The sequence below is a fragment of the Staphylococcus lugdunensis genome (assembly GCF_002901705.1).
Classification (GTDB): Bacteria; Bacillota; Bacilli; order Staphylococcales; family Staphylococcaceae; genus Staphylococcus; species Staphylococcus lugdunensis.
The window spans coordinates 1243795-1289453 of sequence record NZ_PPPV01000012.1; the positions used below are offsets into that span (position 1 = coordinate 1243795).

Consider the following 45659-nt stretch of genomic DNA (forward strand, 5'->3'; position numbering starts at 1 on the left):
GTGTTCTCTCGTTTTATAACTTTAAAATATTACTACACAGTCTACGTATTTTATTATTTAAATAAAATAATTAACCATTGTTTAACTTCATAGTTTATAAAAAATCAAAGAGCTTGTTCCCTTTTTGGGAAACAAGCTCTTTAATTAGTGTACTAAACCAAGACGCATCATTTGAGGCTCAGTATACTTAAGGAGTTTTTTCGTTGGTTATCTTCTAGGTTCACCGTTGACAAGAATACTACGTAAGAAATCAATAACTTTAGTTATGAAACCAAATAAATCATTCATTTTGCTCACCTCAATATATTATTGTCACTTTTATTTTAATCTCTTCTAAAATCTTTTTGGTTAATTTTTCCTACACAACCACTCTATATACCAAGCTGTAATTATGATTCAATAATGACACAAAAAAGTATGCGTTGTTGATAAAAAACATTCAGTACCTAAGTATGAATGACATTGTTTTTCTAATCAAAGCTATAATTTAATAAAAATGTTAAATTTTCTCTTTTTATTTCAAGAAATTTAAAGCAGGTTGAACATAAATCCTAAAATACTTGATACTTAAAAGCATTGAGCTTTGTCTTAATGACACTTCATATGAATAATGAAGGGAGCGAGAATACGAATTCATAATGAATTCTATCCCGCTCCCTCTTCAACTTGTCAGAGACATTGATGTCCCATCCTGTTTAATTCTAATAACCTATTAATATTTAGGAACAACCACACGCCAACCGTGTTTATCTTCCAATTTACCACTTTGAATGCCTGTGTAAGTATCGTATAATTTTTTAGTAATTTCTCCTGGTTCATTATTGTTAATTACAATTTCACGGTCTTCATAACGTAATGTTCCTACTGGTGAAATGACTGCTGCTGTACCTGAACCAAACACTTCAGTTAAAGCACCTTTATCGTATGCTTCAAATAATTCATCAACGGATACTTTACGTTCTTCAACTTCATAGCCTAATTCTTTAGCTAATTCGATGATTGATTTGCGTGTAATACCAGGTAAGATACTACCATTTAATGCTGGCGTAACTACTTTTCCGTTTTCAACGAAGAAGATGTTCATACTACCTACTTCTTCAACATATTTTTGTTCAACACCATCTAACCACAATACTTGATCATAACCTAGCTTATTCGCATTACTTTGTGCGAGTAAACTTGCAGCATAGTTTCCTGCTACTTTAGCAAATCCAACACCACCGCGTACGGCACGTACATATTCATCTTCGACATAAATCTTTGTTGATTTCAATGTGTCTCCACCATAATATGCACCTGATGGTGATAAAATAATTAATAATTTATATTGGTGTGATGGACGCACGCCAAGGATACCTTCCGTTGCAAAAACAAATGGCCGAATATATAATGATTGGCCTTCTCCTTCTGGTACCCAGTCGCGTTCTACATCAACTAATTGTTTTAATCCCTCTAATAATACATCTTCATCAATTTTCGGCATCTCTAAACGTGCTAAAGAATCGTTAATACGTTTAAAGTTTTGGTCTGGACGGAATAAGACAACCTCATCATTCGTTTTATATGCTTTTAACCCTTCAAAAACGGCTTGTCCATAATGTAAACCTTGTGCGGCTGGTGATACTTCTAATGGTGCATACGGTACGATTTTTAAATCATGCCAACCTTTATCGATATCATAGTCATAACTGAGCATGTAATCTGTGAAATATTGTCCAAATCCTAAACCAGCAGTATCTGGTTTTTCTTTAAGTGCTTGACGTTCTACAAATTTTACTTTTTCTGACATGAATATTGCCTCCTAAAAATTTCCGTTATCAATAATTATATGTAATTATAGCAATCTCAACGGCGTCTTTCAATAAATTTTCTAAAAATTCAAAATATATCAGAATATTAACCGTTATTTAACAAGCATAACAAAACTCTTACCCCTTAAGCATTTTTCAAGCTTATGAGGTAAGAGTTATCCTATTTTTTATTGATATGCATCGTGTTTGAAGATATATTTATATTTTGTCTTTCGCTTCAATTGCTCGAAGCATAATCTTAGTCATCTTAGGTAAATCGTATTGAGGATTAAAGCCCCATTCATTGCGTGAACAACTTGTATCAATACTGTCAGGCCAAGTATCCGCAATGCCTTGACGATCTGGATCCACTTCATAATCTAAAACAAAATTTGGATAGTATTGTTGAATCGCTTCTTTGAGCATTTCTGGTTCAAAGCTCATTGCACTAAGATTATAACCATTGCGTGTTACTAAATTTTCACTATCTGCTTCCATTAGTTTGATGATGGCATCAATCGCGTCATCCATAAACATCATATCCATATATGTGTCTTTAGCTATATAGCTAGTGTAACGCCCTTCACGAACAGCTTTAAAGTATATTTCAACAGCATAATCAGTCGTGCCGCCCCCTGGTTCTTTAACATAAGATATAAGCCCTGGAAATCTGACACTACGTGTATCTACACCAAACTTTTCATAGTAATATTGGCATAATAATTCTCCAGCTACTTTATTCACACCATACATCGTTGTTGGTCGTTGGATGGTCACTTGTGGCGTATTTACTTTTGGTGTTGAGCTACCAAAAGCACCTATTGAACTTGGCGTAAAGAAGTGCAAGTCATATTCTCTTGCTGCTTCTAGCGCGTTCATAAGTCCACCCATATTTAATTCCCATGCTAATAACGGTTTTTTCTCAGCAGTCGCTGATAATAAAGCAGCCATATGCATCAATGAATCTGCTTCAAAATCCTTAACAATCTCAAACATACGATCCTTATCAGTCACATCTAAAATTTCAAAAGGACCATCTTTCACAGGTGAATCTGCTTCAGGCTCTCTAATATCAGTAGCTAAAACATTGTCTGTGCCATAAATTTCTCTACATTTACCTACTAATTCCGTACCAATTTGTCCTAAAGCACCCGTAATCATTATTCTTTTCATAAAAATATACGCTCCCTTTGTTTTTGCTAAAAGTATTTTTGTCCTTACTATATGTACATTACCTGTATTTACACAAATATTATAATATAAAAACGCTTACATGTATATACACAAAGTACATTTTTACTAACTAATTTTAAAATATTAGCTTTTTAATTCATCAAATATTCAATTTATTATAAATATGATTGTTATTAAGTGATATTTCGATACTCATTAAACATTCGAAACTAGGTTCTTTTCATTCAATAATAGATCCTGATATAAAAATTCACAGTAATTACATATTGTTTTTTGATTTACGTTGTGCTAAATTAAAATTTATAAATAAAAGGCAGTCCTAGTTTTACTTCATTGCCTTGTGATTTTACAGTTCATTGTAAAACTATTTATAAACTTTTGACGCCGGGTAGAAAACAGGGACAATAATATGTATGTTTTCTACCCAACAATAGCAATTGGGAATATGCTGCACTTTTAAGTGTACGCTATTCCTTGATGTCTATTGCATTATCTTTATTAATTAGCAATTACTTAATCCACTAATTTTTAGCCATCATAATCTTCTAAATCTAAACTCATTTATTGCGACTGACTCATTTTTAAGCGCATAAGATGTCAGGCGTTTCCGACAATGTCTTTACCACTTATTGAACTTATAATATGCTGAGTAAATTCTTGAAAGGACGTGTTACTCACATGTTTCAAGCAATCTCCCATGGCTTTTTATTAGCATTAGGCTTAATTTTACCTTTAGGCGCACAGAATGTCTTTGTGTTTAATCAAGGCGCTAATCATAAGCATTTCATAAGCACACTGCCTGTCATTATCACAGCAGGATTGTGTGATAGCGTGTTAATATTGCTAGCCGTTCTAGGCGTATCACTTATCTTAATCTCACTGCCTATGTTACAACTCGTCATTTTTCTTGTTGGCTTCATTTTTTTATTATATATCGCTAGGTCATTGTGGCGTGAACAACCGGCTGATTTAAAATCACAACCTCCTATGTCTGCTAAGAAGCAAATTAGTTTTACTTTATCAGTATCATTACTTAATCCACATGCTATTATGGATACTATTGGAGTCATTGGTACAAGTTCAACATTATATCAAGGTCTAGACAAATGGTGGTTTACATTTGCAACAATAAGTGTTTCTTGGTTTTGGTTTATTTTATTAGCAATTATTGGTAAAGTCATCGGTCATCTCGATAAAACAGGTAAATATATCATCCTGTTAAATAAGATTTCAAGTCTTATTATTTTAATTGTCGCCTGTATTATTGTTAAAAATATGATTCAGTTAATCATAAAGATATAAAAAAGATGATAAATGGCCTATTGAGACAAACCTTCTATCATCCTTTATTTTTACGATACATAACCTTCATAATCGTAAGTTGCTCTATTTTTCAACAGTTCTGCTAAACTTTGTTGATAATAAATTAATTTCTCATCCGCTTCTCTTATCGTCATCCAACGTACTGTGGATATTTCATTTGGCACCTGGATTTGAGTCGCAAATGACGTAACCGTTACACGAAACATAAAGAATAGTGTGTGGACATCCATGGATCGTGACTTGCCCTCATTAATACTTAATATATCACCAATTTGTCCTTCCAAACCTGTTTCTTCCATAATTTCTCTCTTTACAGCCTCTACTAACGTTTCTTCCGGCTCAACTTTACCTCCAGGCAATGACCAACCTCCACCGTCTGTGTTATGTACAAGTAAGACTTGTCCATCTTCATTTTGAATTAATGCATATACAACTTTTAATTCTTTCATATTTTAACCTTCAATCATTCGGAATTTCAAAACGGCTGACTAACTGCCCATTTTTCTTAATATAAGGTGCTATTTCATAGCCAGCACAATGCTTTATAACTGCTTGAGACGCATAATTTTTAGGATTGCACGTCATTAAAACTTTATCAACATTCAATTCTTTCAATATTTTCTTCGCTTCTTTGAGCATATATAAAGCGATGCCTTGACCTCTCTGAGATTTCACTACACCATAACCTACATGACCGCCTATATTGGTCAAACGTTGATTTAACTGATGTCGAATATCTACCGCACCAACAATTTCATCATTTTTAAAACAAAATAGTGTTGTTGTAGGAACCCAATCCTTATGTACACCTTTGTTATTCAATTCCTCAACCATATGTTTAAAGGAAGTGTAGTTGGCTAAATCAGTATTGTTAGGCACAATCGGTTCATTGTTATGATACCACGCTTCTACATAATGTCTTAAAGCAACTTCATCTTTGTTGCGTAATGGTCTCAGTTCTAACATACAAAATATCTCTCTTTCATTAATTTAATTGCCGTTATTAGCTTTAGTTTAGACTAACAATCTTTACGTTTGGTGTTGTGTTAATTTATTTTTATTGAAGCACTTGTTTCAACATATTTTATGATTTTTATTGCTGTTTTTTAGTGCTTTCTTATAAAAATAATGTGCAACGACAATATCGACAATTGCTAATCCAACTGATTTAAATAGCGTTACTTCTTTATTGTCTTCACGTCCTAGAATGTTTCCCGCTACAATATCACCTAACTCTCCATACAGTGAGTTTACTGTAATTAAACCTTCATCTTGTGGTACTTTTAAATCCCCTGTCTCTTCCATGGCTGCTTCAACCGATTCTACAACAATTTTATTAGCAACTAACATTGATTCTGATGGTAATTCTTGCATATCTGGCTTAAATGAACCTACCGCATTTAAATGCACTCCAGGCTTTAGCGAACGAGAATAAACTGGGTAACTAGAATTCGTAGCAGTTACAATAATGTCGGCTTTTTCCATAGCATCATCGGCCACATTAAAAACTTTTGTTGTAACGTGATATTTTTTAGCAACTGTATCTGCGAATTGATTGGCTTTTTCTTTAGTACGACTTGAAAAATGAACAGTATCTATATTTCTCACTGCCATAACTGCAGCCACTAATCCTTGTGCTTGGTCCCCTGCACCTATCACGCATAATGTTTTAGCTTCTTCACGTGCTAAGTATTTAGTTGCAACACCGGAAATAGCACCTGTGCGAATTTTGGTTAAATAATTCCCATCTAACACAGCTAGTGTTTCTCCAGTCTCATAGTCACTTAATAATACAGAACCAGTAATTGTTTTTTTACCTTTTTCAGGATTTTCTGGTGCAAATGTTACAGTTTTGATACCAACAATTTTTAACTCATCTGAAAGCGCAGGCATAACCAAATATTTATTTTCATTATTAAATGGTAATACATAGCGTAATGGTGTTTCTGTCTTTCCCTCTGAAAAAGCTTTCAGTGCATGAGCAACTTCATCGATCACTTCTTTCATATTCAATAATTGCTGTTGATCTTGTTCATTTATAACTAACATTCCCAGACCTCCATACAAGTGTGTTTACGCATTTCAGTTTAGCATTTCACTCCATAAAAAACATCCACTAGCTTTGTAGCCAGTGGATAATGATAGTTTACACTATTCGATTGTGCCTAATGCTTTACCTACTTTTTCATAAGCCGCAATTGCTTTATCTAACATTTCTTTCGTATGCGCTGCAGTAGGCATATTTCTTACTCGACCAGTGCCACGTGGTACTGTTGGAAAGACGATTGATTTTACATATATACCTTCGTCTTTTAAGCGTTTACTAAATTCTTGAGTTTCTTTTTCATCTCCAATAATAACCGGAGTAATTGGTGTCTCTGATTCACCTGTATTAAAGCCGAGTTTTGCTAATCCGTCTTTTAGATATCGTGCATTATCCCAGAGTTTGTCATGCAACTCAGTAGAAGCCATTAATTTTTTTACAGCTTCTGTAATAGCTTTAGTATCACCAGGGGCTAATGATGTAGAGAATAAAAATGGTCTAGATTGTGCCTTTAACCAATCTATTAACGCTTTCGTACCTGCTACGTAACCACCAACAACACCAATGGCCTTAGAAAGTGTACCGATTTGGAAATCAATCTTATCTTGTAAACCAAAATGTTTAACGGTTCCAGCACCATTACCCATAACTCCTGAACCATGTGCATCATCCACATAAGTGATTAAACCAAACTCTTCAGCAATTTCTACAATTTCAGGTAACTTGGCAACATCACCATCCATGCTAAATACGCCATCAGTAATATACATTACTTTATTATATTTACCAGATTCAACAGCCTCTTTAGCTTTAGCTCTTAAGTCATCCATATCTGAGTGATTTACACGAATGATTTTAGCTTTAGATAATCGGCAACCATCAATAATTGAAGCATGGTTTAATTCATCTGATAAAATCGCGTCATTTTTGTTCATGACTGCCGAAATTGCAGCCATATTGCAATTAAACCCAGATTGATATGCGATGGCTGCTTCAGTTCCTTTAAATTGCGCTAATGTTTCTTCTAACTCATCATGTAAGTCTAATGTGCCATTAATTGAGCGTACAGCACCTGCGCCTACACCATGTGAATCGATTGCAGATTTAGCTGCCGTTTTTAAATCTTCGTTAGTAGCCAGTCCTAAGTAATTATTTGAAGATAGGTTAATATACGTTTTACCATTAATAGTAATTTCAGGACCATTGGCACCTTCGATTGAATCGATTTCATTATATAAACCGTTGTCTTTTAAATATTGAATATTTTCTTCTAAAAAGTTGTGTAATGATTGAACCACAAATATGTCCCCCTTGTATTCGAATTTCACATTTATCATACCTTATTTTAATCGCTCATGAAAGCCTTATCATTATTGCAGTATGATTATTTTTTCATTTATTAAATCAATCCCTCAGTTTGGGATATAACTGTAACGAATTAAAATAGCACTGTCAAAGTATTTCTTTCGAGTGTTATTTCTAACTAAAGGGATTAAAACTGAAGTTTCTATTAATAGTTTATGATGCCTCATGTTATCGTTTTTATACATAAAGTAGCTCGTTCATTTTGTTTAGTAACATTGATTAAATGCTATAAAAGTTCCTTGTTTTTTTAAAGTATTTTAAATATGAAAACTCATATAAATACCCTGTATTTTAGTGAGACACTTAAGCGAATAGGACAAGCTGAAACTTCCCCTAAGCAAGCGAGTCAATCATACGGAATATTATTGTGAAATTTATGTCCAGCCTAATATAAAAATGGCATAATCAATTTTATAAATAAAAGATTTTTATTCACATCTATATCGCTCGTGCAGAGTCTGATATACTAAGAAATACGAACATAATGGAGGAAGTGAAACACGTGTTAGATTGGTTTCAATTAGCGAGTCATAAAGAAAATCGAATGATTCAAATGCGTCGCTATATGCATCAGTATCCCGAACCATCATTCGAAGAAACTTGGACTCATAATTATATTTTAAATCAACTTAGCCATCTTGACTGTGATATCGAAGCCCCAGTTGGCCGCAATGGTATTAAGGCGACTTTCAAAGGGAATGAAGAAGGCCCTACTATAGCCTTTCGCGCTGATTTCGATGCATTACCTGTAACAGAATTGAATGATGTGCCTTACAAATCGCGACATGAAGGCTTTATGCATGCTTGTGGTCATGATGGTCATACCGCTATTTTACTTGGTGTAGCAGAAATTATTCATGAGCATCGTCATTTGTTAAAAGGGAATGTCGTCTGCATATTCCAATATGGTGAAGAGATCATGCCTGGCGGTTCTCAAGAAATGATAGAAGATGGCTGTTTACAAGATGTTGATAAAATTTATGGCACACACTTATGGAGTGGTTATGAAACAGGCACGATTTATTCTAGACCCGGTGCAATCATGGCAAGCCCTGACGAATTCTCAGTTACCATAAAAGGCAGAGGTGGACACGGTGCAAAGCCACATGAAACGATAGATCCTATCGTTATTATGGCTGAATTTATATTAAGTGCACAAAAAATTATTTCTCGTACGATAGACCCTGTTAAAGAAGCTGTATTAACATTTGGTATGATTCAAGCTGGTTCATCTGATAGTGTTATTCCTGATAGTGCTTTCTGTAAAGGTACCGTGCGAACATTTGATACTGACATACAAGAGCACGTCGAAATGCGTATGGACAAACTACTACAGGGACTAGCTTTAGCCAATGATATTACTTATGATTTAGAATACATTAAAGGCTATTTACCAGTGCATAATCATCCACAAGCATACGCTCAAGTGAAACAAGCATCGAATGACTTGCACTTAAGATTTAACGAGTCTGATTTAATGATGATTGGAGAAGACTTTTCTCACTATTTAAAAGTGCGTCCAGGTGCCTTTTTCTTAACGGGATGTGGCAATGTAGATAAAGGAATAACAGCACCTCATCATAATCCACATTTTGATATTGATGAGTCCGCATTTAAGTATGCGGCTAGTGTCTTCTTAAAAATACTAGAATTAGAACATGTTTTTTAACTGAAAAAGCTACGCCATCAAAGATACAATCAAGTATCGTCATGGCGTAGCTTTTACTTATATAACAATTCTAAATCTAAAAAAGCCCCCTAAAGGGAGCTTTGAATAATTAAATTATTCCATGATTTCAGTTACAACGCCTGATCCTACAGTACGTCCACCTTCACGAATTGAGAAACGAGTTCCGTCTTCGATAGCGATTGGAGCGATTAATTCAACTGTCATTTCAACGTTGTCGCCAGGCATAACCATTTCTGTACCTTCTGGTAAGTTAACAACACCAGTTACGTCTGTAGTACGGAAATAGAATTGTGGGCGGTAGTTTGAGAAGAATGGTGTATGACGTCCACCTTCATCTTTAGATAAAACATATACGTCAGCTTTAAATTTAGTGTGAGGTGTAATTGAACCTGGAGCAGCTAATACTTGTCCACGTTGTACATCTTCACGAGCAACACCACGTAATAACGCACCGATGTTGTCACCAGCTTCAGCGTAGTCTAATAATTTACGGAACATTTCTACACCAGTAACAGTTGTTTTAGTAGTATCGTGGATACCAATAATTTCAACTTCTTCACCGACTTTGATTTGACCACGTTCAACACGGCCTGTAGCAACAGTACCACGACCAGTGATTGAGAATACGTCCTCAACTGGCATCATGAATGGTTTGTCAGAGTCACGTTCTGGAGTTGGAATGTAGTTATCAACTGCATCCATTAATTCTAAGATTTTAGCTTCGTATTTTTCGTCGCCTTCTAAAGCTTTTAATGCTGAACCAGCGATTACAGGCACATCGTCACCTGGGAAGTCATATTCAGTTAATAAATCACGAACTTCCATTTCTACTAATTCTAATAATTCTTCATCGTCAACCATGTCAACTTTGTTTAAGAATACTACTAATGCTGGCACACCAACGTTACGTGATAAAAGAATGTGTTCACGAGTTTGTGGCATTGGACCATCTGCAGCAGAAACTACTAAGATACCGCCGTCCATTTGAGCAGCACCAGTAATCATGTTTTTAACATAGTCAGCGTGTCCTGGGCAGTCAACGTGCGCATAGTGACGTTTATCAGTTTGATATTCGATGTGTGCAGTATTGATTGTAATACCACGTTCTTTTTCTTCTGGAGCGTTGTCAATCATGTCGTATGATTGTGCTACAGTGTCACCATTTTTTGCTAATACAGTTGCAATTGCAGCTGTTAAAGTAGTTTTACCATGGTCAACGTGACCGATAGTACCAATATTGGCATGTTCTTTTGAGCGATCGAATTTTTCTTTTGCCATTATTAAATCTCTCCTCTTCTAGTTAAAAGTTATTTCAATATTATCTCTCATGACAGTTTCTCACCATCATGAGAATATAATAGATTGAGTTGCCTCAAAGAAATTCATAATTCCTTTATAATGCATTTTCTACAAAAAATCAATTGTAAAAGCGTGAGCAAAGTTGTTTTAACTCAAAGTGTATTTTAACCTAGTTAGCACGGTTAAAACAAGTTAAATTATTCGCCTTTGTTTTTCTTAATGATTTCTTCAGAAATTGATTTTGGAACTTCTGCATAGTGGTCAAAGTACATTGTGTAAGTACCGCGACCTTGTGTGTTAGAACGTAATGATGTTGCATAACCGAACATTTCTGAAAGCGGTACATAAGCGTTAACAACTTGTGCATTACCACGAGGTTCCATACCATCAACACGTCCACGACGAGCTGTTACGTCACCCATGATATCACCCATGTATTCTTCAGGCATTTCGATTGTAACTTTCATCATTGGTTCTAAGATAACTGGATCACATTTTTTAGCAGCTTCTTTAAGCGCTAATGATGCAGCAATTTTGAAGGCCATTTCTGATGAATCGACATCATGGTATGAACCATCAAATAATTTAGCTTTAACATCAATTAGTGGATAACCAGCTAAGACACCATTTTCCATAGCATCTTTTAGACCTGCTTCAACTGATGGAATGTATTCACGAGGAACTACACCACCAACGATTGCGTTTTCGAATTCGAAACCAGCGCCAGTTTCATTAGGTGTAAATTCAATGTGAACATCACCGTATTGACCACGTCCACCAGATTGACGAGAGAATTTACCTTGAACTTGTGCAGCTTTTTTGAATGTTTCACGGTAAGAAACCATCGGCGCACCTACATTACATTCAACGTTGAATTCTTTTTTCATACGGTCAACCAAGATGTCTAAGTGTAATTCACCCATACCACCAATGATAACTTGTCCAGTTTCATCATCGGTATGTGCATGGAATGTTGGGTCTTCTTCTTGTAATTTAACTAAAGCTGTTGTCATTTTATCTTGGTCAGCTTTAGATTTTGGTTCAACTGATAAGTGGATAACAGGTTCTGGGAATTCCATTGATTCCAAGATAATGTCATTTTTCTCACCACATAAAGTATCACCTGTACCTGTGTCTTTAAGACCTACCGCAGCAGCGATATCGCCTGAGTACACGGTACTAATTTCTTGACGTGAGTTTGCATGCATTTGTAATAAACGACCTACACGTTCACGTTTACCTTTTGTAGAGTTTTTCACGTATGAACCAGATGATAATGTACCTGAGTACACACGGAAGAATGTTAATTTACCAACATAAGGGTCAGTCATTACTTTGAAAGCCAATGCAGCAAATTCTGCATCATCGTCTGCTTTCGCGATAACTTCTTCGTCTGGATTTTCAGAACGGTGACCAATGATTGGTTTAACATCTAATGGTGATGGTAAATAGTCAATTACTGCATCTAGCATTAATTGAACACCTTTATTTTTGAAAGCTGTACCGCAAAGTACTGGGTAAAATTCTACATTTGTAGTAGCTTCACGAATCGCTTCTTTTAATTCAGGAACAGTAATTTCTTCGTCACCAAGATATTTTTCCATTAACTCATCGCTTGTTTCAGCAACGGCTTCAATTAATGTTGCACGTGCTTCTTCAGCTTTTTCTTTATGGCTATCTGGGATTTCGATTTCTTCAATTTCAGTACCTAAATCATTGTTGTATTTGAAACATTTCATTTCGACTAAGTCGATGATTGCTTCAAAGTCATCTTCAGCACCAATTGGTAATTGGATAGGTTGTGCATTTGCTTGTAAGCGATCATGTAATGTGCTTACAGAGTAGTCAAAATTCGCACCTAATTTATCCATTTTGTTTACGAATACAATACGAGGTACGCCATAAGTTGTAGCTTGGCGCCATACTGTTTCAGTTTGTGGTTCTACACCTGATTGTGCATCAAGTACAGTAACCGCACCATCAAGTACACGTAAAGAACGTTCAACCTCAACAGTGAAGTCTACGTGTCCTGGTGTATCGATGATGTTAACACGGTGACCATTCCATTGCGCAGTTGTAGCAGCTGACGTAATAGTGATACCGCGATCTTGCTCTTGTTCCATCCAGTCCATTTGTGAAGCACCTTCATGTGTTTCACCAATTTTGTGGATACGACCTGTGTAATAAAGAATACGTTCAGTCGTAGTTGTTTTACCAGCATCAATGTGAGCCATGATACCGATGTTACGAGTATTTTTCAAAGAAAAGTCTCTTGCCATGTATTTTTTCTCCTTCCAGTATTTACTGAATAAGTACTTTAGATATGGCGATGCCCTAAGCATGTACCAGCACTGGTAAACCAATGGATTGGAGCACGCTCAGGGTAAAAGCTTTCATTTTACCAGCGGTAGTGCGCGAATGCTTTGTTCGCTTCAGCCATTTTGTGAGTATCCTCACGTTTCTTAACTGCACCACCTGTATTATTAGCTGCATCTAAAATTTCGTTAGCTAAACGATCTTCCATCGTTTTTTCACCACGAAGACGCGCATAGTTTACTAACCAACGTAAACCTAATGTTGTACGACGTTCTGGACGAACTTCAACTGGTACTTGATAGTTAGAACCACCTACACGACGAGCTTTAACTTCTAATACTGGCATAATATTATTGATTGCTTCTTCGAATACTTCTAATGCATCTCGACCGCTGCGTTGTTCAACTAAGTCGAAAGCAGAATAAAGAATTCTTTGTGCTGTTCCACGTTTACCGTCTAACATAATTTTGTTAATCAATTTCGTAACTAACTTAGAGTTATGAATTGGATCTGGTAATACGTCTCTTTTAGGTACTGATCCTTTACGAGGCATAATTAAAATCCTCCCTTCACATTATAGTATATTTTTAGTTTTCTCATTTAAAATTTACACAATCTTAAACTTAGTTTTTAGGTTTTTTAGTTCCGTATAATGAACGACCTTGTTTACGTCCATCAACACCTGAAGTATCAAGTGCACCACGTACAATATGGTAACGCACACCTGGTAAGTCTTTTACACGTCCACCACGAACAAGTACAACACTGTGTTCTTGTAAGTTGTGTCCGATACCAGGGATGTATGCGTTGATTTCAATGTTATTTGATAAACGCACACGTGCATATTTACGTAACGCTGAGTTAGGTTTCTTAGGAGTCATTGTTCCTACACGCGTACAAACACCACGTTTTTGAGGTGAATTTAAGTCAGTAAATTGTTTCTTTTTACTGTTGAAACCTCTATTTAAAGCTGGTGAATCTGATTTCTTAGATTTGCTTTGTCTTGGTTTACGTACTAATTGGTTAATAGTTGGCATTGAGTAAGTCCTCCTCTCTTCACTTTTTAATCCCACACATCCAGGTGGTTCATTTTAAGGTTAAATAAAAGTTAGTAAGCAAATACTTACTAATTCTCATTCAATAATGCAACAATTGTCGCATTAACATTAATACCTACATATTTGCCAAGAGCTTGTTTACTCTCGAAATAATAAACAGGTATATTTGTGTGATTGACATAGCTAAACACGCGAGATAATAAAAATACTTCGACGTCTTTTGCAATAATCAATGCTGTAACTTGATCTTTCTTTAACGCCTTGAGCGTTTCTTTAAGACCAACTACAACGTGTTGTTTGTTAAAGCGTGCAACTTTTTCATTAGACATGAACATCCTCCAAAGTTCTGCTTGCATCAACCTTTACAATAATAACACTTAACTTTATTACAGTCAATATATAATAGCAAAATTGATTGAAAATCATAGTGTCAGAAACAAATATTTCCAACAAGTTGGGACCACACTCAGAAGTGTCGACTAAGCAAGTGAGCTTTCAATACAAGTATTGTAAATAAAATAGCTAGTAAATGACGTTACAAAAACCGCATTTACTAGCTAATTTTTCAGGAAATGTCCCAGTCAATTTTATTATTTGTCTGTTAATTGTTCTTCTGTTTGTTCAGCTACTGGAACAGTGGTTTTATCGTATTTAACGCTACTGTATCGTCTCATACCTGTACCAGCTGGGATAAGTTTACCAATAATAACATTCTCTTTAAGTCCAAGTAAGTCATCACGTTTACCTTTGATAGCTGCATCTGTAAGGACACGTGTTGTTTCTTGGAATGAAGCCGCTGATAAGAAGCTTTCTGTTTCAAGAGATGCTTTAGTAATACCTAACAACACTGGTTTGGCTGTTGCTGGGCGTTTACGTTGTTTAAATGAATCGCGGTTTGCGTCTGTAAAGTGGTGAATATCTACAAGTGAACCTGGTAATAATTTAGTGTCGCCAGCTTCGATAATACGCACTTTACGTAGCATTTGTCTAACCATTACTTCAACGTGTTTATCATCGATTTCTACACCTTGCATACGATAAACTTTTTGTACCTCTTTAAGCAAGTAACTTTCAGTAGCATTTAAACCAGCCACAGCTAAGAAGTTTTTCGGCTCAATTGAACCTTCTGTTAATACTTCTCCTCGTTCAACTGATTGTCCTACTTCTACTTTTAATCTTGAAGTACCTGAAGCAAGGTAAGATCTTGTTTCGTTTGCGCCTTTAACAACAATTTCTTGTTGACGGTCTTTCGCTAATTTAATATCTTCAACAACACCTTCGATTTCAGTAATCACAGCTTGTCCTTTTGGATTACGCGCTTCGAAAATCTCTTGGATACGTGGAAGACCTTGAGTGATATCGCTACCTGCTACACCACCTGTGTGGAATGTACGCATTGTAAGCTGCGTACCTGGTTCACCAATTGATTGAGCAGCAATTGTTCCAACTGCTTCACCCACTTCAACTTTTTCACCTGTCGCAAGGTTTTTACCATAACATTTTTCACATACGCCGTGACGTGTGTTACAAGTAAATGCTGAACGGATGTACATTTGCTCAATACCTGCATCGGTAATTTTCTTCGCGATTTCAGCTGTAATCAATTCATCAGGATGAATGATAATTTCATCCGTTTCAGGGTGACGAATTGTTTCTTTAGAATAGCGACCTTCGATACGTTCGATAAACGGTTCAATCATTTCTGTACCTTCTCTAATATCAGATACAAGTAAACCACGGTCAGTGCCACAGTCTTCTTCACGTACAATAACATCTTGTGCAACGTCAACAAGACGACGAGTAAGGTAACCAGAGTCAGCTGTTTTAAGCGCTGTATCGGCAAGACCTTTACGTGCACCATGGGTAGAAATGAAGTATTCTAATACGGTTAAACCTTCACGGAATGAAGAAGTGATTGGCAACTCAATAATTTTACCTGATGGCGCAGCCATTAAACCACGCATACCAGCTAATTGCGTAAAGTTAGATGCGTTACCACGCGCACCTGAATCACTCATCATAAAGATTGGGTTTGTTTTCTCAAGTGATTGCATTAATTCGCCTTGAATTTGGTCTTTAGCATCTGTCCAAATTTCAACGACTGCATTATAACGTTCATCTTCTGTTATTAAACCACGATTGAATTGTTTTGTTACTCGATCAACAAGTTTTTCATGTTCATCTAAGATATCTTTTTTGTCTGGTAATACAACGATATCTGCGACACCTACAGTAATACCTGCTTTTGATGAAAATTTGAAACCTAAGTCTTTCATACGGTCAAGCATCATTGATGTATCAGTAATGCTAAATCTATTAAAGACTTCAGCAATAATATTACCTAAGAATTTTTTGTTGAATGGCTCAGTCAATTCTTGTTCTTCAAAGAATGCTTTAAGTCCACCTTCACCTAATTGTGATGGATCAACAAAATATTTATCAGGTGTTTTGTCTTCTAAATTTGCTTGTGATGGTTCATTAATATACGCAAATGATTCTGGAATAATTTCATTAAAAATGACTTTACCTACAGATGTAGCTAAGATTTTTTTATTTTGTTCTTCAGTAAATGTCGGGTTGTTAAATGACCCAGCATGTACACCGATACGTGTATGCAAGTGTACATAGCCATTGGCATATGCTTTTAACACTTCGTTTGTATCGTTAAAAATAGCACCAGTATTAATTGCATCTTTGCGCTCTAAAGTAAGGTAGTAGTTACCTAATACCATATCTTGTGATGGCGTAACAACTGGTTTACCATCTTTAGGGTTCAAAATATTTTGTGCAGCCAGCATAAGCATACGTGCTTCTGCTTGAGCTTCTTTAGATAATGGTACGTGAACAGCCATTTGGTCACCATCAAAGTCCGCATTGTAAGCTGTTGTTACAAGTGGGTGAAGTCGAATTGCGCGACCTTCTACTAATGTTGGTTCAAATGCTTGAATACCTAGTCTATGAAGCGTAGGCGCACGGTTTAACAGAACCGGATGTTCTCTAATAACATCTTCTAATACATCCCAAACTTCATCATCCATGCGTTCAATTTTACTTTTCGCATTTTTAATGTTTGTGGCAATTTCACGTTGTACTAACTCTTTCATAACAAAAGGTTTGAACAATTCGAGCGCCATTTCTTTTGGCAAACCACATTGGTACATTTTCAAGCTTGGACCTACTGCGATAACTGAACGTCCTGAATAGTCAACACGTTTACCGAGTAAGTTTTGACGGAAACGACCTTGTTTACCTTTCAACATATGAGAAAGAGATTTCAAAGGTCTGTTACCTGGTCCAGTAACTGGGCGTCCGCGTCGTCCATTATCAATTAAAGCATCTACTGCTTCTTGCAACATACGTTTTTCATTTTGCACGATAATACCAGGCGCACCTAAATCTAATAAACGTTTTAAACGATTATTACGATTAATGACACGACGATATAAGTCATTTAAGTCACTTGTAGCAAAACGGCCCCCGTCTAATTGAACCATAGGACGGATTTCTGGTGGAATAATTGGAAGTACATCTAAAATCATCCACTCAGGTTTATTGCCAGAATTTCTAAAAGATTCAACAACTTCTAAACGTTTAATTGCACGTGTCAATCTTTGACCAGTTGCTGATTCTAATTCATCACGTAATTGCTTAAGCTCTTCATCAAGGTCAATTTCATGTAATAAATCTTTAATGCCTTCTGCACCCATTTTAGCAACGAATTGTCCTGGATATTTGTCATAGTAGTCTCTAAATTCAGCTTCAGATAATAAAGTTTTCTTTTCTAAACCAGTTGGACCTGGATCGACAACAACATATGAAGCGAAATAGATAACTTCTTCTAATGCTCTAGGAGACATGTCTAATAACAGACCCATACGACTTGGGATACCTTTGAAGTACCAAATATGAGATACAGGAGCTGCTAATTCAATATGTCCCATTCTTTCACGACGAACTTTAGATTTAGTGACTTCAACACCACATCTATCACAAACCATGCCTTTATAACGCACACGTTTGTATTTACCACAACTACATTCCCAATCTTTAGTTGGGCCGAATATTCTCTCACAGAATAAGCCATCTTTTTCTGGTTTTAACGTACGATAATTAATTGTTTCTGGTTTTTTCACTTCACCATATGACCATGAACGAATTTTTTCAGGTGAGGCTAAACCGATTTTCATATAATGGAAATTATTTACATCAATCAAGGAGCCTACCTCCTTCAATTTAGATTAGCTGTGCCATTTGATTGATTTACATCTATTGAAATTAAGGAAAGGTTAGGATGGATGCAACTCAAAACACATTATGTTTAAACATCCGTAGCACTTGTTCCTAACACCATTCCTTATATCTAATATATTGACTAATCAGCAGTTTCTTCTTGTTGAGATTGTGGCGCATCTTTTTGTTGCAAATCTACTTTGCGCTCTGTTGTATCTTCATCTTCAACATCTGCCATTTCGATTTCGTTATCGTGCTCATCCATCACTTTCACATCTAAACCTAAACTTTGAAGTTCTTTCATCAATACACGGAATGATTCAGGAACACTTGGTCTAGAAATGTTTTCACCTTTAACGATAGCTTCGTATGTTTTAACACGGCCTACCGTATCATCAGATTTATAAGTAAGGATTTCTTGCAATGTATAGGCAGCACCATAAGCTTCAAGTGCCCATACTTCCATCTCACCGAAACGTTGTCCACCAAATTGTGCTTTACCACCAAGTGGTTGTTGTGTAACTAATGAGTATGGACCTGTTGAACGAGCATGTAATTTGTCATCAACCATATGTGCAAGTTTAAGCATGTACATAACTCCAACTGAGATACGGTTGTCGAATGGCTCACCTGTACGGCCATCATATAATACGGTTTTACCGTCACGTGCCATACCAGCTTCTTCAATTGTTGACCATACATCTTCATCGTTCGCACCATCAAATACTGGTGACGCAACATGAATACCTAAGTTTTTAGCAGCCATACCTAAATGCAACTCTAGAACTTGTCCAATGTTCATACGTGATGGCACACCAAGTGGGTTTAACATAATATCAATTGGACGTCCATCTGGTAAATAAGGCATGTCCTCTTCTGGAACAATCTTAGAAATGACACCTTTGTTACCATGACGACCACACATTTTGTCCCCAACGTGTATTTTACGTTTCTGCACAATATATACGCGTACTAATTGGTTAACACCTGGAGAAAGTGTGTCATCTCCTTCTTCACGGTTGAAGACTTTAACATCTAGCACAATACCGCCAGCACCATGTGGTACACGCAATGAAGTGTCACGCACTTCACGTGCTTTTTCACCAAAGATTGCATGTAATAGACGTTCTTCAGCTGTTAGCTCTGTGACACCTTTAGGCGTTACTTTACCTACTAAAATATCGCCATCTTTAACTTCTGCACCTACATAAACAATACCGCGATCGTCTAAGTTTTTAAGTGCACTTTCAGAGACGTTAGGAATATCACGTGTGATTTCCTCAGGTCCTAATTTCGTATCACGTGCTTCTGATTCATATTCTTCAATATGAATAGATGTGTAAACGTCATCTTTGACTAAACGTTCACTCATGATGACAGCATCTTCATAGTTATAGCCGTCCCAAGTCATGAAACCAACTACAACGTTGCGGCCTAATGCCATTTCACCAAGCTCCATTGATGGACCGTCAGCTAGAATTTCATTGTATTCTACAACGTCGCCAATAGAAACAATTGGACGTTGGTTATAACATGTACCAGAGTTAGAGCGTTTAAACTTCGCTAATGGATAGCGATCAAGTTCGCCTTCATATTCTTTTCCATTTTCTTCAATTAATCGACGCACTAGGATTTCATTAGATTCAACGTGTTCTACACGACCTCTGTATTTTGCAGTAATCGCAGCACCAGAGTCACGAGCAGCAACATGCTCCATACCTGTTCCTACGAACGGCGCTTCAGGGTTCATCAACGGAACTGCTTGACGTTGCATGTTTGCACCCATCAATGCACGGTTAGAGTCATCGTTCTCTAAGAATGGAATACATGCTGTCGCAGCTGAAACAACTTGTTTAGGAGATACATCCATGTAGTCCATTTTTTCTTTAGCCATAACAGTATTATTACCGCGGAAACGGCATACTACTTCATCATCTAAGAAACGACCATTTTCATCAAGGCGAGAGTTCGCTTGTGCAACGACATAACTGTCTTCTTCATCAGCAGTTAAGTAGTCAATTTGATCTGTGATTGCATTTGTATCAATATCTACTTTACGATAAGGCGTTTCAATAAAGCCAAACTCGTTGACACGCGCATAACTAGATAATGAGTTAATCAAACCAATGTTTGGACCCTCTGGTGTTTCAATCGGACACATACGGCCATAGTGAGAATAATGCACGTCACGAACTTCCATTTGTGCACGTTCACGTGTTAAACCACCAGGTCCTAACGCAGATAAACGACGTTTGTGTGTTAATTCTGCTAATGGGTTAGCTTGGTCCATGAATTGTGATAATTGAGAACTACCAAAGAATTCTTTAATTGATGCAATAACTGGTCTAATATTAATTAATTGTTGTGGTGTGATAGATTCGGTATCTTGAATTGACATTCTTTCACGCACAACACGTTCCATTCTTGATAAACCAATACGGAATTGGTTTTGCAATAACTCACCAACTGAACGTAAACGACGGTTACCTAAATGATCGATATCATCCGTGTAACCAATGCCAGCTAATAAGTTGAAGAAGTAACTCATAGAAGAAATAATATCTGCAGGTGTGATACATTTCACTTCTGAATCTGGTAAAGCATTACCAATTATCGTTGTTGTACAACCTTCTTCATCATTTGGTACATAGACTTTGATTGATTGAATTTCAACCGGTTCGTCTATTACTGTTCCTTCTAATTCGAATACTTCACTATTCGCATTTGTTTCAAGAACGTCCATAATTTCGTCTAATTTGCGACGATCTAATACAGTACCTTCTTCAGCAACAATTTCACCTGTTTCGCTGTTTACGATAGGCTCTGCTAATTTTTGATTAAATAAACGGTGTTTTAGATGCAATTTTTTGTTCGCTTTATAACGTCCAACGCTTGCTAAATCATAGCGTTTCGGATCGAAGAAGCGAGAATATAATAAACTTTTTGCATTTTCAACTGTTGGTGGTTCACCAGGACGTAAACGTTCATAAATTTCTAATAACGCTTGTTCAGTGTTTTCTGTTCCGTCTTTTTCTAATGTATTACGCAAGTATTCGTTATCGCCTAACAACTCAACAATTTCTTGATCAGTTGAAAAGCCTAATGCGCGTAATAAGACAGTTAATGGCAATTTACGAGTTCTATCAATACGAACATAGACAACATCTTTAGCATCTGTTTCGTATTCTAACCAGGCACCACGGTTAGGAATGATTGTAGCATCATAATTTTCTCGTCCGTTTTTGTCAATTTTTTCATTAAAGTAAACGGATGGTGAACGTACTAATTGCGATACAATAACACGCTCTGCACCATTAATAACAAACGTACCTGTATCTGTCATTAATGGGAAGTCTCCCATAAATACTTCTTGCTCTTTAACTTCACCTGTTTCTTTTATAACGAGACGCACTTTAACACGAAGAGGTGCAGCATAAGTAGCGTCACGATTTTTCGATTCTTCTAAATCATACTTTGGTTCACCTAATCTGTAATCTACAAACTCTAATGATAGGTTACCTGTGAAATCTTCAATTGGTGAGATATCACGGAACATTTCTAGTAAACCTTCTTTTAGGAACCAATCATAAGATTTAGTTTGAATTTCTATTAAGTTTGGTAATTCTAATACTTCTGAAATTCTCGCGTAGTTTCTACGTTTACGATGTCTTCCATATTGGACAACTTGACCTGCCAAACAGATTCACCCCTCAAATATTGTGTGCTACCGTCCATTTAAAAGTGTGCTAACAAGACAAAAAGAAAACGGCAACACTAAAGATGACACCATTTCCGTTTCATGTTATTCCTGTTCCACTTACTCTTATTAGGTAAAAGTACACACTTATTGAACATAAATTTTTACATTTTATAACTATATCAGAATACGAATATTAAATCAACCTTTTGAACTTCTTAATATATAATATCCTTTATTCTTTGTGACGACTTCTACATTATCAAATAGTTCAGCCAATTTCTTTTTAGCGGATGGCATACCTTGTTTCTTTTGTATGACAACGAACAGCTCACCCTGTGTCCTTAACCTGTCATATGCTTCAGCAAAAATTCGATGAACAACTTCTTTACCAGCTCTAATTGGCGGATTAGTTAAAATATAATCACAAGCGTTATGCTTTACTGCAGAAAGACCATCGCTTTCTTTAATAATGACATTATCAATTTGATTATGCTTACTATTTTTTTCAGCTAGTGCTAATGCGCGTTGGTTAACGTCAAGCATTGTCACTTTATGGTGCGGACAGACCTTTGCTATGGTTAGGCCAATAGGACCATATCCACATCCAACATCAACAATCGACTTACTCGGACCAGGCGGATGTTCATTCAAAAACGTTTGAATTAGCAAGTCAGAGCCGAAATCTACCTTATCTTTAGAAAAAACACCTGCATCTGTCACTAGCTGTAATTTATCGTGCTGATATGAGTAAACAATGGTTTGTTGATTACTTTTAACGTCTGGGCACTCATCATAATAATGACTCATAAGCCCACCCCTTTCCTTTATAGATTTGTATTAAAGAATTATCACCGTGTATTTTTACGTCATGAGCATAAAAAGTACATATTATTCGTGTATTTTTTCATTTTTCTTGAACTACTTGGATGCGTTAATTAAGTACCACTGTATTCTGAAAATGAACTAAACCCCGTTATCGTGATAACGGGGTTTTCATTTCTCAAAGCATTTAGGTTAAGTCTTCCTACATTCAAACGATGTATCTCATTTATCTTAACCTATATTAAGTTTAGACGAGAGAACTATTTTAATTCTACAGTCGCGCCTACTTCTTCTAATTGTTCTTTAAGTTTTTCAGCTTCGTCTTTAGCAAGGCCTTCTTTAATTACTTTAGGAGCGCCATCTACTAATTCTTTAGCATCTTTTAATCCTAAGCCAGTTGCTTCTTTAACTGCTTTAACAACTTTGATTTTAGATGAACCAGCTGAAGTTAATTCAACATCAAATTCAGTTTTTTCTGCTGCTGCGTCTCCGCCACCAGCTGCACCTGCTGCTGCTACTGGAGCTGCTGCAGTTACACCAAATTCTTCTTCAATTGCTTTTACTAAATCGTTTAATTCTAAAACTGACATTTCTTTAATTGCTTCAATGATTTGTTCTTGATTAGCCATTTTATAATTCCTCCGTTATTTTAAAATTTATGCGCAATTACTCAGCGCTTTCTTCTTTTTGTTCTCCAACAGCTTTAACTGCATAAGCGAAGTTGCGGACTGGAGCTTGTAATACTGATAAAAGCATAGATACAAGACCGTCGTGTGAAGGTAATGAACCAACAGTTTTAACTTCTTCTGCTGATATAATACTACCGTCCATGACACCTGTTTTGATTTCTAAAGCTTCGTGTTCTTTTGCAAAACCTGCGATAACTTTCGCTGGTGCTACAACATCTTCAGTTGAAGTTGCAATTGCTGTAGGACCTGTTAAGAAATCGTTTAAGCCTTCGATACCTGCTTGTTCAGCTGCACGACGAACCATTGTGTTTTTGTATACTTTATACTCAACACCAGCTTCACGTAATTGTGAACGCAATTCTGTTACTTCTGCAACTGTTAAACCACGGTAATCGACAACGACAGTTGATACTGAATTTTTAAGTTGATCAGCAATAACGTCAACAAGTTGTTTTTTTGCTTCAATGATAGCAGACATTCAGACACCTCCATTTAAATTTGTTCGGTGCTTTTTTTAATAGCAATAAAAAAAGCACTTTCTACCCACGGCAAAAAGTGCTTGAAAGATCAATTAATCATCACGTTCAAGTCAATTTTAGCCTCGGTAGGATTGATTTTTAAGTTATAATTAACTCCTACTGTCTTAGGTAAAATAATCACAATAATTAATATAACGTTGTTATTGTAATATGTCAATCGTTTTTTTAAAAAAAGACTAGCAAAAGTTGCCAGTCTTTGAAGTCATTATATAATTATAATTTAAATGATGAAGTATCAACTTTAACGCCAGGACCCATTGTTGTAGTAACAGCAACGGATTTGAAGTAAGTACCTTTAGCTGAAGCTGGTTTTGCTTTTGCTAAAACGTCTTGTAATGCGTTAAAGTTTTCAATTAATTTATCAGTATCAAATGAAACTTTACCGATAGTAGCGTGAACAATACCTGCTTTTTCAGCACGGTATTCAACTTTACCTGCTTTGATTTCTTCAACAGCTTTTTTAACGTCCATCGTAACAGTGCCAGTTTTAGGGTTAGGCATTAAACCTTTTGGTCCTAATACTCTACCTAATTTACCAACTTCACCCATCATGTCAGGTGTAGCAACAACTACATCGAAATCAAACCAACCTTGTTGGATTTTTTGAGCATATTCTGCTTCACCTACATAATCTGCGCCTGCTTCTTCTGCTTCAGTGATTTTATCACCTTTCGCAAATACTAATACACGTTGTGATTTACCAGTTCCGTTTGGTAGTACAACTGCACCACGGATTTGTTGATCATTTTTACGTGTATCAATACCTAAACGGAATGCAACTTCAACTGATGCATCAAAGTTAGCTACGCTAGTTTCTTTAGCTAAGCTAATTGCTTCCTCAACACTGTAGTGTTGCGTACGGTCAATTTTGCTAGCTGCTTCTTGATACTTTTTACCTTTTTTAGCCATTATTCTTCCTCCTTTAGTGGTTTTAGCGGAATTTCCTCCCACATTTCACTTGCGTATCACACAAGTTAAGAGCAGATAACTGATGATATCTATGTTAATTTTGGGAGACGATGTTCACCCAATTTCACTTAAATCCATCGAAGACAATAGCGTTGGTTGCCATTTCGTTATCTGCTGTTATCGTCTATCAATTCATTTCAAGTTTAAATTCTTAATTATTCTACAGTAATACCCATGCTACGAGCAGTACCTTCAATAATACGCATAGCTGCTTCTTCGTCTGCAGCGTTTAAATCTTGCATTTTAGAATTAGCAATTTCACGTACTTGTTCTTTAGTAACTGTAGCAACTTTAGTTTTGTTAGGTTCACCTGAACCTTTTTCTACGCCAGCTGCTTTTTTAAGTAGTACTGGAGCCGGTGGAGTTTTTGTAATAAATGTAAATGAACGATCTTCATATACACTGATTTCTACCGGAATGATTAAACCTGCTTGTTCTTGCGTACGTGCGTTGAATTCTTTACAGAATCCCATGATGTTCACACCTGCTTGACCTAATGCTGGTCCAACTGGTGGTGCTGGATTTGCTTTCCCTGCAGGAATTTGTAATTTAACTACTTTTTCTACTTTTTTAGCCACGATGTGCACCTCCTTGATATCGTGATGTGGTCACAGGGCTCAGTTTTGCCCTCCCACTCAAACATTTCGTGACGAAATGAGCGTCTTAAAAACGCGACCACATTATTTTAACACCTTTTCGTTACAAAAATCAATAGTAATATTTCAACATTTAAAGCGTTCAACAATTATTAACACAGTTCCAGTATTGAGGCTTTACTTTAAAGCTTTTCTACTTGATCAAATTCAACTTCTACTGGTGTTTCTCTGCCAAACATATCTACTAACACAGTTAATTTAAATTTATCTGCTTCAATCTCTTGAACTTCTCCAACTTGATTAGAAAACGGACCTGATTTGATACGCACTTGCTCGCCAATCTCTAATTCTATATCTATTGTTTTTTCTTTAAGACCCATTTGTTTTAATATAAAACGAACTTCGTCAGGTAGTAATGGATTCGGCTTAGATCCTGCGCCTGCAGAACCAACGAATCCAGTAACGCCAGGAGTATTTCGCACGACATACCATGATTCGTCTGTCATGATGAGTTCCACTAAAACGTATCCTGGAAATGTCTTTTTAACTACTTTTTTAGCTTTGCCATCTTTGACTTGAGTCTCTTCCTCTTCGGGTATGACAACTCTAAAAATCTGTTCTGTCATATTCATTGATTCGACTCTTTTTTCTAAATTCTTTTTAACTTTATTCTCATATCCAGAATATGTGTGCACTGCATACCAGTGTTTAGCACCAACTACTTCAGACATGTTGTCACTCCTTACTTTTATCTAAATAATTCAATAAGATTTCCGATACCGATATCTAAAACATAGAAAAAAGCCATAAAGAATAGCACTGTAGATACTACAATAACAGTGTATTTGAATAACTCTTCTTTCGTTGGCCAACTTGTTTTCTCCATTTCAGACTTAACGCCTTTGAAAAAGTTATCTTTTTCTTTGTTTTTGTCTTTAGCCATCAAAAACAACCTCCATACTCTCACTCATTAACTAGCCTATACGTTGTCTCATGTTGCAACATCGAATAACCACTTTTCATAGCACTAAAAGTATTATTTCGATTCTTTATGTACTGTATGTGAGTTACATCTTGGACAATATTTTTTAAGTGTTAACCTTGATGCTGAGCCATCTTTCTTTGGAACATGATAATTTCTATTGCCACAAACATCGCAATTTAAAGGGACTTTTTTCACATTTATTCACCCTTACACATTTTAATACCAATATACTATACCTATATTTAGACTTAAATGTCAAACGAAGCTATGAAACAATATGACCAATAAAACTCATTCCGTAGTCTTTAATATCACTTTATATAATTTCATTTTACAACGTTGTATACTATTGTAAACCGCTTTGCGTTGTAACTTAAGTATTCGTGCAATTTCTAATGGTTTATATCCTGCAATCAGCGCGTAAAACACCCTTTTTTCTACCTTAGTAAAATACTTCGTGTGTTCAAATATATTCATTAAATCTGCGCGTTGTAACATTTTTATTTCAACAGGATTCACATGTTGATTGTAATATACGTTTACATGACTCTCTTTAATCATGCTTTGTATTCGTTTATGATAGGCATATTGTTTACGTAAATAATCATATTTAACTGACCTAATAACACAATTCACATAATACTCAAATGGTTTATCTTGTTGTGTGTCATAGCGATCAATGACCAAGTAAAGTTTAATTAAGACCTCTTGATATAAATCGTCGATATCATTTAGGTAATAATCTACCTTTTTAAGCTTATTAATAATAATGGGTTTCCACAAATTCACAAGTTCTGCAAAAGCATCATCTTTATTGTCACACTCTCGGTACATTTTAAACGCGCTTTCAAGATGTCTACCAGTTATGTTTGTCGCCTACTTTCCAATAAGAGTTATGTGCTAAATTTTATACCCTGATATAGGATTTCGGCAATATCACAATACTAGTGTTTGTGATGATGACCTCGACGTATTTTTTCAAATTCAGTAAGTATATCATCAGATAACGGTATTCGAGTTCTAGGTTTTGATTGACTAAAGTCATCTAACGACTTTGTTACTGTTATTTCCATTTCTTTTAATTCGCGCCACATTTCTCGAGATGATACACGATAAGCACCTGTTCCAAAAATTGCATGCTGTTCGCTCATATCACTCGTCACAACCGTAATATGCGTTGTATGTTTATTATATAAGTCATAGACATAACGTTCGATATAGCTATCTGCGGTTTCTTTTTCTTTTGTATAAATAATCTTTACACCATGATACATATATTCACGTTCAATACCTGATTGTTCATATGCATCGAAGACACATACCACTTCATCAGCTATCACAGCGCTATAATTCGCTATGGCATCCAACAATTGTTCGCGTGCTTCTTCAAGGCTTTCTTTAGCAATGGTCATCAACTCTGGCGATTGGCCAATCATATTATAACCGTCTATAACTAAATATTTTTGCTTCATTATTTGTCTCCATATGAATGACGTTTACGATATACTTCATACATCATCAAACCAGCTGCCACGGATGCATTTAAACTATTCACGTGACCGACCATTGGAATTTTAATATAAAAATCACATTTATCTTTAACTAGACGGCTCATCCCTTGGCCTTCACTACCAATGACAATTGCTAATGACATATCAGCTGCCATGTCTCTATAGTCTGTGGCATTATCTGCTTCTGTTCCTACAATCCAAAAACCATGCGCTTTCAAATCATCAATTGTCTGAGATAAATTAGTTACACGCATTACAGGTATATGCTGAATCGCTCCTGTAGATGCTTTAGCTACAATTTGTGTTAACGCTACTGAACGACGTTTAGGAATAATAATACCATCCACACCTGTTGCATCTGCTGTCCGCAAAATAGAACCTAAGTTATGTGGATCTTCTAATCCATCTAAAATAATGACCGTAGATAGGCTTTCCTTTTGTTGTTGCATTTTAATAAAATAGTTAAAATCGGCGTATTCATATGGTGCAATCAAGGCTGCAACACCTTGGTGAGGCGCATCTGACATATGATCTAATTTAGATTTTGGCACTGTTTGCACGACTAATTTTTGAGTTTTTGCGTTTGTTAAAATTTCTTTGATTTGTTGTTTTTTAATACCTTCTTGAATCAGTATTTTATTTATTGTATGACCAGTGACAATGGCTTCCTTTACGGCATGACGACCTACTATTATATGATCTTCCAATGCTATCTTCCCTCTCTTTCGTCAACAATGTGAATGATTTCTGTTAATAGTGAATTAAGACGCTGCTCTCGTTGCTCTAAGTATAAGAAGCCAATCACTGCTTCTATTGCAGAGCTTTTACGATACGTTTGAATATCAGTATTTTTAGCTTTTGTATAGCTTTTAGCATTGCGACCACGCCGAACGATATCTAATTCTTCTTCTGTAAACCACTGCTGTGCTAATAATTTTTCTAGTGTTTGTGCCTGACTTTTAGCTGAGACATAGCGTTTAGCTGCTTGATGAAGACGATTAGGTTTGCTGCGTAATTTCAACACAATATATGCTCTAACATGTTGATCTAAAACCGCATCACCCATGTAAGCTAATGTTAGTGGATTTAATAATTTTATATCCATATTAGCCACGTTTGTATCTCACACCTTGAGGCGTGTCTTCCAAAATAATATGTTGTGCCTTTAATGTATCTCTAATTTCATCTGCTCTCGCAAAATCTTTATTTTTACGTGCTTCATCACGCTCAGCAATCATTTGCTCTATCTCTTCATCTAATAGTACATCTGCTTCTTGACCTTTTAAAGGAACGCCTAGTACATCACTAAATATTTGATACACTTCTTTAAAACGCTCGATTACTGCCGTTGAAGTTGATTTCTCCAACACATATTTATTGGCTAATTTCGCTAAATCATACCATGCAGTTACCGCATTAGCTGTATTAAAATCATCATTCATCACTTGCTCAAATTGTTTTAATATTGCATCAATTTGTTCAATGTAGTCTGTTTGTTCAACAATATCGGTAGCTATTGTTTCACGCTCTTCAATTAATTGATAGCTATTGCGAATGCGTTCTAGGCCGCTTTTAGCTGCACTAACAAGTTCCATATTATAGTTGATTGGACTGCGATAGTGTACGCTAATCATAAAGAAACGCAAGACATCAGGATCAATTTCCTTGATGATATCATGCACTAATATAAAATTCCCCAATGACTTACTCATTTTCTCATTGTCTATGTTGATAAAACCGTTATGCATCCAATAATTTGCAAATGGTGCATGATTATGTGCTTCTGATTGCGCAATTTCATTTTCATGATGAGGAAATTGTAAATCGGAGCCTCCAGCATGAATATCAATGGTCTTACCAAGTTCATGATATGCCATCACAGAGCACTCAATATGCCACCCTGGGCGCCCTTCTCCAAAGGGACTAGACCAGCTAATTTCACCAGGCTTAGCTTTTTTCCATAATGTAAAGTCTAAAGCATCTTCTTTTTGTTCACCCGCTTCAATGCGAGCGCCTACTTTTAAGTCGTCAATAGACTGATGGCTTAATTTACCATAGCCATCAAATTTACGTGTTCTAAAATAGACATCTCCATGACTTTCATAGGCATAACCTTCGTCGACTAAATTTTTAATGAATTCAATGATATCTTCCATATGGTCCATCACACGTGGATTTGAAGTGGCTTTCTTAACATTTAAAGCACCAACATCTTCATAAAATGCTTGAATATAACGATCAGCAATTTCAGGAACGGATTCATTCAGTTCTTGTGAACGTTTAATAAGTTTATCATCAACATCAGTAAAATTTGAGACGTAGTCTACGTCATACCCTTGGTATTCAAAGTAACGACGTACTACATCATAGTTAATCGCTGGTCGTGCATTCCCTATATGAATATAGTTATATACGGTCGGCCCACAGACATACATTTTAACTTTCCCAGGTTCTATGGGTTTGAATACTTCCTTTTGACGTGTCAATGTATTATATAATGTAATCATCTTTAATCTCTCCGTTCTTGGCTTTTTCTAGTTGTTTTTCTAGCTGCTTAATTTGCTCATATAATGGATCCGGTAAGTTACGGTGATCAAATGTTTTCCCGATTCGTTTACCCTGTTGTTTTACAATATGCCCTGGAATACCCACTACAGTTGTATAACTAGGCACAGATTGCAATACTACTGAGTTTGCGCCAATATTGACGTTCGACTCAATTTGAATATTGCCTAAAATTTTCGATCCAGCTGCAATTAAAACATTGTCTCCAATGTCTGGATGGCGTTTACCCTTTTCTTTTCCAGTTCCACCTAACGTAACGCCTTGATAAATCGTGACGTTGTCTCCAATCGTACATGTTTCACCAATGACTACACCCATGCCATGGTCAATAAATAGGCGCTTGCCAATTTGTGCACCAGGATGTATTTCTATACCAGTAAAAAAGCGTGAAATTTGTGAAATAATACGTGCTAGTACATATCTTTTCTTATTATATAATTTATGTGCAATTAAATGACTCCATACCGCATGAAGCCCAGCATACGTAGTGATTACTTCAAATGTTGTTCTTGCTGCTGGATCTTGCTCAAAGACCATTTTAACGTCGTCTCTCATTCTTCTTAGCAAGATAATCTCCTCCCCGATTTCATAATAACTTATTTCTTTCCTTGCTCATTCAATAACATCAATTTGTTCTTTAAACGTTTCTTATGAAAAAACGCCTCTAACAAGTATGATGTTAGAGGCGCTTTTGCACGGTTCCACTCTTAATTCAGTAAAGCAATATCAGTATATCACTTTACTCTCGTTTATATTATTCAATTGTCTACACAAAGGTGCATTCCATAACTATTGTGATGTACTTTCACCAACCGTACATTCTCTATAGCACAATATCATTATTTACTAATCCTTTGTGGACGATACAACTCTAATCATATGTCGTTTAGCTCAAAATTTCAAGTAGTTCCTCACTTGAACATGACTTCCTATGATACATATTGTTTCAGACGACTTAACACCTTGTCTTTACCTAACACTTCAATTGTATTTGGCAGTTCAGGACCATGCATTTGTCCAGTAACAGCAACACGTATTGGCATAAATAATTGTTTACCTTTAATACCTGTTTCTTTTTGAACTTCTTTGATTGTTTTTTTGATTTCTGCAGCTTCAAATGGTTCTAGCGCTTCGAGTTTGCCATACAAATGTTGCATTAATTCAGGAACTTGCGCACCATTGATTACTTCTTGTTCTTCTGCACCTAATTCTGGCATATCTTTAAAGAACATTTCGGACAATGGCACAATTTCTCCTGCATAGCTCATTTCTTTTTGATACAAGGCAATTAATTTTCGACCCCATTCGCGATCTTCCTCACTTGGTTGCTCAGGAATTAGATTTGCTTTGATTAAATGTGGTAACGCGAGTTCAAATACTGTTTCAGTATCTTTGGTCTTCATATATTGGTTGTTAACCCATGCTAATTTTTGTCTATCAAACATTGCTGGTGATTTAGATAAACGCTTTTCATCAAAGATTTTAATAAACGTTTCCTTAGAAAAGATTTCATCTTCACCTTCAGGAGACCAACCTAACAATGTAATAAAGTTAAACAATGCTTCTGGTAAATATCCTAAGTCACGATATTGCTCGATAAATTGTAAAATTTGACCATCGCGTTTACTTAGTTTCTTGCGCTCTTCATTGACGATTAATGACATGTGTGCGAAACGCGGCGGTTCCCAACCAAACGCATCATAAATCATTAATTGTTTTGGCGTATTTGAAACATGATCATCTCCGCGAATAACATCTGATATTTCCATATAGTGATCATCGACAGCTACTGCAAAATTGTATGTTGGCACCCCGTCTTTTTTAACGATAACCCAATCACCTATATTATTTGAGTCAAATGAAATTTCACCTTTAACCATGTCATTAAATGTATACGTATGATTTTGAGGTACACGAAAGCGAATAGCTGGTTGACGTCCTTCCGCTTCAAATTGTTGACGTTGTTCTTCTGTTAAATGCGCATGTTGTCCACCGTATCGAGGCATCTCGCCACGCGCGATTTGCGCTTCACGTTCTGCTTCTAATTCCTCTTCTGTCATATAACATTTATAAGCTTTATCTTCATCTAGTAATTGTTGAATAAGTGGGTTATAAAAATCTGCTCTTTCAGATTGACGATAAGGGCCATAACCTTTGTCTTTATCTACAGATTCATCCCAATCCAAGCCTAACCATTTTAAATTATTAAATTGTGAAGCTTCTCCGTCTTCCAAATTACGTTTACTGTCCGTATCTTCTATACGAACAACGAAATCTCCATCATAATGTTTCGCAAATAAATAATTAAATAGCGCCGTTCTGGCATTGCCAATATGCAAATATCCAGTTGGACTTGGTGCGTATCTTACTCTAACGCGATTACTCATTATATTCACTCCTACGTCATTTATTTCTTGTTTTCATCACTTACGCAACACTTCGCATATCTTTTAAGTTAATAAGAAAAAGCTATTCTTAAAAATCAACTTTCCGCTACATTAATTCTTAGTGAATAACTTTCAGGGCCATGTTCAGTTGGTAAGACAATATTTTCTCATATATTGTAGCACTTATTCAGTACTTTGATAAGTACCATGTTTTGTCATATCCTTGCCTTATAACAAAAAAGTTTCATGTAATTCGTACACACTAAATTTTGCTCGTATACGTTTCACATGAAACTGTTAATGTTTAATGATTGGTTTGTTAATCACAGGTTATCATCAATTTTTTTAGCAAAGACAATACGACCTGATGACGTCTGCAACAGACTAATTACTTCTAATTCTACTTGCTGACCAACCAACTGTTTTGCATTATCTACGACGACCATTGTCCCATCATCAAGATAGCCAACACCTTGTCCAGGCTCTTTCCCCATCTTTGTGAGTAAGATGTTTAAGTAGTCACCTTGATGTACATTGGGTTTAATTGCTTCTGATAAGTCATTCACATTGAGTGCTTGAATGCCTTGAACATGACAAACTTTATTTAAATTAAAATCCGTCGTAATGACATGCGCATGATACGACTGTGCTAATTTAACTAATAGGGTATCAATATCGCTGTGTGACTTTTGCGGATGGATTACACGCGTTGGATAGTCTAAATCATAGAGTTGATTTAATACGTCTAAGCCACGTTGTCCCTTTTCTCGCTTAACGCTGTCATTGGCATCAGCGACAATCTGCAACTCATTAATTACACCTTGTGGAATTAAAATTTCACCATCTATAAATCCACAGCGAATCACTTCTAGTATTCTCCCATCAATAATAGCACTTGTATCTAACAGTTTAGGCACCGCACTACGATGACTTTGCGACATTGAACGCGCCATATTTTCGGGTAAAAATAGCAACATTTCGTCTCGTTTCTTTAAACCAAATTGAAATCCTAAATAACATAAAATTAATGTAATAATAATTGGTATAAAATGATTAAATATCGAGTTGCCAATCATTTCTAAAATAAATGATGCCATAACTGCAATAAGTAATCCTATAATAAGACCAATTGTCGCAAATAGTATTTCAACAGCACTTCTCTTCATAATCCACTGTTCCATAGTGCGGATTAATTGTGTTACTTGGTTAATGAAAAAACCAAAAATAATAAAGAATATGAGCGCACCAAGCAACCCATCTATATAATGATTTTTTAAAATTGGATAACTTGTAACCCCTATATCATTGACGACTTCTGGAATAATAAGAATTCCTAGAGCAGCACCAACAATAAAGTAGATGATTACTACTATAAATTTAAGTATATCCATTCAACTTTCACCTCTTTGGCTGTGTATGAAAATTTTAAGCTTTGAAAGCATATTTCAATGCCTCATGTACTGTCGAAACACCTATGACTTGTATATTGTCAGGAAATGTCCATCCGCCGATATTTGTTTTAGGGAGTATCACACGTTTAAATCCTAGTTTAGCTGCTTCTTGAACGCGTTGTTCAATACGTGACACACGTCTGACTTCACCAGTCAAACCTACTTCTCCAATATAACAATCTAAACCATCAACCGCTTCATCTTTAAAGCTTGATGCAGTTGCTACAATTACACTTAAGTCTACAGCCGGTTCTGTTAATCTTACACCACCTGCCACTTTAATATATGCATCTTGTTGCTGCAATAAATAATTTTCTTTCTTTTCAAGCACTGCCATAAGCAGGCTCAGACGGTTATGGTCAATACCTGTTGCCATACGTCGTGGATTATTAAACGTTGTTGGGGTCACTAAAGCTTGTACTTCAATAAGTAATGGTCGTGTTCCTTCCATTGTCGACACAATTGTTGAACCCGGAACATTTGTTGAACGTTCTTCTAAAAACATTTCGGACGGGTTTTTGACACCTTTCAAACCACTTTGCTTCATTTCGAAAATACCCATTTCATTTGTTGAACCAAAACGGTTTTTAACAGCACGTAAAATACGATACGCATGATGTTCATCACCTTCAAAATAAAGCACTGTATCTACCATGTGTTCTAACAATCGTGGACCAGCTATCTGCCCCTCTTTAGTCACATGTCCTACAATAAATGTGGCAATATCCATCTGCTTCGCAATATTCATCAAACTTTGAGTACTCTCACGCACTTGAGAAACAGATCCGGGTGCCGATGCAATCTCAGGATGGTAAATCGTCTGAATAGAGTCCACCACTAAAATATCTGGCTTAGTTTCTGAAACGGTTTGGTGAATAACTTCTAAATCTGTCTCAGCTAACACATTTAATTGACTAGAGTCTTCCTCTAAGCGTTCTGCTCTCAATTTTGTTTGATTTAATGATTCCTCACCTGTAATATACAGCACGTTTAATTGTTGCGAAAGCGAGGCACAGATTTGTAGTAATAGTGTTGATTTCCCGATACCTGGATCTCCACCAATCAACACTAAAGAACCACTAACAATCCCCCCACCTAACACACGATTAAACTCTTGAGATTTCGTTTGCACACGTGGTGTCGATTCATGTTGAATACTGTTTAATTTTTGAACTTTTCCGGTAGCCGTTTGTGCTTTAACCCCATGTTTAGGATGTGCAGCCTTCTGTTCTATAATCTCTTCCATTTGGTTCCAAGCACCACAATTAGGACATTTACCCATCCATTTAGGAGATTGATAGCCACATGCCATACACTCAAAAATGATTTTCTTCTTGGCCACTTTCGCACCTCCACAATTTTCATTAAATCCATTTTATACATTGCACACGGTTATGACAAATGTTTAGAGATTCAAATAGATAGGAAATCATCATTTAACAAATAATATATCAAATAACTACAATAAAATTATTTTTTACCTATAGTTTATGTACATTTATTCATTTTATATTAAAAATGAAAAAAACGCTCGCTAAATCTATCTAGCGAGCGCATTAATTTCCAATCTTTCTATGCTTGAGTCATTTCTTCTTCAGAATTAGCAGTTCTATCATGAATATCATATTTAAACTCGGTACCATCATGATCGATAGTCACTGCTTTACCTTCGATTTGATTACCTTCTAAAATTAATTCACTTAAATTATCTTCAACTGTTTTTTGAATTGCACGAATGAGTGGACGAGCACCATATTCCGGATCATAACCTTCTTCAGCAATAACTTCTTTCGCTTTGTCTGTTACCTCAATTTGAATATCTTGTTCTGACAAACGTTGCGTTAATTTATTAACCATCATTGTGACAATTTCTTTTAATTCGTCTTTAGATAATTTATGGAAGACAATAATATCATCCACTCGGTTTAAGAACTCTGGACGGAAAGCATTTTTAAGCTCTTTCATCATTGTTTTACGAATTGTCTCATAATCCTGACCTTCGCTTGCACCACCAAATCCAGCAAATCGTTGATCTTGTAGCTCTTGGGCACCAACGTTTGATGTCATGATAATTACAGTATTGCGGAAATCTACACGACGTCCTTTCGTATCTGTTAAATGTCCATCATCTAATACTTGAAGTAAAATATTAAATACATCTGGATGCGCTTTTTCGATTTCGTCAAATAAAATAACTGAATATGGTTTGCGTCTTACTTTTTCAGTTAATTGACCACCGTCATCGTGGCCTACATATCCTGGAGGCGCCCCAACTAAGCGACTCACAGCATGTTTTTCCATGAATTCACTCATATCAACACGAATCATCGCATCTTCTTCACCAAACATTGTTTCAGCTAATGCACGTGCTAATTCTGTTTTACCAACCCCTGTAGGTCCTAAGAAAATGAAACTACCAATTGGACGCTTAGGATCCTTCAAGCCGGCACGTGCACGACGCACAGCTTTACTAATTGATGTCACAGCGTCATTTTGACCTATGACACGACCATGTAATGTCGCTTCGAGATTTAATAGTCGATCTGATTCTGTTTCATTAATTTTTGTTAAAGGAATTCCGGTCCAACCGGCGATAACTTCAGCAATATCTTCTTGCGACAATTCTGTGTTACTACCACCTTGCGCATTTTGCCATTCTTTTTTGGCATCTTCATATTGCTTTTCTAATTTAGATTGTTTGTCTCTAAGGTTGGCTGCATTTTCAAATTCTTGAGCGTGAACTGCAGCATCTTTTTCTTTTTTTACAGTTTCAATTTCTTGTTCAATTGATTTTAAATTTGTTGGTGTTGTGTGACTTCTTAATCTTACTTTAGAACTTGCTTCATCAATTAAATCAATGGCTTTGTCAGGCAAGAAGCGATCTGAAACATAGCGGTCACTTAATTTTGCGGCCGCATCTAAAGCTTGATCTGAAATGTTAATACGATGATGTGCTTCGTATCGATCACGCAATCCTTTTAAAATTTCGATTGTATCTTCAACTGACGGCTCATCAACTTGTACCGGTTGGAAACGACGTTCTAAAGCGGCATCTTTTTCAATGTTTTTACGATATTCATCTAAAGTAGTTGCACCAATGCATTGTAACTCGCCGCGTGCAAGTGCTGGTTTTAAAATGTTTGAAGCGTCAATAGCCCCTTCTGCACCACCTGCACCAACGAGCGTGTGTAACTCGTCAATAAATAGAATCACGTTGCCGGCTTGATGAATCTCTTCCATTACTTTTTTCAAGCGTTCTTCAAACTCACCACGATATTTCGTACCTGCTACAACCGTACCCATATCTAATGACATCACACGTTTGTCTTTTAACGTTTCTGGCACTTCATTATTTATGATTGCTTGTGCTAAACCTTCAGCAATAGCTGTTTTACCTACACCTGGTTCACCAATAAGCACAGGATTATTTTTAGTTCGACGGCTCAAGACTTCAATCACACGTGTAATCTCTTTTGTTCTACCGATAACCGGATCTAATGTGCCATCTTTAGCAATCACCGTTAAGTCACGCGCTAAGCTATCTAACGTTGGTGTATTATTAGATTTATTTGTTTGTGCATTTTTCGTACCCATCTCTGGACTACCTAATGCTTTCACAACTTGAGCCCGTGCCTTCGTAATATTTAAATCTAAATTTGCAAAAACACGTGCCGCTACACCTTCATTTTCACGAATTAAACCTAATAAAATATGTTCTGTACCAACAAAATTGTGATGAAGTTTTCTAGCTTCATCCATTGATAATTCAATGACTTTTTTAGCTCTAGGTGTATATCTTAACGTCCCAGCTTGTTCTTGTCCGTGGCCAATAAGTTTTTCGACTTCGGTAATCACTTTATCTTCAGTAATATTAAAACTTTCTAATACTTTGGCAGCAATACCTTCAGGTTCCTTCATTAAACCTAATAACAAGTGTTCAGTACCAATATTTGAGTGGTTCAAACGAATAGCTTCTTCTTGTGCATGTGCTAAAACACGCTGCGCACGTTCAGTTAATCTACCAAATAACATATCTATTTACCTCCTATATGGTCTGAGCTCTTAAAATATCTGCACGTTTCTCATTGACGGATTTCTCATCGTCCTCGTCTTCATCGTTATACAAGAAAGCAGATTGAATACTCACCATTAATTCATTAAAATTAAAATCTTGCAATTGTACATATCCTAAATCAATTCCTAATTTCACTTCACTAAGTCGATAGGATGCTTCTTCCATAGAAATCATTCTACAATTTTGTAATATACCAAGCGAACGATAAACACGATCCAATGTTTCAATTTGGTTATATGTGTGTAACCGTTCGCGAATTTGCATTTCTTCATTAATAATTTGATTAACAACTTCTGTTAAATTATCGATGATGTCTTGTTCTGTTTTCCCTAAAGTTAGTTGGTTTGAAACCTGATATATATATCCATAGACCTGCGAACCCTCTCCATATATACCACGAATTGTAAAGCCAAAACGATTAATTGTTTGAGCAATACGATTCATTCGTTTCATTATCGATAATCCAGGTAAATGTAACATAATACTTGCTCTCATGCCCGTTCCAATATTGGTTGGGCATGTAGTTAAGTACCCTAAATGTTCATCGTAACTAATATCTAACGCTTTATCGAGTAAATCATCAATATCAGATGCTTTCGTATATAATTCAGACAAAGATAACTCAGGTGACATCGCTTGTATGCGTATATGATCTTCTTCATTAATCATAATACTAAGAGATTCATCCTCGTTAGTCATCACTGCCGATGCTGGTTGCTTAATTAGTTCAGGACTGACTAAATGTTTCGCAACAAGTTGCAGCTTACTTTGCTGGTCCATGCGATCTAGACGTTGTAAATCTAGATCTGGCAATGCATCCTGAACTTCATTAATAACTCGAAAACCTTCTTGTTCAGATGGAAACATAAGTGGGTGTACATGATTTTCAAGATTACGTGCTAAGCGAATTCGTGATGACATAACAACTGGTGCTGTTTCGATATTGGTCAATATATCATCAGGATTAATATTATAATCATTCATCATGTAACACCTCACTCTGTTGCTTTAATGCTTTTATCTCATCTCTTACAAGAGCAGCTTCTTCAAATTTTTGTTCATCTATTAATACATTTAAATATTGTGATTTTTCTTCAATTTGTTTTTTTATTGCTAATTTTTGATGTGATGAATGCGGCGTTTTCCCAACATGTTCATACTGTCCACCTTGCACCCGTCTCACAATATCAATAATGTCATCTTTAAAGGTAGCATAGCATTGTGCACAGCCAAACTTACCAACATGCGCAATATCTTTTAAGGTCATATGACAAGTTGGACACTGTTTTTCTTCTTGAAAAGCAACATTTTGAAAATCAATACCATGTTTTGTAGCTAAATGTTGTAATATTTGCTTTACAACAAATGCTTCTTCAATATCATCTTGATACTGGTGATGAGATGTGTAATTCTGATTCCATGGATTTTCTCCTTGTGCACAAACAGGACAAACCCATTTCTCACTGGTTCCATTTTTACTTTTAACCGTAAGCTTTACCTCTGCTTCATTTAAGTGGCAATTTTCACAAAGCACGTCTTAACACCTCGCATTTTTCAGTATTAATAGTAATTAATCACCGGTAAGATTCGTTTTAAAATATTTGCTCGGATAATATCTCTAGACATGACATCCATTTTTAATGTTTCACGGTCAATGACAGCTTGTATCATTTTAGCTTCTCTTTCACTAATCAAACCTTTTTCAAGCAAGCCGTCAATAACATAGTAACCTTGCTGCTGTGAAATGGTTGGTCCAATTAATTGAAGCAAGTGATTAATATACCCCGTTGCATCTTTATTTTCAATTTTCGTGATTCGGATGTATCCACCGCCTCCACGTTTACTTTCTATTTCATAACCATGCTCATTGGTGAATCTAGTTTTAATAACGTAATTTAATTGAGAAGGCACACAATCAAACCGCTGTGCTATATTGGCTCGTTGTATTTCAACAGCGTCTCCATTCGTTTCTTCAAACAATTTTTTAATGTACTGCTCTATGATGTCAGACATATTGTGCATGCTTATCACCCCTTTTGACCTTCTTTGACTATATTATATGACCAACTTTGACCATTTTCAACCAATTTGTTTTTCAATTTAAAAAATAAAGGTGTTTGTTCACATCTATTTATTGTATGATAAGATTTAGAAAAAAGATTAAGGAGCAGGTCTATGCATATTCTCATTGGGATAATTGGAATCGTTTTCTTCTTAGCGCTTGCCTTTGCATTTAGCTCAGATAGAAAGCATATTCGTTGGAAGTACGTCGCTTTGTTACTTGTGATTCAATTTATATTCGCCTTTATTTTACTTAAAACGACGGCAGGTATACATGTCATCGGAGGAATTTCAAACGGCTTTAATTATTTACTACAAAAAGCTGCAGAAGGCGTTAACTTTGTCTTTGGTGGATTTAAATTTGTTAATCCTAAAAACCCTCCATTCTTCTTTAGTGTTTTATTACCGATTGTATTTATCTCTGCGTTAATCGGCATACTACAATACACTCGCATCCTACCACTCATTATTAATGGGTTAGGCTGGTTAATTTCTAAAATCAATGGCATGGGACGTTTAGAATCTTATAATGCCGTCGCCGCAGCCATCTTAGGGCAATCTGAAGTTTTTATTTCTTTAAAAAAACAATTACCTTACATACCGAAACAACGGTTATATACATTAACCGCTTCAGCTATGTCTACCGTTTCAGCTTCAATTATTGGCGCATACTTTACTTTAATTGAACCAAAGTATGTCGTAACGGCAGTTGTACTTAACCTTTTTGGTGGTTTCATTATTGCATCAATTATTAATCCTTATAAAGTGAATGAAGAAGAAGATAAATTATTAGTAGATGAAACAGAAACTAAAAATCAATCTTTCTTTGAAATGTTAGGAGAGTACATTTTAGATGGATTTAAAGTAGCGGTTATCGTTGGGGCAATGCTCATTGGCTATATCGCCATTATCGCATTACTAAACGGTATCGTTAGTGGTCTTTTAAGTGTCATAACGCATGGCGCTGTCTCTTGGGATTTCCAAACTTTAATTGGCTTTGTCTTTGCACCTTTAGCCTTTCTATCTGGTGTTCCATGGAACGAAGCTGTACAGTCTGGTTCAGTTATGGCAACAAAACTGCTTTCTAATGAATTTGTTGCTATGCAATCATTAGGTAAACTATCAGATATTTCAACGCACGCTAAAGGCATAACTTCAGTATTCCTAGTATCATTCGCTAACTTTAGCTCAATTGGAATTATTTCTGGTGCCATTAAATCACTTAACTCTGAAAAAGGTGATATTGTTGCTCGCTTTGGCTTAAAATTATTATTCGGTGCTACACTAGTTTCATTTATCTCCGCAACAATTGCTGGATTCTTTATTTAAATAAATATTAAACAGCCATATTATCGTTTTGTGATGCTATAAGAGCCTATATCGTAGGCATCTTGTAGCATCATTTTTTTATACTTTCTTGCTATCTCTTATAAAAAAGCGAATATTTTAAAATAGCTATTTAATGTAGAGCAAATCTTGCATCGCATCATTGTCTCATATTAATAGCTTATATTAAAAAAGAGCACTCATTTTTTGAGTGCTCTTTCAACAAGACTATGTTATTTGACCATATGTTCAATAAAGTATTGCGTAACTCTATAATCATCCGTTAACTCAGGATGGAATGATACACCTAAATAGTTCCCTTGTTTAACTGCAACAATTTTATCGCCAACAGTACTTAATACTTCTACGCCATCTTCTACGCTAGCAATATGTGGTGCTCTAATAAAAACACCTTCTATATCTTCAGCAATGCCTTTAATATCAAGTTCTGATTCAAAACTATCTACTTGTCTACCAAACGAATTACGTTCTACAGTGATATCCAATTTTTTTAAATATCCTGTTTCACCTTCGACATGTTTAGCTAATACAATTAGGCCAGCACATGTGCCAAACATAGGTAAGTTAGATTGTTGTAATTTTTCTTTAAAACCATATAAATCCATCAATCTTCTAAGTGTGGTTGACTCACCACCAGGAAGAATCAATCCATCAATTTCTTCTAGTTGTTCTACTCTTTTAATTGCTATGCCTTCGTGACCACTTAATTCAATATGACGAATATGTTCACGCACAGCGCCTTGCAATGCCAATACACCTATCTTCATATCTTACCAACCACGCTCTTGCATACGTTCTTCTAATGAAATTTTATTTATATCTAAGCCTTTCATTGCTGTTCCTAATTCTGCAGCCAATTTACCAATTAACTCATAATCTTGATAATGTGTCGTCGCTTGTACAATCGCTTTCGCAAATTTTTCAGGATCTTCTGATTTGAAAATACCTGAACCTACAAAGACGCCATCTGCACCCAATTCCATCATTAAAGCAGCATCCTGAGGTGTTGCTACACCTCCAGCAGCAAAGTTAACAACTGGTAGGCGACCGTTATCCTTGATTTGTTTCAAGATTTCATATGGCGCACCTAATTCTTTAGCATACGTCATAATTTCATCGTCGTTCATTACTACTAAACGACTAACTTCAGCATTTACTTTTCTCATATGACGTACTGCTTCAACAATGTTTCCAGTTCCAGGTTCACCTTTCGTACGTAACATTGCTGCACCTTCACCAATACGACGTGCGGCTTCACCTAAATCACGACACCCACAAACAAACGGTACAGTAAACTGGTCTTTTCTTAAATGATATTCTTCATCAGCTGGTGTTAATACTTCAGATTCATCAATATAATCGACCCCCATAGCTTCGAGCACACGCGCTTCAGTAATGTGTCCAATACGTGCTTTAGCCATAACCGGTATAGAAACAGCGTTCATTACTTCTTCAACAATTTTAGGGTTAGCGCTACGTGCTACCCCTCCTGCCGCTCTAATATCAGAAGGCACACGCTCTAATGCCATAACAGCAACCGCTCCAGCTTCCTCCGCGATTCTAGCTTGTTCTGCATTAACAACGTCCATAATGACGCCGCCTTTTTGCATTTCAGCCATACCTCGTTTAACTCTTTCAGATCCTACAATTTTAGACATGTAAATTGCCCCTTTTCTAATTGATTAAATCCATTCTAAACGATAAACTGATATTGAAAAAGGTTCAATTTTATAATAAATAAAGAGGCCAGATGATATGAAGAAGAAAACTGCACTATACCAATCACTCTATGAAAAATTAAAAGCCCAAATTATTGAAGGTCATTATCAGGCAAATGAAAAGTTTCCTTCAAAGCGACAATTAAGTGAACATTTATCACTTAGTCATACAACAATCGAACATGCCTATCAACTTTTACTAGATGAAGGATTTATTTATGCCAAACCACGTTCAGGCTATTATGTATCAGATATCGAATCACTGCCTGTCGTACCACAAACATCAGGATTTCATGAAATCAACTTCATTCAGAAGTCAACGCCAAAATCACATTACCGCTATGCCTTTAACTTGGCTGAAATAGATGCTGAAAACTTTCCATTGCATACATTAAGAAAATATGCTCGAGATGTTTTTGATGATAGTAATATAGACCTTTTACAACATGGACATCCACAAGGTGAATTGGCATTAAGACAACAAATTGCCCATTATTTATTTAACAGCAGAGGAGTTACTTGTCATCCAAATCAAATTATTATCGGCTCTTCTACAGAACAATTACTTGATATGATTACAGATGTACTATCAGATAGCTCCTTTATTATCGAACAACCAAGCTATCCACCAATTAAACAAACATTAGACAAGAAACAGATGCCTTATAAACAAGTTATAGTAGAAAAAGATGGCATCCAAGTCGATCCCATCTTTGAATACAATAATGATATTTTGTATATTACCCCTTCACATCAATTTCCAACGGGGCATATCATGAATTTAAAAAAACGCACCCAATTAATTCAATGGGCACAGCAGCAAGAAAAACGTTATATTATTGAAGATGATTACGACTCTGAGTTTAGATATTATGGCAAACCGATACCCGCTTTACAAAGTTTAGACACGAAAGGAAAAGTTATTTATATTAGTACATTTTCTAAGTCTCTATTTCCAAGTTGTCGTATAGCGTATATCGTTTTACCTTATCCAATATTAAACATATATAATCATCATCCATATAAAGAAGGAAATACAGTTCCCGTTCATATTCAACATATCGTCGAAAGATTTATGGCATCAGGCAGTTTTGAACGCCATCTAAATAAAATGAGAAAAATTTATCGCGACAAACTTACTTATATTTTAAATCAACTTGCACCTTACTCTAATCAATTAAAGATTGATGGCGCATTAACTGGCATGCATTTTACCATTCGGGTTATAAATGGGCTAACAATGGAACAATGTCTAGAAAACGCATCAAATATATCTCTTAAACTGGAACCCTATCACTTCGATGATGCTAATGAGCGCTATCCTACTTTTATTTTAGGGTTTGGTGGCATTTCAAATGAAGATTTGTCTAATCATGTCCAAGCACTAATAAGCGCACTCGTCATAAATGACTATGAGTGAGAATTTTGTAGACTTAAAAACTAAGTTTCAGTGCAAATGTTTTAAAATAATTTTAATCATTTAAAAAAGCAATAACTTTTTCATTTTTGAAGTATCGCATTTAATTTGTATTTTCTATAGGTCAGAATACGTCAGCTTCAATCGCTTTCTCTTCGCAAAGCCGTTATTTATCGACTTGTTTTTCAATTTTTGGCATAAAAAAAGAGACCTCTCGGTCTCAATGCGGCTCATCGCATCCATTTGCTTTGCCTGGCAACGTCCTACTCTAGCGGAACGTAAGTCTGCTACCATCGACGCTAAGGAGCTTACTTTGCTTTGAGACAACCGCTCGCATCTTTCCTTATTGTCTATTTTTGTTTGCTCATTTAGCTCGACTAAACTCGCTGCTCAAAAATCTCAATGCGTCAGCTTCAATCGCTTTCTCTTCGCAAAGCCGTTATTTGTCGTCTTTGTTTTTTAACTTTTTGGCATAAAAAAAGAGACCTCTCGGTCTCAATGCGGCTCATCGCATCCAT

General features: G+C 36.0%; 40 protein-coding genes and 1 other annotated feature. Of the genes, 4 read left to right on the top strand and 36 right to left on the bottom strand.

The annotated features are described in order from the left end of the window. Positions 1–712: 712 nt before the first annotated feature. Both CD041_RS06660 and CD041_RS06665 read right to left on the bottom strand, forming a co-directional pair. A complete protein-coding gene (locus CD041_RS06660) occupies positions 713–1789 on the bottom strand; it encodes a branched-chain amino acid aminotransferase (protein ID WP_002459923.1) in 1077 nt (358 codons plus the stop codon). A 220-nt stretch (positions 1790–2009) separates the two neighbouring features. Then, entirely contained in the window at positions 2010–2963 is a 954-nt protein-coding gene (locus tag CD041_RS06665) for an NAD-dependent epimerase/dehydratase family protein (RefSeq protein WP_002479454.1), read from the bottom strand. Between the two features lie 699 nt (positions 2964–3662). Between CD041_RS06665 and CD041_RS06670 the strand changes: the two genes are divergently transcribed. Then, the gene (locus tag CD041_RS06670; protein WP_070647775.1) at positions 3663–4286 is read left to right on the top strand and encodes a LysE/ArgO family amino acid transporter; all 624 of its coding nucleotides are present in this window, start codon (positions 3663–3665) and stop codon (positions 4284–4286) included. A 50-nt stretch (positions 4287–4336) separates the two neighbouring features. Here CD041_RS06670 and CD041_RS06675 read toward each other — a convergent pair whose 3' ends face one another. From CD041_RS06675 to CD041_RS06690, 4 genes are all read right to left on the bottom strand, one after another. Beyond that, the gene (locus tag CD041_RS06675; protein ID WP_002492975.1) at positions 4337–4756 is read right to left on the bottom strand and encodes an NUDIX hydrolase; all 420 of its coding nucleotides are present in this window, start codon (positions 4754–4756) and stop codon (positions 4337–4339) included. A 10-nt stretch (positions 4757–4766) separates the two neighbouring features. Next, on the bottom strand, positions 4767–5273 hold the full coding sequence (locus tag CD041_RS06680; protein ID WP_002459927.1) for a GNAT family N-acetyltransferase: 507 nt from the start codon (positions 5271–5273) through the stop codon (positions 4767–4769). Between the two features lie 108 nt (positions 5274–5381). Then, positions 5382–6356: an ornithine cyclodeaminase family protein gene (locus tag CD041_RS06685; protein ID WP_070647774.1), complete on the bottom strand. Its 975-nt coding sequence runs from the start codon at positions 6354–6356 to the stop codon at positions 5382–5384. Between the two features lie 102 nt (positions 6357–6458). After that, the gene (locus tag CD041_RS06690) at positions 6459–7649 is read right to left on the bottom strand and encodes a glycine C-acetyltransferase (protein ID WP_002479459.1); all 1191 of its coding nucleotides are present in this window, start codon (positions 7647–7649) and stop codon (positions 6459–6461) included. 569 nt (positions 7650–8218) lie between these two features. On the opposite strand from CD041_RS06690, the gene CD041_RS06700 reads away from it, so the two are divergent. Then, positions 8219–9385 carry a M20 family metallopeptidase gene (locus CD041_RS06700; protein WP_002479460.1) on the top strand — a complete coding sequence of 389 codons (1167 nt, stop codon included), beginning with the start codon at positions 8219–8221 and terminating at the stop codon, positions 9383–9385. A 114-nt stretch (positions 9386–9499) separates the two neighbouring features. Here the strand turns inward: CD041_RS06700 and tuf are convergent, their stop codons facing one another. The 28 genes from tuf to CD041_RS06845 form a co-directional block, all read right to left on the bottom strand. Then, on the bottom strand, positions 9500–10684 hold the full coding sequence (gene tuf, locus CD041_RS06705; protein ID WP_002459931.1) for an elongation factor Tu: 1185 nt from the start codon (positions 10682–10684) through the stop codon (positions 9500–9502). Between the two features lie 218 nt (positions 10685–10902). Beyond that, positions 10903–12984, bottom strand: coding sequence for an elongation factor G (gene fusA, locus CD041_RS06710; protein WP_002479461.1), 2082 nt, complete (start codon positions 12982–12984; stop codon positions 10903–10905). 119 nt (positions 12985–13103) lie between these two features. Then, complete coding sequence (rpsG, locus tag CD041_RS06715) at positions 13104–13574, bottom strand: 30S ribosomal protein S7 (RefSeq protein ID WP_001137495.1); 471 nt, start codon at positions 13572–13574, stop codon at positions 13104–13106. A 70-nt stretch (positions 13575–13644) separates the two neighbouring features. Further along, on the bottom strand, positions 13645–14058 hold the full coding sequence (gene rpsL, locus CD041_RS06720; RefSeq protein ID WP_002459933.1) for a 30S ribosomal protein S12: 414 nt from the start codon (positions 14056–14058) through the stop codon (positions 13645–13647). 89 nt (positions 14059–14147) lie between these two features. Further along, positions 14148–14408, bottom strand: a complete 261-nt coding sequence (locus CD041_RS06725; RefSeq protein ID WP_002479463.1) for a ribosomal L7Ae/L30e/S12e/Gadd45 family protein — start codon at positions 14406–14408, stop codon at positions 14148–14150. A gap of 261 nt (positions 14409–14669) precedes the next feature. Further along, entirely contained in the window at positions 14670–18266 is a 3597-nt protein-coding gene (rpoC, locus tag CD041_RS06730; protein WP_170121713.1) for a DNA-directed RNA polymerase subunit beta', read from the bottom strand. A 185-nt stretch (positions 18267–18451) separates the two neighbouring features. Next, positions 18452–22006, bottom strand: coding sequence for a DNA-directed RNA polymerase subunit beta (gene rpoB / locus CD041_RS06735; protein WP_070647772.1), 3555 nt, complete (start codon positions 22004–22006; stop codon positions 18452–18454). Positions 22007–22207: 201 nt separating this feature from the next. Further along, a complete protein-coding gene (locus tag CD041_RS06740) occupies positions 22208–22816 on the bottom strand; it encodes a class I SAM-dependent methyltransferase (RefSeq protein WP_002492940.1) in 609 nt (202 codons plus the stop codon). Positions 22817–23091: 275 nt separating this feature from the next. After that, positions 23092–23460, bottom strand: a complete 369-nt coding sequence (gene rplL / locus CD041_RS06745) for a 50S ribosomal protein L7/L12 (RefSeq protein ID WP_002459938.1) — start codon at positions 23458–23460, stop codon at positions 23092–23094. A gap of 37 nt (positions 23461–23497) precedes the next feature. Next, positions 23498–23998, bottom strand: coding sequence for a 50S ribosomal protein L10 (rplJ, locus tag CD041_RS06750; protein ID WP_002459939.1), 501 nt, complete (start codon positions 23996–23998; stop codon positions 23498–23500). A gap of 39 nt (positions 23999–24037) precedes the next feature. Further along, positions 24038–24186 (bottom strand) — a sequence feature (ribosomal protein L10 leader region). Positions 24187–24272: 86 nt separating this feature from the next. Further along, positions 24273–24968 (bottom strand): 50S ribosomal protein L1, encoded by a 696-nt coding sequence (rplA, locus tag CD041_RS06760; protein WP_002479465.1) that lies wholly within the window; start codon positions 24966–24968, stop codon positions 24273–24275. 215 nt (positions 24969–25183) lie between these two features. Further along, positions 25184–25606 (bottom strand): 50S ribosomal protein L11, encoded by a 423-nt coding sequence (gene rplK, locus CD041_RS06765; RefSeq protein ID WP_002459941.1) that lies wholly within the window; start codon positions 25604–25606, stop codon positions 25184–25186. Between the two features lie 200 nt (positions 25607–25806). After that, positions 25807–26355 carry a transcription termination/antitermination protein NusG gene (gene nusG, locus CD041_RS06770; protein ID WP_002459942.1) on the bottom strand — a complete coding sequence of 183 codons (549 nt, stop codon included), beginning with the start codon at positions 26353–26355 and terminating at the stop codon, positions 25807–25809. A gap of 17 nt (positions 26356–26372) precedes the next feature. Beyond that, a complete protein-coding gene (secE, locus tag CD041_RS06775) occupies positions 26373–26567 on the bottom strand; it encodes a preprotein translocase subunit SecE (protein WP_002459943.1) in 195 nt (64 codons plus the stop codon). Between the two features lie 93 nt (positions 26568–26660). Continuing rightward, positions 26661–26804, bottom strand: a complete 144-nt coding sequence (gene rpmG, locus CD041_RS06780; protein WP_002459944.1) for a 50S ribosomal protein L33 — start codon at positions 26802–26804, stop codon at positions 26661–26663. A gap of 96 nt (positions 26805–26900) precedes the next feature. Continuing rightward, positions 26901–27443 carry a sigma-70 family RNA polymerase sigma factor gene (locus tag CD041_RS06785; RefSeq protein WP_002479466.1) on the bottom strand — a complete coding sequence of 181 codons (543 nt, stop codon included), beginning with the start codon at positions 27441–27443 and terminating at the stop codon, positions 26901–26903. A gap of 110 nt (positions 27444–27553) precedes the next feature. Beyond that, on the bottom strand, positions 27554–28081 hold the full coding sequence (locus CD041_RS06790; RefSeq protein ID WP_002459946.1) for an NYN domain-containing protein: 528 nt from the start codon (positions 28079–28081) through the stop codon (positions 27554–27556). Continuing rightward, a complete protein-coding gene (gene rlmB, locus CD041_RS06795; RefSeq protein WP_070647771.1) occupies positions 28081–28827 on the bottom strand; it encodes a 23S rRNA (guanosine(2251)-2'-O)-methyltransferase RlmB in 747 nt (248 codons plus the stop codon). Before rlmB ends, CD041_RS06790 begins: the two co-directional genes overlap by 1 nt. 2 nt (positions 28828–28829) lie before the next feature. Further along, entirely contained in the window at positions 28830–29225 is a 396-nt protein-coding gene (locus CD041_RS06800; protein WP_037540504.1) for a Mini-ribonuclease 3, read from the bottom strand. Position 29226: 1 nt separating this feature from the next. After that, positions 29227–30627, bottom strand: coding sequence for a cysteine--tRNA ligase (gene cysS / locus CD041_RS06805; RefSeq protein WP_070481750.1), 1401 nt, complete (start codon positions 30625–30627; stop codon positions 29227–29229). Next, the gene (gene cysE, locus CD041_RS06810; protein ID WP_172412359.1) at positions 30611–31258 is read right to left on the bottom strand and encodes a serine O-acetyltransferase; all 648 of its coding nucleotides are present in this window, start codon (positions 31256–31258) and stop codon (positions 30611–30613) included. Before cysE ends, cysS begins: the two co-directional genes overlap by 17 nt. A gap of 356 nt (positions 31259–31614) precedes the next feature. Further along, positions 31615–33072 carry a glutamate--tRNA ligase gene (gene gltX / locus CD041_RS06815; RefSeq protein WP_002459951.1) on the bottom strand — a complete coding sequence of 486 codons (1458 nt, stop codon included), beginning with the start codon at positions 33070–33072 and terminating at the stop codon, positions 31615–31617. A gap of 323 nt (positions 33073–33395) precedes the next feature. Then, complete coding sequence (locus CD041_RS06820; protein WP_002459952.1) at positions 33396–34463, bottom strand: PIN/TRAM domain-containing protein; 1068 nt, start codon at positions 34461–34463, stop codon at positions 33396–33398. 34 nt (positions 34464–34497) lie between these two features. After that, positions 34498–35865: a DNA repair protein RadA gene (gene radA / locus CD041_RS06825; RefSeq protein ID WP_002459953.1), complete on the bottom strand. Its 1368-nt coding sequence runs from the start codon at positions 35863–35865 to the stop codon at positions 34498–34500. Between the two features lie 230 nt (positions 35866–36095). Next, positions 36096–38555, bottom strand: a complete 2460-nt coding sequence (locus tag CD041_RS06830) for an ATP-dependent Clp protease ATP-binding subunit (protein ID WP_002459954.1) — start codon at positions 38553–38555, stop codon at positions 36096–36098. A 13-nt stretch (positions 38556–38568) separates the two neighbouring features. Then, positions 38569–39582, bottom strand: coding sequence for a protein arginine kinase (locus CD041_RS06835; RefSeq protein WP_070647769.1), 1014 nt, complete (start codon positions 39580–39582; stop codon positions 38569–38571). Further along, the gene (locus CD041_RS06840; protein WP_002459956.1) at positions 39575–40132 is read right to left on the bottom strand and encodes a UvrB/UvrC motif-containing protein; all 558 of its coding nucleotides are present in this window, start codon (positions 40130–40132) and stop codon (positions 39575–39577) included. The genes CD041_RS06835 and CD041_RS06840 overlap by 8 nt, the downstream gene beginning before the upstream one ends. A gap of 26 nt (positions 40133–40158) precedes the next feature. Continuing rightward, entirely contained in the window at positions 40159–40620 is a 462-nt protein-coding gene (locus CD041_RS06845; protein ID WP_002459957.1) for a CtsR family transcriptional regulator, read from the bottom strand. Between the two features lie 153 nt (positions 40621–40773). Between CD041_RS06845 and CD041_RS06850 the strand changes: the two genes are divergently transcribed. After that, entirely contained in the window at positions 40774–41988 is a 1215-nt protein-coding gene (locus CD041_RS06850) for a NupC/NupG family nucleoside CNT transporter (RefSeq protein ID WP_070647768.1), read from the top strand. A 230-nt stretch (positions 41989–42218) separates the two neighbouring features. Here the strand turns inward: CD041_RS06850 and pdxT are convergent, their stop codons facing one another. Both pdxT and pdxS read right to left on the bottom strand, forming a co-directional pair. Then, positions 42219–42773 (bottom strand): pyridoxal 5'-phosphate synthase glutaminase subunit PdxT, encoded by a 555-nt coding sequence (gene pdxT, locus CD041_RS06855; protein WP_002459959.1) that lies wholly within the window; start codon positions 42771–42773, stop codon positions 42219–42221. A gap of 3 nt (positions 42774–42776) precedes the next feature. Continuing rightward, a complete protein-coding gene (pdxS, locus tag CD041_RS06860; RefSeq protein WP_002459960.1) occupies positions 42777–43664 on the bottom strand; it encodes a pyridoxal 5'-phosphate synthase lyase subunit PdxS in 888 nt (295 codons plus the stop codon). A gap of 97 nt (positions 43665–43761) precedes the next feature. On the opposite strand from pdxS, the gene pdxR reads away from it, so the two are divergent. Continuing rightward, the gene (gene pdxR / locus CD041_RS06865) at positions 43762–45144 is read left to right on the top strand and encodes a MocR-like pyridoxine biosynthesis transcription factor PdxR (protein WP_014533365.1); all 1383 of its coding nucleotides are present in this window, start codon (positions 43762–43764) and stop codon (positions 45142–45144) included. The last annotated feature ends 515 nt before the right edge of the window (positions 45145–45659 follow it).

What these genes read in the sequence shown, in the direction of transcription:
- CD041_RS06660 (WP_002459923.1), bottom strand. Translation starts at nt 1,789, where the DNA reads ATGTCAGAAAAAGTAAAATTTGTAGAACGTCAAGCACTTAAAGAAAAA.
- CD041_RS06665 (WP_002479454.1), bottom strand. Translation starts at nt 2,963, where the DNA reads ATGAAAAGAATAATGATTACGGGTGCTTTAGGACAAATTGGTACGGAA.
- CD041_RS06670 (WP_070647775.1), top strand. Translation starts at nt 3,663, where the DNA reads ATGTTTCAAGCAATCTCCCATGGCTTTTTATTAGCATTAGGCTTAATT.
- CD041_RS06675 (WP_002492975.1), bottom strand. Translation starts at nt 4,756, where the DNA reads ATGAAAGAATTAAAAGTTGTATATGCATTAATTCAAAATGAAGATGGA.
- CD041_RS06680 (WP_002459927.1), bottom strand. Translation starts at nt 5,273, where the DNA reads ATGTTAGAACTGAGACCATTACGCAACAAAGATGAAGTTGCTTTAAGA.
- CD041_RS06685 (WP_070647774.1), bottom strand. Translation starts at nt 6,356, where the DNA reads ATGTTAGTTATAAATGAACAAGATCAACAGCAATTATTGAATATGAAA.
- tuf (WP_002459931.1), bottom strand. Translation starts at nt 10,684, where the DNA reads ATGGCAAAAGAAAAATTCGATCGCTCAAAAGAACATGCCAATATTGGT.
- fusA (WP_002479461.1), bottom strand. Translation starts at nt 12,984, where the DNA reads ATGGCAAGAGACTTTTCTTTGAAAAATACTCGTAACATCGGTATCATG.
- rpsG (WP_001137495.1), bottom strand. Translation starts at nt 13,574, where the DNA reads ATGCCTCGTAAAGGATCAGTACCTAAAAGAGACGTATTACCAGATCCA.
- rpsL (WP_002459933.1), bottom strand. Translation starts at nt 14,058, where the DNA reads ATGCCAACTATTAACCAATTAGTACGTAAACCAAGACAAAGCAAATCT.
- CD041_RS06725 (WP_002479463.1), bottom strand. Translation starts at nt 14,408, where the DNA reads ATGTCTAATGAAAAAGTTGCACGCTTTAACAAACAACACGTTGTAGTT.
- rpoC (WP_170121713.1), bottom strand. Translation starts at nt 18,266, where the DNA reads ATGAAAATCGGTTTAGCCTCACCTGAAAAAATTCGTTCATGGTCATAT.
- CD041_RS06740 (WP_002492940.1), bottom strand. Translation starts at nt 22,816, where the DNA reads ATGAGTCATTATTATGATGAGTGCCCAGACGTTAAAAGTAATCAACAA.
- rplL (WP_002459938.1), bottom strand. Translation starts at nt 23,460, where the DNA reads ATGGCTAATCAAGAACAAATCATTGAAGCAATTAAAGAAATGTCAGTT.
- rplJ (WP_002459939.1), bottom strand. Translation starts at nt 23,998, where the DNA reads ATGTCTGCTATCATTGAAGCAAAAAAACAACTTGTTGACGTTATTGCT.
- rplA (WP_002479465.1), bottom strand. Translation starts at nt 24,968, where the DNA reads ATGGCTAAAAAAGGTAAAAAGTATCAAGAAGCAGCTAGCAAAATTGAC.
- nusG (WP_002459942.1), bottom strand. Translation starts at nt 26,355, where the DNA reads ATGTCTGAAGTAGTTGGTGCTAAACACTGGTATGCAGTGCACACATAT.
- secE (WP_002459943.1), bottom strand. Translation starts at nt 26,567, where the DNA reads ATGGCTAAAGACAAAAACAAAGAAAAAGATAACTTTTTCAAAGGCGTT.
- CD041_RS06785 (WP_002479466.1), bottom strand. Translation starts at nt 27,443, where the DNA reads ATGTACCGAGAGTGTGACAATAAAGATGATGCTTTTGCAGAACTTGTG.
- CD041_RS06790 (WP_002459946.1), bottom strand. Translation starts at nt 28,081, where the DNA reads ATGAAGCAAAAATATTTAGTTATAGACGGTTATAATATGATTGGCCAA.
- CD041_RS06800 (WP_037540504.1), bottom strand. Translation starts at nt 29,225, where the DNA reads ATGGATATAAAATTATTAAATCCACTAACATTAGCTTACATGGGTGAT.
- cysS (WP_070481750.1), bottom strand. Translation starts at nt 30,627, where the DNA reads ATGATTACATTATATAATACATTGACACGTCAAAAGGAAGTATTCAAA.
- gltX (WP_002459951.1), bottom strand. Translation starts at nt 33,072, where the DNA reads ATGAGTAATCGCGTTAGAGTAAGATACGCACCAAGTCCAACTGGATAT.
- CD041_RS06820 (WP_002459952.1), bottom strand. Translation starts at nt 34,463, where the DNA reads ATGGATATACTTAAATTTATAGTAGTAATCATCTACTTTATTGTTGGT.
- CD041_RS06830 (WP_002459954.1), bottom strand. Translation starts at nt 38,555, where the DNA reads ATGTTATTTGGTAGATTAACTGAACGTGCGCAGCGTGTTTTAGCACAT.
- CD041_RS06835 (WP_070647769.1), bottom strand. Translation starts at nt 39,582, where the DNA reads ATGAATGATTATAATATTAATCCTGATGATATATTGACCAATATCGAA.
- CD041_RS06845 (WP_002459957.1), bottom strand. Translation starts at nt 40,620, where the DNA reads ATGCACAATATGTCTGACATCATAGAGCAGTACATTAAAAAATTGTTT.
- CD041_RS06850 (WP_070647768.1), top strand. Translation starts at nt 40,774, where the DNA reads ATGCATATTCTCATTGGGATAATTGGAATCGTTTTCTTCTTAGCGCTT.
- pdxT (WP_002459959.1), bottom strand. Translation starts at nt 42,773, where the DNA reads ATGAAGATAGGTGTATTGGCATTGCAAGGCGCTGTGCGTGAACATATT.
- pdxS (WP_002459960.1), bottom strand. Translation starts at nt 43,664, where the DNA reads ATGTCTAAAATTGTAGGATCTGAAAGAGTTAAACGAGGTATGGCTGAA.
- pdxR (WP_014533365.1), top strand. Translation starts at nt 43,762, where the DNA reads ATGAAGAAGAAAACTGCACTATACCAATCACTCTATGAAAAATTAAAA.